Raw genomic sequence first — 54,495 nt, 5'->3', positions numbered from 1 at the left:
CGGTTCTTGATCGGCGCAAGCAGGCGCTGCATTGCCCTGTTGTCGCCATTGGCCAAGGCGTCAGCGGCTTCAAACAAATCGATTATCAACGCTTCATTAGTCATCGCGGGCTCTGGGTCGAAAAATTGCGGACAAGACCGGCCCCTGGCGATTGCCCTGGTGTGCAGAACACCCGCTGGCGCTGGCCTGATCATGCACTTTGCATGATGGGCATGTTCGCAACGTGCTGCAACCTATTGAATTTATAGCCATTGCCCTTTCAACCGGTTTGGCACAGGGCGTGCACCCGTTGTAGTGAACATTCGATGTTCCTCACGGGAGTTCTACAACAATGATTACAACATCAGAAACCCACTCCACCTCCATCGTCGAAGCGCAAAGCCGCTCCGGCGTGTCATGGGCGGCTATATTTGCCGGCGCGGCGGGCGCCGCGGCGTTGTCGTTGATACTGGTTTTGCTCGGTATCGGGCTGGGCTTCTCGGCAGTTTCGCCGTGGGTTGGCGACGGCATGAGCGCCAAGGGCCTGGGTATCTCGACGATTGTCTGGCTGGCGCTGACGCAGATTATCGCCTCCGGCCTGGGGGGTTACCTGGCGGGCCGTCTGCGGGTCAAATGGGCGAGCGTGCATGGCGATGAGGTGTACTTTCGCGATACCGCCCACGGCTTTCTGGCCTGGGCCGTTGCCACGCTGGTCACGGCAACGCTGGTGGTCGGTTCGGTCAGCAGTATCGTCGCTGGCGGCGTGCAGGCGGGGGCTCAGGTCGCCGCGGGTGCTGCAGGTGGCGTTACTGCGGCAGCGACGGCTGCCAGCGGTTCCCAGGGTAGCGACCCCTATGGTTATTTCGTCGATACCCTGTTCCGTGGCGATGGCACGGTGGCGGTCAACGAAGATGCTGCACAAGTAGCGGTGACCCGGATCATGGCGCGCGCGTTGAGCAACGGCGGGCAACTGAGCGGCGAAGACCGCCAGTACCTGGCGCAACTGGTCAGTCAGCGCACCAACCTTGCGCCGGCCCAGGCCGAGCAGCGTGTCGACCAGGTCTTCGCCCAGGCGCGCCAGGCAGTGGACGACGCCAAAAAGGCTGCCCGTGAAGCGGCTGATGCCGCCAGCAAGGCGGCTGCGCTGTCGGCATTGTGGATGTTCATTGCCTTGCTGTGCGGGGCGTTCTTCGCCAGCCTCGCCGCCACTTACGGCGGCCGTCGTCGCGATGCCGTGGTGCTGGTCGATGACTACGTCAGTGCCCAAGTCCGTTGAACCGAGGAGAACTACCATGCGTTCACTACTGTTGTTCATGCTGGGTGTACCGATTCCGGTGATCATCCTGATCGCCCTGTTCATGCATTGATTGCCTGGCGAAGTCGGCGGCCTTGCCGCCGACTCGTGCCATCCCTCAAAAAAACTGCACTCACCCCTCAGTTTTTTGAATTACCACTCGCCAGCCCAACCCCGGCAAAATCCCCGCCCACGCAACACCCAAAAATTCCATCTCCACGGACGGAGCCCATTGGTATTGCCCCCTCGCAATACTCAGCCCAGTCAATTTGGCCGGGCTTTTTTTACTGCCCAGGTGCCCGATCTACCCATGTCTCTGCGCGCTCTGAACAACGGGTTCAACCGGCTGCTGCCGGCCCCTCTGAACATCCCCCCAAAAGAATGGCTACGCGCAGGCGTTGGCGCACTGCTCGGTCTGTTTCTCGCAGGCCTGGCCTGCAGCCTGGCCTTTGGCCCGACAGTGGCGCTGCACCTGCTCGGGCCGCTGGCGGCCTCGGCGGTGCTACTGTTTGCCGTGCACTCCGGGGCGCTGGCGCAGCCCTGGCCGTTTATTGGCAGCTATGCCAGCGCCACCGCGGTGGGCCTGGTGCTGCATCACTGCTTTGGTTCGGCCTTGTGGGTCGCGGCGTTGGCCCTGGGCGTGGCGATTTTGCTCATGTGCCTGCTGCGCTGCCTGCACCCGCCGGGTGGCGGCGTGGCGGTGAGCGTGGTGCTGGCCGACTCGTCGCTGGAGGCGATGGGCGACCAGGTGTTCGAACCGATCATGCTCAATGCCCTGGTGCTGGTGGCCGTGGCGGTGATCTACAACCGCCTGACCGGCGTGCGCTACCCGAAGACCGCCGCAGCGCGCAAAGACCTGCACCACACTGCCGACGTGCTGCCAGGTGAACGGGTCGGCGTCAGTGGTGAAGACCTCGACCAGGCGCTGGAAGAGCTCGGCGAGTTCGTCGACGTCACCCGCGACGAACTCGAACGCATCATCATGGCCACCGAGCAACACGCGCTCAAACGCAGCCTGGGCGGCATTACCGCCGCCTCGGTGATGTCCCGGGACGTGCAACTGGCGACCCCGCAAACCACCTTGCAACAGGCCTGGCAGTTGCTGTCGAGCCACCATCTGCACACCTTGCCGGTACTCGATGACGCCCGGCGCCTGGTGGGGATAGTCAGCCTCACCGACCTGATCGGCCCGGCCATGGCCCAGGGGCGGTGCAGCTGGCGCGCATTGCTCGGGCGCCGGCCCAAGGTGCTGCTGGAGCAGATCATGAGCCGGCCGGTGATTACCGTGCGCAGCGACGAGCCGGCGGTGGCGCTGATTCCGTTGCTCAGCGAGCAGGGGCTGCATTGCTTGCCGGTAATGGACGGCGAAGCGCTGGTGGGGGTGATTACCCAGACCGATCTGATTGCCGGGCTCAAGCGGCAGTTGTTGAGTGAGGTGGCGGCCTCAGATCACCGGGTCCCAGCGCTGTGACCAGTCGCTCTCACCGGCGACCACTTCGCGCAGCACCCTGAACGCCTGCTGCAGCGCCTCGCTGTCGCGCTCGCGGGCATACACCAGGTAGGTGGGGTAGGTGAACTCCGGTGCTTGCGGCACGCGTTCGAATACGCCGCTGTCCAGGTAGGCCTGCACCACGCGGGTACGGAAGTAGCCGCTGCCGCCGTGTTCAAGGATGTATTGCAGCGCCAGCGGCCCGAGGTTGAAGCTCAGCGCCGGGCGCGCGCATTCGGGCAGGGCGGCGTCGTGACGGCGGCGAAAGGCCTGGCCCCAGTCGATGTACACGTAAGGCTCGGGTTTGTCCTTGCGGCGGATGCGGATGAGCTTTTCTTCCATCAGTTGCTCCACCTGCAAGCCCGGGCCGTAGGTGGGCTGGTAGACCAGCACGGCGTCGAGCACGCCCATTTCCACCTTGTGCAGCAACGACTCGCCATCGCTGACTTCGCTGCGAATGGCGTGGCCGGGCATTTCCCGGTGCAGGGCGCTGACCCAGCCAAGCACCATGGGGTTGCCGAGGCTGACTTCGCCGCCGATGTGCAGCACCTGGTGGCAGCCTTCGGGCAACGGCAGGTCGCGGCGCGCGGCCTCCCAGGTTTGCACCAGCTGGTTGGCATACACCACGAAGGCCTCGCCGTCGGCAGTGAGGCTGGCGCCGCTGCGACTGCGAATGAACAGCTGGCAGGCGAGTTGCTGTTCGAGCTTTTGTACCCGGGCGGTGATGGCCGTCTGGGTGACGTGCAGGCGCTCGGCGGCGGACACCAGGCTGCCGGTGCGGACGATTTCCAGAAAGGTGCGGGCGAGCTCGATATCCATGGGGCAGCCTGGTGTTTGCGGTGGCCTATTCTAGTGGCTTTGCACGGGTTTGGGGCGTGGCTGCACAGCCGCCAGAGAAATCAGTCGTACAGCACCGGCTGGCGATCCCGGTGCACATCGTTCAAGGCACTGATGCGCTTGTCCCGCGCCTCGCTCAGGTCGAGGCGGGCATGGATGATTTGCGTGCCGGCCGGCGCTTCATGCAGCGGCCCGGCCAGCGGGTAGCCGTTGGCATCGACAATCACCGAGCCACCGACCCAGTCCACTTCGCGCTCATGGCCGTTGCGGTCACAGGCGGCGATGTACAAGCGGTTGACCGAAGCATTGGCCTGCACCCGTACCACTTCCGCGGGCCGCTCGCCGAGCGGTCGCGGGCCGTCCGGCCAGTTCACCGGCGCGCACAGCAGTTCGGCCCCGGCCAGCGCCGGCAAGCGCACCCACTCGGGAAATTCCAGGTCGTAGCAGATCATCACCGCAATGCGTCCGAAGCGCGTATCGATCACCGGCGGCGGTTGCCCACCGGCGCTGAAGATGCGCTTTTCGTCGTTCCACAAATGCGCCTTGCGGTACACCGCGCGCACGCCGTCGGCATCGACCAGGGCGGCGCTGTTGTACAACTCGTCGCGCTCGGTGCGCTCGCAAAAGCCGCCGACGATGACGATGTCCAGCTCCGCCGCCAGCGCTGCCCACTGGCGCAGGGTTTCGCCGTTGGGGGTTTCGGCCAGGCTCAGTGCTTCGTTGCGGTCGGCGAACACATAGCCGCTTTGCACCAGCTCCGGTAGCACCACCACCTGGGCGCCTTGCCCGGCGGCGCTGCGGACAGCCTGTAGGGCGCGCTCGCGGTTTTATTTAAGTTCGCCGACCTGCGGCGCCAGTTGGCAGCAGGCGACCTGGATCAGGGTTGGACTCATGCGAGGGTTTCCTCAAGCTGGCGCTCGCTGGCTGCCGCCAGGCGTTGTTCGCCGGGCAGGTCGAGCGAGCGGCAGAGCAGGGCGTAGAGGCTGCCGGTGACCAGCAGACCAATGACAAAAGCAATGTCGGCACCACCCAGCGCAGCGGCTGCGGGGCCGGTGTAAAAGCTCAAGGCCATGAACGGCACCATCGCCAGCAAACCCAGGCCGTAGGCGATCAGCCCGGGCTTGCCCCAGGCACCGTAGATGCCGTCGGGGTTGAAGATTTCGCTGATCACGTAGTGGCCCTTGCGCACGCAGTAAAAGTCCACCAGGTTGACCGCGGTCCACGGCACCAGGAAGTACAGCATCAGCAGCACGAAGGTGTTGAAGCTGCCCAGGTAGCTCTCGGGGATGGCCAGGGCGACGATAAAGACGATGGTGGCAATCACGCTGATGCCGGCCACGCGGATCTTCAGCGACGGCGTGACCTGCTTGAAGCAGTCGATGGCGCTGATGCTGGTGAGCATGGCGCCGTAGCAGTTGACCGCCATGATGCCCACCAGCGCCGGTACCGAGATCAGCACAGTGAAGGTGCCCAGGCCCGGCAGGAACTGGTTGCCCACTTCGCGCACACTGGCGATGGCGTCAGGCGCTGGCAAGGCCGAGGCGAGAAAGGCACCGAGGGACATCAGCCAAAGGGCCGAGCCGGCCGCGCCCAGGTAGGTCCAGAACACCACTTTCGCCGTCGGCGTGTCGTGGGGCAGGTAGCGCGAGTAGTCGGAGACGTACACCGAATAGCTGATCTGGTAACCGGCGGCCGCCGACAGTTGCACCAGGAATGCGCCCCACGAGAACTGCGGATCCTGCAGGGCGGCGTCGGCCTGCAGGGTCAGCAGGGCGCTGACGGTGAGCACGCCGAACACCAGGATCATCACGTAGGTCAGCCAGCGCTGCACCGTGTGTAGCAAGTCGTGGCCGACCACCGCCAGCAGCACGGCGATGACGATCAGGCCCAGGTACCAGGGCGTGCGTTGGCCGGGCAGCACGGTGTTGATCGCATCGGTGGCGAGGATCACGTTGAAGACGTTGAAACCGATGTAGACGAAGACCACGGCGGCAAACGGCACGATGGCGCCCTTGAGGCCGAATTGGGCGCGCGACTGGATCATCTGCGGCAAGCCCATACGTGGGCCCTGGTTGGCGTGAAAGGCCATGAAGAAGGTGCCAAAGCACACCCCGAGCACGATCGCCAGGATCGAGTACAGCGCCCCCAGGCCCAGGGCCGGGCCGGTGAAACCGGTGACCATGGTGGTGAGCACGAAGTTGCCGGTGAACCAGAACGGCGCCTGGTGCCAGACCTTGCCGTGGCGCTCGCTGCGCGGCACATAGTCGATTGAGCGAACCTCGATGCGCGGGCGTGCAGCCCCCGCCTTGTTGGCGTTGTCCACGGCAGTACCTCGTGTTGTTTTTATGGGGTAACTGGCCGATGGTCCGACAGACGGTGGGTGAGGGGAATCGTTGGTATCAAAAAATTACTTCATGGAATTCAGAAGTAATGGGCTGCGGTACAGCCCATCGCGGGCAGTGTCAGTAGCGAATCATCACCGACTTCAGCTCGGTGTAATCCTCGATAAACGCCCCGCCAAATTCACGGCCTATGCCTGAAGCCTTTACCCCGCCAAACGGCACGGCCGGGTCGAGCAGGGTATGCATGTTCACCCACACCGTACCGGCCTGCACCTGCGGCACCAGGCGCAAGGCCTTGCTCAGGTCGTTGGTCCACAGGCTGGCACTGAGGCCATAGGGGCTGGCGTTCATCAGCGCGATCAGTTGCTCTTCATCGTCATACGGCAAGAAGGTCGCCACCGGCCCGAAGGTTTCCTCGTTGAGCAGGCTGTCGTCCACCGAATTGGCCAGGATCACCGTCGGCTCGACGTAGCAGCCGGGGCCTTCGAGCAAACGCCCGCCATGGATGATCTGGCTGCCTTCGCTGCGCGCCTTGGCAAACAGTGCACCGAGCCTGGCCTGGTGCTGCTTGTTGCAGACCGGGCCGAATTCGCTGGTTTCATCCAGCGGTGAGCCGATCTTCAGCTGGGCCAGGCGCTCGCTCAAGGCCCCGGTCACCGCCTCGATCTGCGAGCGATGCAGATAAAAGCGCTCGGCTGCCGCGCAGATCTGCCCGGCGTGCAAAAAGCCCGCTTCGATGATGCCGTCCACCGCCGTGTGCACTGGTACGTCGCGCAGGAATCCGGCCGCATTCTTGCCGCCCAGCTCCAGGGTGGCGCGGGTCAGGTTGGCGGCCATGGCGCTCTGGCCGACGGCCAGGCCTGTGGGCACGGAGCCGGTGAACGAGACCTTGTCGGTGCCCGGGTGCTCGATCAGCGCCTTGCCGGCCAGGCCGGCGCCGGTCACCACGTTCAGTGCCCCGGCGGGCAGGCCGGCGTCGATGGCAAGTTCGGCAATGCGCAGGATGGTCAGCGGGGTGAATTCGCTGGGCTTGATGATGATGCTGCAACCGGTCACCAGTGCCGAACCGAGCTTCCACAAGGCGATCATGGTCGAGAAATTCCACGGCACGATGCCCACCACCACGCCGACTGGCTCGCGCAGGGTAAAGGCGGTGTAGCGCTCGCCGTTGAACGAGGGCAGCGAGGGGGTGAGGGTCTGGCCGCTGAGCTTGGTCGCCCAGCCGGCGTAGTAGCGCAAGAAATGCGCGGCCTGATCGACCTCGAAATTGCGCGAAAGGGTGATCAGCTTGCCCGACTGGCAGGTCTCCAGCTGTGCCAGTTCTTCGCGGTGTTGCTCGATCAGGTCGGCAAGCTTGAGCAGCACGCTGGCACGCACGGCGGGGGCGGTTTGTGACCATTGCGCAAAGCCACGGCGCGAGGAGGCGACGGCATCGTCGATGGTCTGCGCGGTGGCTTCGGCCACGCGGCTGATGACCTGGTCACTGGCCGGGTCGATCACCTCCAGGTAGCGGGCATCGGCCTGTGGCTGCTGGCGACCGTCGATAAAGCTGCTGTGCTCGCGTTGCAAAAAAACGCGCACCTGGGGCAAAAGGCTGATGTTGCTCATGGGACGAACCTCAAGGGAAAGCAAAGCCCCGACCCTAGCGCAGCGCCCCGGCAGTGGCTTGACTGAGCCTGCCGCCGGCCATGCACCGGCCTGCCAGGCGCTTTGTAATCTGCAAGGTTTGGCCTTAGGCTGCGGCATCCGCCTGTGCAGGAGCGCCCCTTGAACCCGATTTTCGCCTCCCTGAGCATCGCCCACCTGCGCGCGTTGCAGAGCATGCTGCAGCTGAAGAACCTCAGCCATGCCGCCGAGCGCCTGGGCAGCAGCCAGTCGGTGCTCAGCCGCCAGCTGGCACATATGCGCGAAGCCTTTGACGACCCGCTGCTGGTGCGCCAGGGCCGCGGCTATGTCTTGAGTGAACGCGGCGAAAGCCTGCTGCTGCCGCTGGGCCAGGTGCTGGCCGAGCTCGAGGCCTTGCGTCAACCGCAGGCCTTCGAGCCCAAGCGCTGCGAGCGGCGTTTTTGCCTGGCGGCCTCGGACTACATCGCCGAACACATGCTGCCGCTGCTGGTCAGCACCCTTGAGCGCGAAGCGCCGGGGGTGTCGATCGAGTACCGCACCTGGCAACCGGGGCAGTATGAACTGCTCGCCAGCGGCGAAGTCGACCTGGCTACCACGCTGTTCGACGATGCTCCGGCCAACCTGCATGGGCGCATGCTCGGCGAAGACCGCGCGGTGTGCCTGATGCACCGCGAGCACCCGTTGGCGGCAAAAACCGAACTGAGCCAGGACGATTACCGGGCCTGGAACCATGTGCGCATTTCCGGCGGTGGCGACAAGGACAGCTTTATCGACCGCCACCTGCGTGAGCAGGGCCTGAGCCGGCGCATCAGCCTGCAGGTGCCGTTCTACTCGGCGGCGGTGCAGGTGGTCGGCAGCAGCCAGGCGCTGGTCACCGTGCCCGAGCACATTGCCCGCCAGCTCAGCCGCCTGCATCCACTGACCTGGCGGCCGTTGGCGTTTGTCGAGCACAGCCAGCGCTACTGGGTGGTCTGGCACCAGCGCCTGCACGGCTCGGCCGAGCACCGCTGGTTGCGCAACCTGGTGTTCGAGCAGTGGCAGCAGTCGCAGTTCGGCGTGCACGGCGGCCATGCGCATTCGCCATAGCAGCTATGCGCGGGGCGGCGTTTTTTGGCGGTCAGCCAGGGCCTAGACTCAGGCCCACTTACCGCCAATAACAGGAGCCGCTGCATGAGCCCGGAAGAATTTCGCAAACATGGCCACCAACTGATCGACCTGATCGCCGACTACCGCCAGGGTGTCGGCGAACTGCCGGTGATGGCCCAGGTCGAGCCCGGTTACCTCAAGGCGGCCTTGCCCGGCTCGGCGCCGGTTCAGGGCGAGCCGTTCGAGAATATTCTCAAGGACGTAGACCAGTTAGTGATGCCCGGCCTGTCGCACTGGCAGCACCCGGACTTTTTCGGCTACTTCCCCTCCAACGGCACCTTGTCGTCGGTGCTTGGCGATTTTCTCAGCACCGGCCTTGGCGTGCTCGGCCTGTCGTGGCAATCGAGCCCGGCCCTGAGCGAGCTGGAAGAAACCACCGTGGACTGGCTGCGGCAGATGGTCGGTTTGTCGGCGCAGTGGAGCGGGGTGATCCAGGACACCGCGTCCACCAGCACGCTGGTCGCCTTGATCAGCGCCCGCGAGCGCAGCAGCGACTACGCCCTGGCCAAGGGCGGCCTGCAGGGGCAGGGCAAGCCGCTGATGATCTACACCAGCGCCCAGGCCCACAGCTCGGTAGACAAGGCCGCGCTGCTGGCAGGCTTTGGCAAGGACAACATCCGCTACATCGACACCGACGACGACTTCGCCATGCGCCCGCAAGCGCTGGCCGCAGCCATCGAACAGGACCTGGCCGACGGCCTGCAACCCTGCGCGGTGGTGGCTACCACCGGCACCACGGCAACCACCGCCCTCGACCCGCTGCAACCGATCGGCCAGATCGCCCGCGAGCATGGCTTGTGGCTGCACGTGGACTCGGCCATGGCCGGCTCGGCGATGATCCTGCCGGAATGCCGCTGGATGTGGGACGGCATCGAGCAGGCCGACTCGATTGTGGTCAATGCGCACAAATGGCTCGGTGTGGCTTTCGATTGCTCGCTGTACTTCGTGCGTGATCCGCAGCACCTGATCCGGGTCATGAGCACCAACCCCAGCTACCTGCAGTCGGCGGTCGACAGCAAGGTCAAGAACCTGCGCGACTGGGGTATCCCGCTGGGGCGGCGGTTCCGTGCCCTGAAGCTGTGGTTCATGCTGCGCAGCGAGGGCATCGAGAACCTGCAACAGCGCTTGCGCCGCGACCTGGACAACGCCCAGTGGCTGGCCGAGCAGGTGCGCGGGGCCGAGGGCTGGGAGTTGCTGGCGCCGGTACAGCTGCAGACCTTGTGCATTCGCCATCGAGGTGAGGGCCTGCAGGGTGAGGCGCTGGATGCACATACCCGGCGCTGGGCGGATCAGCTCAATGCCTCGGGGGTAGCCTACGTCACTCCGGCGACCTTGCATGGCCGCTGGATGGTGCGGGTGTCGGTGGGGGCGTTGCCGACCGAGCGTGAGCATGTGGCTGAGCTTTGGCGCAATTTGCAGAACGTCGTGGCGGAGTGAATTTATCGCGGGTCAAGCCCGCTCCCACAGAATTGATGGTGTTCGCTGTGGGAGCGGGCTTGCCCCGCGATGCTTTTAACATCCTATGAAAAGTACAATCTTGCCTATGGAAGTTGCATTTTCCCCCTGAGCCAAGCCTCCCATACTGGCCCCTGCATCCGCCGCCACCTGCCACTTCGCAGGCCCTGGCGGACATCCAATAATAAGCAGGGCCCCTCATGAAAAAGCCAAACCCGCTGCTCGAAGACCTTCGTTCGATTTTGCCTGCCATCGCCGCCAACGCCGCCCGTGCCGAGCAGGACCGCAAAGTCCCGGCCGAAAACATCGCCCTGCTGAAAAGCATCGGCCTGCACCGTGCCTTTTTGCCCAAGCCCTACGGCGGCCTGGAAATCTCCCTGCCGCAATTTGCCGACTGCATCGCCTTGCTTGCCGGCGCTTGCGCCAGCACCGCCTGGGCCATGAGCCTGCTGTGCACCCACAGCCATCAGTTGGCGATGTTCCCGGCCAAGCTGCAGGAGGAGATCTGGGGCGACAACCCCGACGCCACCGCCAGCAGCAGTATCGCCCCGTTCGGCAAGGTCGAGGAGGTCGAGGGCGGCTTGCTGTTCAGCGGCGAGATGGGCTGGAGCAGCGGCAGCGACCATGCCGAGTGGGCGATTGTCGGCTGCCGTCGGGCCAATGCCGAAGGCACCCAGGACTACTGCTTTGCCGTGCTGCCGCGCAGCGACTACGAGATTCGCGACGACTGGTTCGCCGCCGGCATGAGGGGTAGCGGCACCAAGACCCTGGTGATCGACAAGGTGTTCGTCCCCGAGCACCGCATCCAGAAAGCCAAGGACATGATGGAAGGCAAGTCGGCAGGCTTTGGCCTGTATCCGGACAGCAAGGTGTTCTACTCGCCGTACCGGCCATATTTCGCCAGCGGCTTCTCGACCGTCAGCCTCGGTATTGCCGAGCGCATGCTCGAAGCCTTCCGCGAAAAGACCAAGAACCGTGTGCGTGCCTATACCGGGGTCAATGTCGGCGCCGCCACACCCGCGCTGATGCGCCTGGCCGAGTCCACCCATCAGGTTGCCGCCGCTCGCGCATTTCTGGAAAAAACCTGGCAGGAACACGCCGAGCACAGCGAACGTCACCAGTACCCGACGCGCGAGACCCTGGCGTTCTGGCGCACCAACCAGGGCTACGCGGTGAAAATGTGCATCCAGGCGGTCGATCGTCTATTCGAAGCCGCTGGCGGCACTGCCTGGTTCGACAGCAACGAAATGCAGCGGCTGTGGCGCGATGCGCACATGACCGGCGCCCATGCCTACACCGACTACGACGTTTGCGCGCAGATTCTCGGCCGCGAGCTGATGGGCCTGGAACCTGATCCAAGCATGGTCTGATAGGCCTCGCCAATAACAACAATGACGGCTGCCGCGCACGGCAGCCGGGGAGTCTTGCATGTCTACCGCAACCGCATCGGCCTTCGACAGCCGCGCCTTTCGCCGTGCCCTGGGCAACTTCGCCACCGGCGTCACCGTGGTCACCGCCGCCGATCCCCAGGGCAACCTGGTCGGCGTCACTGCCAACAGCTTCAACTCGGTATCCCTCGACCCGCCGCTGATTCTCTGGAGCCTGGACAAACGCTCGAGCAGCCTGGCGGTGTTCGAGGCGGCCAGCCATTTTTCCGTGAACATCCTCGCCGCCGACCAGATCGACCTGTCCAACAACTTCGCCAAGCCCAAGGATGACCGTTTTGCCGGTATCAGCTACCAGGCAGGCGAGGGTGGGGCGCCGATCCTCGCCGATTGTTCGGCGTGCTTTCAGTGCGAAACCCAGCAGCTACTCGACGGTGGCGATCACTGGATCATGCTCGGCAAGGTGGTGGACTTCGATGACTGCGGCCGCTCGCCGTTGCTGTATCACCAGGGCGCCTATTCCATGGTGCTGCCACACACGCGCATGACCCGCCGCGAAGAAGGTCAGCCGCCGAGCAGCCACTTCCAGGGGCGCCTGAGCCATAACCTGTACTACTTGATGACCCAGGCCCTGCGCGCCTACCAGGGCAGCTATCAGCCACGGCAATTGTCCAGCGGCCTGCGAACCAGCGAGGCACGGATGCTTATGGTGCTGGAGAACGACGCCGGGCTGAACCTTGCCGACCTGCAGCGCGAAGTGGCGATGCCGGCGCGGGAAATCGACGAGGCAGTGGCCAACCTCAAGCGCAAGGGCCTGGTGTGCGACAGCGAAGCGGCCGGGCATGTGCGCCTGACCATTGCCGGTATCGACCAGACCGAAGGCCTGTGGAGCATCGCCCGCGAGCAGCAGGACAAGGTGTTCGGGCAATTCAGCGAAGAGCAGATCGCGTCCTTCAAGACCGTGTTGCAGGCGGTGATTCGTAGCTGTTGAGGGGTGATCGCGGGGCAAGCCCGCTCCTACAGGGGCTTGCGCTGTGCTGCTTTTATCTTTCTTCTTAAATTGTTATGTTATTACATAATTTTAAGGAGCCCTCATGAACTACCCCGTAGGAAGGTTATCCCTCGGCCTGTCCGCCTCGCTGCTCGCTTTGCCAGCTGCCGCTGCCGATACCGTGTTGCTCGACGCCCTCAACGTCAACGAACGCCACTATGAAGAAAGCGCGAGCGGCCCGGTGCAGGGCTATCGTGCAACTCGTTCGGGCACCGCGACCAAGACCGACACTGACATCCGCGACACCCCGCAAAGTATCGCCGTGGTGCCCAGCCAGGTGCTCGAGGACCTCAACAGCACGCGCATCGACCGCGCCCTGGATTTTGCCGGCGGGGTCAGCCGGCAGAACAACTTCGGCGGCCTGACCTTCCTCAACTACAGCGTGCGTGGCTTCACCACCGGCGAGCTGTACAAGAACGGCTTTGCCGTCAACCGCGGCAGCTACAGCGCCCCCGACACCTCCAACATCGAGCGCATCGAAGTGCTCAAGGGCCCGGCCGCCAGTCTGTACGGGCGCGGCGATCCCGGCGGGTTGGTAAACATCGTCACCAAGCGTCCGCAAGCCGAAGCCTTCACTCGGTTCAAGGCCAGCGCCGGCAGTTGGGACCGTTACCGCAGCAGCCTGGACGTCAACACGCCGCTCAGCGAAGACGGCCGGGTGTTGTCGCGGGTCAATATGGCGGTGGAGGACAACGGCAGCTTTCGCGATTACGTTGGCAGTGAGCGGCGAATCGTCAGCCCGTCGCTGAGCTGGCAGTTGAACCCCGAGACCCTGCTGTCGATCGACACCGAGTTCTCGCGTACCGAGTCGGTGTTCGACCGCGGCATCCCGGCGGTCAACAACGAACTGGGCTCGGTCAGCCGTTCGACCTTTCTCGGCGAGCCCAACGACGGGCGCATCCGCAATGACAACCAGACCCTCGACCTGACCCTGGAGCACCACCTCAACGACAGTTGGAAGTTGCGCCTGGCCAACCACTACACCCAGGGCCGGCTCAAGGGCAACAGCTCGGAACCGTCGCGAGTGGTCGGCACCAGCATCAGCCGCTTCTACCGCGAGCGCGATTTCGAGTGGAACGACAACATCACCCAGGCCGAACTGCACGGCCAGTTCCAGTTCGCCGGCTGGGAGCACCAGAGCCTGCTGGGCCTTGAGTACGAGAACTACCGCAACAGCCAGAAGTACCCGCAAAGCGCCACTTCGCTCGGCTATGGCCTGGACATCTACAACCCGGTGTATGGCCAGGCGAAACCGGCGCTGATCAACCCTAATGATTTTTTCGAGCGCACCGAGAGCTACGCGCTCAACCTGCAGGACCAGATCGCCTTTACCGAGCGCTTGCGCGCTCTGGTGGGCGTGCGCCTGGAGCATATCGAACAAACCGCGCAGAACCGCTCCACGCGCGTCAGCAACACTCAGGAAAAGGACGTCGCCACCCCGCGCGTGGGTCTGCTGTATCAGCTCACACCTGAAGTCGGGGTATTCGCCAATGCCTCGACCTCGTTCAAGCCCAACAGCATCGGCACCCAGGGCCAGATCTACAAACCGGAAAAGGGCCTGGGCTATGAAACCGGGCTCAAGCTGGACCTGTTCGACAGCCGCCTGGGGGCGACTGTCGCGCTGTTCCAGATCGACAAGGAAAACGTCATCACCACCGATGCCTTCGGCGACAGCATCGCCGCCGGCAAGGCGCGCAGCCAGGGGCTCGACCTGCAGTTCAGCGGCCAGTTGAGCGAAGCGCTGCGGGTGATCGGCGCCTATGCCTATATCGATGCCGAAGTGACCAAGGGCGATGCCGCCTTGCCCAAGGGCAGCGACTTGCTGGGCATCCCGCAACATAGCGGCAGCCTGATGGCGGTGTATGAGTTTCAGAGCGGACCATTGCTTGGCTCGGACATTGGCGCTGCAGCCAACTACGTCGGCGAGCGTTCCGGCCAGGCCGGCAGCAGCTTTCGTTTACCCAGCTACAGCACGGTCGACCTGCTGGCCCATTACAAAATCAGCGAACAGGCCACGGTGGGCCTGAACCTGAACAACCTGTTCGATCGCAAGTACTACGAGCGCGGCTACAACGCGGCGTGGAACATGCCGGGGGAGCCGCGCAATTTGATGGTCAGCCTGAGCCTGGCGCTGTAACGCTTGCGATCAGATGCCAACCGGCGTGCACAGCTCCACCAGGGTGCCATCGGGGCAGCGCACATACGACAGGGTTTGCCCCCAGGGCTTGGCTTCGGGGGCCTTCAGCGCCACCGCGCCCGCCGCCACGGCGCGGGCATGGGCGCTGGCAACGTCGTCGGTAACCAGGGCAATCTCCATACCCAATGGCTTTGTCGATTCGCTGGCCGCCAGCACGCCGCCGGCAAAGTGACTATTGCCCAGGGCCAATGACGCAAAGGCGAGGGTGGTGGCGCCGGTGTCCAGTTCGCCATAGTCGCCGGACTCATGGAGAAAGCGCCGGCTCAAGCCGAAGGCCTGCTCGAAGAAAGCCAGCGAGGCGGCGACATCGGGGACGTAGACGATGGTGTATCCGAGTTTCATCAATGCATTCTTGATTGAGGAGGGTGTGGGCGGTTTATACAGCACTTGCCCAGGCCTTGGGTACGCCGCTAAGGTTGCGGCTGCAAAGGAGCGCCAAGATGACCGACCCGATCGAACTCAACCGTCGCAACTGGGATGAGCGTGCGCCGCTGCATGCCGCCTCCGGCGACTACGAAGTGGAAACATTCGTCGCCGACCCCGCGCACCTGTCCGAAGTGGTGCGTTTCGACCTGCCGCGCCTGGGCGATATTCGCGGCCAGCGCGCGGTGCACCTGCAATGCCATATCGGTACCGACACCTTGTCGTTGTCGCGCTTGGGCGCCGAGGTCAGCGGGCTGGACTTTTCTGTACAGTCCTTGGCCCAGGCGCGGGCCCTGGCGCAGCGTTGTGCAGCGCGGATCGACTATGTCGAGGCGGATGTCTATGCCGCCGACCAGGTGCTGCCAGCCGCGGCCTTCGACCTGGTATACACCGGTATCGGCGCGTTGATCTGGCTGCCGAGCATCGAGCGCTGGGCGCGTACCGTGGCGGCTTTGCTCAAGCCTGGTGGCCGACTGTTTCTGCGCGAGGGTCATCCGATGCTGCTGGCGGTGAACGAGGACCATCAGGACAAGCTGGTCATCGAGTACCCGTACTTCGAGCGCGAGGCGCCGACGGTGTGGGACAGTGGCGAGACCTATGTCGAGACCGACGGGGTGCTGGAGCAGACGGTAACCCACGAATGGAACCATGGCCTGGGCGAGATCATCAGCGCCTTGCTCAAGTATGGGCTGCAGATTACCGCACTGGAAGAACATGACAGCATTCCCTGGGAGGCGCTGCCAGGGCAGATGAGCAAGGACGAAGGCGGCGAGTGGTCGCTGGACAAGGATCGCTGGCGCTTGCCGTTGAGTTATACCTTGCAGGCGGTCAAGCAGGGGTAGGGGTGTTGACCGTGAGGGCCTCTTCGCCGGCAAGGCCAGCAATCTCACTGCGCTTTTGCCTTCGGCTTGCGCGTTCGCTTGCCTGCCGCAGCGCTGCTCTTGCGCTTTTTCTTCCACGGCGTGCCACCGCGCCCGGCCGGGGTCGCCGGGCCGCTGATGGTCAGGCGCAGGCCGGCACAACGCTCCACCTGCTTGCTCATCCATGCCGATTGCTTGGCGACGAACTCTTCAAGGCTCATTTCGCCGCTTTGCACCATGTCCAGCGCCTGCTCCCAGATCGCCGTGGTGCCTGGGTCGGCAATTGCCCGCGGCACCGCATCGATCAGGCTGAAGGCTGCCGGGGTAGCGCTCAGGGCCTTGCCGTTCTTGACCAGGTAACCGCGATCGAGCAGGCCCTGGATGATTCCGGCACGGGTGGCCTCGGTGCCGATGCCGGTGGTGTCCTTGAGCTTTTGCTTGAGGCGCGGGTCGTCCACCAGCTTGGCGACGTTCTTCATGGCCTTGATCAGGTCGCCCTCGGTGAACGGCTTGGGCGGCTGGGTCCAGAGGTCCTTGAGGGTGACCGCGGCCACCGTGCAGTCCTGGCCTTCGCGCAGTAGCGGCAGTACCTGGGCCACCGGCGCCTCACGGCCTTTGGCCGGGGTCAGGGCCTCGGGCAGGGCGCGGCGCCAGCCCGGCTCGACAATCTGCTTGCCCACCGCGCGCAACGCCTGGCCTGCGCAATCGAACTCGGCCTGGGTACGGTCGTATTCGTGGTTGGGCAAAAACTGCGCCAGGTAGCGGGCGCGGATCAGGGTATAGACCGCCTTGTGTTTGCCCGGCAGGCGCGACGGGTCGCTGGCGGCGGCGGTGGGGATGATGCCGTGGTGGGCACTGACCTTGGCATCGTTCCAGGCCCGTGAACGGCGCTGGGCCTGCAGGTGCGGCTGCAGCGGCGCAAGGCTCGCGTCGGCGCGCTGCAAGGCGGCGAGAATGGCCGGCGCCTCGCTGTGCTGGCTTAACGGCAGGTAGCCGCAGTCGCTGCGCGGGTAGGTGATCAGCTTGTGGGTCTCGTACAGGGCCTGGGCGATGTCGAGGGTTTCCTGGGCGCCGAGGCCGAACTTCTTCGAGCACAGCTCCTGCAAGGTACCCAGGTCGAAGGGCAGCGGTGCTGCTTCGCGCACGCGCTCGGTGGCCACTTTGACCACCCGCGCACTGCTGGCCGCGCCGATGGCGGCGGCGGCCTGCCGGGCCAGGACCTGGTTCAGGCAGCGGCCCTGGTCGTCACAGGCATCTTCGGCGGCGCGCCACTGCGCGGCGAATTGCTCGCCGGCGCTTTGCAGCTGCACGTCGATGGCCCAGTAGGCCACCGGCACGAAGTCGGCGATGCTGCGGTCGCGGTCGACCACCAGGCGCAAGGTCGGCGTTTGCACCCGACCCACAGGCAGTACGCCCTGATAGCCGGACTGGCGACCGAGCAGGGTGAACAGCCGGCTCATGTTCATGCCGATCAGCCAGTCGGCCCGCGAGCGGCCCAGGGCCGAATGGTAGAGGCTGAAGGTTTCGCTACCGGGCTTGAGCGCCGCCAGGGCCTTGCGGATGGAGGCGTCGTCCAGTGCCGACAGCCACAGGCGGTTGATCGGCCCGCGGTAGCGGCAATGCTCGACCAGCTCGCGGGCGATCATCTCGCCTTCGCGGTCGGCGTCGGTGGCGATCACCAGCTCGCGGGCCTCGCCGAGCAGGCGCTTGACCGCCTTGAACTGGCTGGCGGTCTTGGGCTTGACCAGCATCTTCCACTTTTCGGGCACGATCGGCAGGTCGGCCAGTACCCAGCGCTTGTAACGCGCGTCGTAGCTGTCGGGTGGAGCGGTCTCGAGCAAGTGGCCGATGCACCAGGTGACGGTAACCTCGGTGCCGACCCAGCAGCCGTCGCCACGGCGGTTGGCGCCGAGAACCTTGGCGATGTCTTTGGCCTGGGAAGGCTTTTCGCAGAGAAACAGGCGCATGCCGTTCGATCTATGGTGGGTGAAGGCCATAGGATGCGCAGGATTGAGGGGCGTGGCAAGTTTTATCTGTATGGATATACAGCTTGATGTTGCCGGTGCTGACGAAGAATCCCCCGCGCTTTTGGCCAGCTTGCCATCGATGTTGCCATGGACGGGCCAATTGCCCCTGTGGCAGCGTTTGGGTTTGCCCACGGGTGTGTCAACGGACGATGTCGCCAGGGTTACCTGCCACCTGCACAAGGATGTATAGCCATGCCTGTTTTCGATTACCGCCACCTCGACAGCGCCGCTTCCAAAGCCCTCTACAGCGACGCCATGGCGCTGACTCTGTATGCCTACCACGGCATCGACAACGGCTTTGCCGTTGGCTACCAGCAGCACGGTTTTGGCCTCGGTTTACCGGCCACCTTGATCAAGGCCCTGATCGGCGGCACCGACAGCCAGGGCGCGATCCCTGGCATCCCCTGGAACCCCGACGCCGAAGCCCAGGCCCTGGCTGCGGTCAAGGCCGCCGGCTGGACGCCGATCAGCGCCAGCCAGCTGGGTTACCAGGGCACTACGGATTTTCGTGGCACCTTCCATGGTGAAACCCGCGGCTACACCAGTGCCCAGGTCGAGATACTTGGCAAGTACGACGCCGCCGGCCAGTTAAGCGGCCTGGGCATCGCCTTTCGCGGCACCAGCGGGCCGCGGGAAAACCTGATCGGCGACACCATCAGCGATGCCATCCACGACCTGATGGCGGCCTTTGGCCCGGCTGACTTTGCCAAGAACTACGCCGCCAATGCCTTCGGCCGGCTGTTCGATGATGTCGCCCGGTTCGCCCAGGCCAACGGCCTGAGCGGCAGCGACATCACCGTCAGTGGCCACAGCCTCGGTGGCCTTGGTGTCAACAGCCTGGCCGAGCTTAGCAACGACACCTGGGGCGGCTTCTATCAGGACGCCCGCTACGTTGCCTTTGCCTCACCCACCCAGGCCAGCGACAGCAGCAAGGTGCTGAACATCGGCTACGAGAACGACCCGGTGTTCCGCGCGCTCAATGGCTCGAAAGCCGACTGGGCAACCTTCGGTGTGCATGATGCGGCCAAGCCTTCGAGCACCGACAACATCGTCAACTTCAACGACCACTATGCCTCCGATGCCTGGAACCTGCTGCCGTACTCGATCGGCAACATCGCCACCTGGCTCTCGCACTTGCCGAGCGCCTACGGCGACGGCCTGGGGCGGGTGCTGGACTCGGCATTCTATGAATGGACGGCCAAGGACTCGACCATTGTCGTCAGCAACCTGTCCGACGTTCGCCGTGGCTCGACCTGGGTCGAGGACCTGAACCGCAACGCCGAAGCGCACAAGGGCAGCACCTTTATCATCGGCTCCGACGCCGGCGACCTGATTCATGGCGGGCGCGGCAATGATTACCTGGAAGGGCGCGCCGGCAACGACACTTTCCGTGACGATGGCGGCTACAACCTGATCGACGGCGGCGCCGGCCACGACACCTTGAAGCTCGGCCAGGCGCTGGACAAATTTGATGTCGCCCGTGATGGCAACGGCACCCTGTACCTGCGTGACAGCAGCGGCGGCATCAGCCTGGTCAAACAGGTCGAAACCCTGGTCAGCAAGGAATCGAGCCTGCTGTTCTTCAGCAAGCAAGTCAGCCACCAGATCGACCCGGCGGGGCTGCTGAGCAGCGGCAAGGTTCACGCCTACGCCGCCAGCCAGAACGGTACGCCAGGCAATGACAGCCTCAAGGCGGGCGCGCAAGGCCAATGGCTGTTTGGCCTGGACGGCAACGACCATCTGCAAGGTGGCCGTGGCAACGACGTGTTGGTCGGTGGCGCCGGCAACGACGTGCTGGTATCGGGCGGTGGCAGCGACACCTTCCTGTTCAGCGGCCACTTCGGCCAGGATCAGGTACAGGGCTTCGACGCCGATGACCGACTGGTATTCATCGGCGTCGAGGGTGGCACGGCGCAACCGGACATTCGCCAGCACCTGAGCCAGGTGGGCAGTGATGCGGTGCTGAGCTTCGGTAGCGATAGCGTGACCCTGGTCGGGGTGTCGGCAAATAGCCTGAGTGCGGCGCAGGTGGTGATCGCTTGAGTCACCGCTGCGCCCGCTAGCCTCAAGCGATCCTGCGCAGTCAGGCCGCGCTGATGTGGTCGGACAGCATCAGCCGCGGCTGGCCTCCAGCGCCTGGCTCAGGTCGGCAATGATGTCATCGCTGTGTTCGATGCCGATCGACACGCGCACCATGTCCCGCGGCACGCCGGCGCGTTCGAGTTCTTCATCGTTGAGCTGGCGATGGGTGGTGGAGGCCGGGTGGCAGGCCAGGGATTTGGCATCGCCGATATTGACCAGGCGCACCACCAGCTGCAGCGCATCGATAAAGCGCGCACCGGCCTCCTGGCCGCCCTTGATCCCGAACGACAGGATCGAAGCCGGCTTGCCTTCGGTGTAGCGCCGGGCCAGTTCGTGCTCGGGGTGATCGGGCAGACCGGCGTACTTCACCCAGGCGACCTGCTCATGGCCTTGCAGATAGTGGGCGACCTTGAGCGCGTTCTCGGTGTGCCGCTCCATGCGCAGGGCCAGGGTTTCCAGGCCTTGCAGAATGAGGAAAGCGTTGAATGGCGACAGCGCCGCGCCGGTGTTGCGCAGCGGCACCACCCGGCAGCGGCCGATAAAGGCCGCAGGGCCAAAGGCTTCGGTGTAGGTCACGCCGTGGTAGGACGGGTCGGGGGTGTTGAGCAGGGCGAAGCGCTCTTTGTTGTCAGCCCAGGGGAACTTGCCCGAGTCGATGACGATGCCACCGATGCTGGTGCCGTGGCCGCCGATGTACTTGGTCAGCGAGTGGACGACGATATCGGCGCCGTGCTCGAACGGCCGGCAGAGGATCGGCGTGGCCACGGTGTTGTCGACGATCAGCGGTACGCCATGGCGGTGGGCGGCATCGGCCAGGGCCTGGAGGTCGACGATATTGCCGGCCGGGTTGCCGATCGACTCGCAGAACACTGCCTTGGTGCGGCTGTCGATCAGCGCTTCGAGGGCGGCGATGTCGTCGTGGGCGGCAAAACGGGTCTGGATGCCGAAGCGCGGCAGGGTATGGGCCAGCAGGTTGTAGGTGCCGCCGTAGAGCTTGGCCACCGAGACGATGTTGTCACCGGCTTCGGCCACGGTCTGGATCGCGTAGGTGATCGCGGCCATGCCCGAGGCCACGGCCAGCGCACCGACGCCGCCTTCCAGCGCCGCCATGCGCTGTTCAAGCACGTCGTTGGTGGGGTTCATGATCCGGCTATAGATGTTGCCGGCGACTTTCAGGTCAAACAGGTCGGCACCGTGCTGGGTGTCGTCGAAGGCAAAAGAGGTGGTCTGGTAGATCGGTACCGCCACGGCCTTGGTGCTCGGGTCGGGGCTGAAGCCCGCGTGGATGGCCAGGGTTTCCAGCTTCATGCAATCGTTCCTTGAAAGTCGGGGAAGGGGGCTAGAGCATGGAGCGGCCAGGGAGCGACGGTCAAGGCCTGCAGGCGCGGGCTTGCTACGCAATTTCGAGCTGCCTAGCCTGCCTTGCGCAAGGTCAGGTTGATCCGCCGGCTGCCCAGCACAGGGTGACTGCCCGGTTTGAGCGGCAGCACGCCATGAAAGCGCAGGCGGTCTGCGCCGCCCCAGACCATCACATCGCCATGGCGCAGGCCGATGCGCTGCGTGGCTTCGCTGCGGCTGTGGCCGCCGAACTGGAACACCGCCGGCAAACCCAGCGACACTGAGACAATCGGCTGGCTGTAATCGCGCTCATCGCGGTCCTGGTGCAGGCTCAGGCGGTTGCCCGGCTTGTAGCAGTTGACCAGGCAGGCATCGGGCTGAAAATCGGCAAAGCCTGCGGCTGCAGCGGCCAGCGCTGCCAGCTCGCTCAACGCCGCTGGCAGCGCTGGCCAGGGCTGCTGGCTGAGTGGGTCGACCGGGCTGTAGCGATAACCGCGGCGATCACTGACCCAGCCCAGCGCCCCGCAGTTGGTCAAACCTACCGCCATGTTCAGGCCACCGGGGGTGACCATGTGCCGAAACGGCGCGCAGGTGATGACCTTGCGCAACTCAGGCAGCAGCGCCTCGACCTAGGCCAGGGCAAAGCCGGGCAACACCACGGCCTGCTTGCCGATCCATTGCGGCTCGGCGGGGCTGGCGGGGTTGAACAGGTCCAGTTCGGTTTGCATCATAAGCAGCAATCTGGGCAGCGGATGGTGTGTAGAGCCTGTATAGTAACGCGCTTTGGCGCCTGTGCTGTCACCCTGTTACTTGCGCGCAAAGCCCGCACTGCAGGGCGCCCGAAGCCCCTCGAAGAAAAAAATAAAACTTTTTGAATTCAAGGGGTTGCCAGAGCAGGGGAATGAGTACATAATTGCGTCCATCGAAAACGAGGCACGAAAAAAGCCTAGCGTTTTCAAGGAGATAGCAGTTTTAGCAAGTTGTTTCCTTAAAGAGTTGTACATGTTTGAGATCGCAGTTTCAGGGTCTCGGGCATTTGAGGCCGAGTAGCAAAGTGGTTATGCTCCGGATTGCAAATCCGTCTACGCCGGTTCGATTCCGACCTCGGCCTCCATTATTGAAAGCCCCGCAGATTAACGTCTGCGGGGTTTTTCTTTGCGCCAGAAAAGGAGTCAGGATGAGAGGTCTAGAGAAATTCGTATCGCTTCAATTCTTGCTTACAGTGGCTTTCATCGCGCTGGGTGGCTACCTACATGGCGCCGGCAAGGTCGGGTTTTGGGGCATGTTCACAATCATGATGTTGCCGAACATCGCTTTTGCTGTGCACCGGCGTGTCCAGCGCCGCAAGAGCGCTTGACGGCCCCGGCCTCTGCCAGGAGTGTCATGGCACAAGCGAGCCGATAATGCCGTCTCGCTCCAGCTCTTCTAAAGAGCAATGCAGTGGCTTACGGTGCGTGCCCGAATTTACCCCGCAGTTCATCCTCGATCTTCTGGCAGGCAGCGCTGATTATGCTGCGCCCATTGGCAGGCCCCGTGTAGGACGCTTCGCGTTCGCGGCAGAGGTCAATTGCAGCTTGCGCTTCGGACTGTTCCTTGCTTTCAGGTGAGCTTGCGACAAATGCGCCGAACCCAAGCAAAACAATGCCAAGGACAACAACCGTAATGCCTGTCTTGGCAAAGACGCCTATGGTTTTCTTGCTCAGGTCGGCATGGCAATGCCTGCAGCGTCGCGCTTGCGCCTTGATGGTTTCAGCGCAGAAGGGGCATTGTTTTTCGGATGGCTGCAATCTTGATCTCCTTATCAGGGCGGCCATCCTACCCCCAGGCAGCCCCTGAATCAAAGCGCCGCATAGACCAGCGATGACAGCCGGCTAGGGCGCGGATCGATCATCGTATGACTGCCCGAGGTGGTGGTGACAAAACCAAAGCTCACTTGCCGTTCGGGATCGGCGAAACTTATCGGGCCGCCAAGCCCGATATGGCCAAAAGTCTGCGGGCCCATGGCGTGGGAGGCCGTCGGGTCGCGTTGCTGCTCAAGCATGCAGCCCAGTCCGTAACGCATTGGCCGCATCCAGACCCGATCCATGCCATGACTGTGTTCTCGCCTGAACTCATTGAGCAGTTCGCGCCCGATGAAATTGCCTGCCAATAGTGCGCTGTAGAAACCGGCCAGGCCGTGCGCGGTGCCATGCCCGCACACACCCGGTTGCCGATAGGCCCACCAGCGCGGGTCGCTGGTGCGTTTAGGCACCATGCCGGGGTTGGTGAAGGCGAAGGTCGCGATGTGCGTTGGCTGGTTTTTCAGCACGGCGCGCAAGCCTTGCGAGTAAGGGTCACCGACCCGCCCCCTGGCGCTGTCGAAACGGGCGATACGGTGAAAGTGTTTTTCGTCGACGCCAAGGTGAACGTCCAGGCCATGGGGCTGCAGAATCTCTGCGTGGATAAAGTCGCAGGGGTCTCGTCCGTCCACCCGCCGAATCAACTCGCCGAGAATCCAGCCAAAGGTGGTGGTGCCGTAGCCCAGGTCGGTTCCCGCTTCCCACCAAAGCGGCTCGGCGGCCAGAACCCGGACCATATGCTCCCAGTCATACATCATGGCGTTATGGTCGGGGGCGCGTAGCGCCGGCAGGCCTGCGGTGTGGCTCATCACCTGGCGCAAGGTGACCTTTGCCTTGCCATTCTGGGCGAACTCAGGCCAGTAACGGGCAACCGGCGCATCGAGCTCCAGCTTGCCCTGTTCAACCAGCATCAGTACCGCCACCGCGACATAGGGTTTCACCACGCAGAAGGTGTTGGCCAGCGTGTCGCGGGTCCAGGGCCTGGTGCCTTCCTGGTCCGCCACGCCGGCCCACAGGTCGACAACCATCTCTCCGTCAATCTGCACGCAGAGCCCGGCCCCGCGCTCCTGCGGATCATCAAACATGTCCTCGAAGGCCTGCCGGACCGCGTCGAACTGACTCGCACACATCCCTTGCGCTTTCATATTTCACACTCCTTGTAGCTGAACACCATTACCGAGGGCCAAAACATTGATGGCGCAACGTCGGCCGCCGCCCATCAACCCCGCGAGCGGGTTTGAACGTGGTTCATGGAAAAACGGTTCGCTCGTTTGTAAGTGCCGAAGTCATTGAAGCGCACACCGGCCTCGGCCATGACTTTATGCGCATACGGCGCGGTCATCTGGCGAAGATAAAATGGGTCTCTTACCACGAAATGGTGAATGCTGTGGGTGCTGCCGAAGTTGAAGCAGAACAACTGAAATGGCCACAGCCACCACGGGTTCATTACCTGGGTTTGTTGCAGCGCATTGCGCGGAGCGACATCGCCATAATAGTGCATGTTTGAACTTATAAAGAACAGGCAAAACTGCCGTATCAGGTTCGGCGCGATAAGGATAACCACGACGCTATTAACGACATCCATCAGTGCCAGGGTTGCCGCAGAGCGGTGAACTTCGGCGCCGATGATTGACCCCAGCCACCCATACAGGTGATAGCCGAGAAATACGTACCAGCAGCCCCAGTACAAAAGCCCGAACGGTGTATTGAGGCGAATGATTTTGCCTAACAACCTTACCTTTTGCCGCCATCCCGGCGCGAAGATCGCATTTAAAAATCCAAATATAAATCCATCCATCAGTTTCAACAGCCGCAATACGCCCCACGGGTTGCCACTGGTGGTGATCCATGCTTCGACATCCGAATCCGTGCCGGACTCCTTGTGATGATGAAAATGCAGGCTGCGCCTTAGCCACGGGCTGGGCATTCCTGGCCGGGCCAGCCAGCACATGAACATCATGGCGTTATGGGCCAGCGGCTGCTTTCTGAAATAAAGGCGATGAATCAGATCATGTTCAATTTCGTGTATGAACGACGTCAACAGCGCGTTGATTAAAATACACGTCCATGCCGGGATAAAACCCTTCAGGTAGAGCCCGCCGGTAACCACCATTCCCACCAGGGAAAATACCATGACACCCGCGCCCAAGGCACTTTGATACTGCAAGATCGGATAACGCTTGCGCAGGTAATTACCATGCTCGGTAATGCGCCGGGTTACATTTTCAATTTTTTCCTGGTCGGTAATTGACTGGTCAGTTTCGACGGTGTTTTCCAAGGCATTCATCCCTGTATCCTCTGTTTACGTCGGGGAATTGCGTGTGCACGGTAAAACAGGCGCATTCGCACTCGCCGCGTGAATGTACGCGGCTCATTCAAGAGCTGCGAAATCGACGGTGTGGCAAAAACTTGTTAGGATCATTTCAACTTTCAAAATGATAAGGTAAGTTTAAGTCTTTGCAACTGTGTATTTTGGGTGGGCTAAGTGTGACAGGCGTTTGTGTAAGGATTTGATGATTTAGTTACAGTTTGTATAAGTTTTGAGTACGGCGTACAGCTAATGCCAAGGAGGCACCATGAGATTGCACCGCATCAAATATCTCCGGCTCTCTCTACAAGAAGCCGAGGGCCGCGTAGAGAAAAGAACCAGCCATGATGTATTTGACGCCGTGTTTTGCGATGAACCTACAGACAATGCCGCCAATCGTGCAGGCCTTGAAAAGCTGTTTCGCTACATACAGGGCGGGGATACTGTGGTAGTGGACAGCATGGCATCGCTCAGCTCCAGTACCGAGCAGCTGTGCACGCTGATTCGACAGTTGGTTGAAAAGCAGGTAACGCTGGAGTTTTTGAGCGAGAGCCTGGTGTTCCGGCATGACAATCTGGAGGTTGTACGGCCTATTATTTCGGTAATGGAGGCACTTGCAGAGTTTGAACGCGTTGTGGCCAGGGAAAAACAGGCAGCCGGTATTGCCGCTGCCAAAAATCGTGGATCTTACAGTGGGCGCAAGAAGAAACTGTCTGACAATCAGGTTGTAAGTTTAATTGACCGCGCCGGTGCAGGAGAAAGTAAATCCAAATTGGCGCGTGATTTTGATATCAGCCGTCAGACACTTTATCGGTACTTGAAATCGACATAGCGACTGTCCAGCGCATGGCGGCCTGCGCTGGCGTGCAGCGTTGTTCGCCGCTATATCTGCCGCAGCCAGTGCTCGACATCCACCTTGTCGATCTGCTCGGGCTGCAAGAACCGCTCGGCATACTGGCGATAGACCCCGCTGCTGAGGAACAGCCGCAACAGGTCTCCATCGATGTGCTTGTCGCGGGCCATGAACACCAGGATCTTCACCGACTCGGACAGGGTCTTGGGCGTCTTGTACGGCCGGTCTGCGGCGGTGAGCGCTTCGAAGATGTCGGCGATCGCCATCACCCGCTCGGCAATGCCCAACTGATCCTTGCCCAGCCGACGCGGATAACCACTGCCGTCCATTTTCTCGTGGTGGTTGCCGGCGATGACCGGCACGCGCTTGAGGTGGCGCGGGAACGGCAGGGCGTTGAGCATGACGATGGTCTGCACGATGTGCTCGTTGATCTTGAAGCGCTCCTCTTCGTTCAGCGTGCCACGCCGGATCGACAGGTTGTACAGCTCGCCCAGGTTGCTGGCGTTGGCCGGCAGGCGCATGTCGAAGCCCCAGTGGTTGCGCGGGTCGTCCTTGAGCACCGGCGGCTTGCGCGCGCCCCAGGGCACCCGGTGCTCGGGACGGTCGGCCAGTAGCGGCTCGTCCACCGGCAGTTGCGCCGGCGGCACATCCTTGAAGCGTTCATCTTCCTCCCGGGAAATGCCCAGGCGGTTGTCGAAATGCCGACGCCAGCGGCGCTGGCCAATTTGTTGCAGTCGCTGGATGTCGGCTTCTTCCATGAACTCGCCACCGGCATTGGCCCTGGCGACGAAGGCGAAGTCTTCCTGTAATTGCGCCTGGCAGTGCGCCAGGGTTGCTTGCAGCCGCTGCTGCGGCTCGCCGTTGGCCAGCCCTTGCCAGTAGGCAAGCTCGGCATCGCGCCAGAGCACCTCGAAGCGCATGCGTACCTCGTGGATTCGGTTGTACAGGGCCTCCAGCTTGGTCGCCTTGTCGACCACATGCTCGGGGCTGGTGATCTTGCCGCAGTCATGAAGCCAGGCGGCGACGCGAAACTCATAGCGCTCGGCCTCGGTCATGCTGAACTCGGCGTAGGGGCCGCTGTCAGCCAGCGCAACCTGGTCGAGCAGCATTTGCGCCAGTTGCGGTACCCGTTCGCAATGACCACCGGTGTAAGGGCTCTTGGCGTCGATGGCATCGGCCAGCAGCTTGATCATGGCATCCAGCAACTGTTGCTGGGCCTCGACCAACTGGCGGGTTTCGATGGCCACGGCGGCCGCGCCGGACAATTCTTCGACAAAACGCCGGAACGGTTGGCCGACCTCATTGCCTGCCTGCTCATCTTGCAGTTGCAACAGCAAAATGCCGAGTAGCGCCTGGCTACGGTCCCTGAGCACCACCGCATGGCTGCGTCGGCCCAGCTTGAGGGCGCGTGTCACGGTGTTTGGCAGATCCTCATGCTGGTTTTCGTCGACCGCAAGTTGCGCAGGGTAGCCGCTGCCTCGGCAAGCGGCAGCCAGGCGCAGCAAGCCACGCTCGGCGTCGAACAGGTACACTGCGCCAGCGCTTGCTCTGGCGGCGTCCACCAGATGGCTGAGCACGCCGTCGAGCATGCGCTCCAGCTGGGTTTCGCGGCTGAGGGTGAGGGTGATGGCCTGGAAGTTGAGGATGGTTGCGGACATCTGGCTCAGCACCTGACTCAATTCCCGCACCTCGGACACCCGCGATTGCACCCCCACCTCGCGGCTGAAATCAAAACCGGCCAGGCCCCGTACTTGCTCGGCCAGCAGCCGCAGCGAGTGGCCAATGCGCTGGCCAAGCACGCCCCCCAGGAACAGCAGCACGACCATCAGCACCGCCGTCCACAGCACCTGTTCCCAGAGCACCTTGCGCGCGTCGGCAAGCAGTTCGTTGCCAGGTACCGCGATCAGCACCTGCAGGTCTTGCCCGGCCAGGGTCGTCAGCGGTATGCGCATGCCGTACCAGGTCTTGCCTTGTACCTGGAACGGTTGCGGCGCAGGGCCCAGGCTCGGGCTGGCATAAAGGTGCTCGAGGCTGGGCACCCCCAGCTCGGCTACGTGTGACAGGCGCACCGCGTCACCTTCTTGCACAATCACCCGCTGCAGGTCCGGGTACGCCACCACGTTGCCCTGCTGGTCGATAACCACCGTCTCGGTGCCGGCGGTCATGCGCAGGTCGCGGCTCTCGCTGGCCAGGTCATCGACCGAGACATCCATGCCGATCACTGCGGCGCCATCGACGCTGCGCTGGGCCAGGGTGATGCCGACCTCGCGGGTGGTGAAGAACACGTAGGGGCGGGTCAGCACGGTGCTGGATTGCCTGAAGGCCTCGACGAACCAGGGGCGCGGGCGGGGGTCGTAGTGATAGTCCGGCTGGGCTTGTGTTTGCAGCAGGGTCAGTTGCCGGTCGTAGAAGCGCCATTCGCCTTGCAGCGCGCCGTCGTCGCCCTTGCTGATGCTCTGCACCAGGAAGCGGCTGCCGGCCGGTGCGCCGAAGTGCTGCATGAGCTGCGGGTCGCGTAGCCGGCGAACGAGGAGAAATTCGCCGCTGGAATAGCCGATGTAGGCGGCGCTGAGCATTTTGTTGGCGTTCAGGCTCTCGATCAGTTGCGGGACCTGCTCCAGGCGCTCGGCCAGAGTGCCTGCGCCAGGGTTGAACGCCAGCAGCCGGATGCTGCTTTGCGCCGGATCGAGCAGGCGCCGCGCCCGTTCGTCGATGGTCTTGCCAAGCTGCAGGGCGGAATCGCCTGCGGCTGCCACCAGCGCCTTTTGAATTGCCCGATTACCCTGCCAGGCGAGCCCCGTGCCCAGCAGCAGCAGGCCCAGCATGATGGCCAGCGCCACCATCCATTGCAGGGAGAAGCTGTGCCTCTGTTCATTCATGGCGGGTGACCTTGCGCTCTTGGCACTTAACGACGGGTAGTCAGGAACTCGAAGCTCAATCGCGAAAAGCTTAGCTGCTAATCCGCACAGGCTGGGATGGGCGCCTGACAATCCCCGTCAGCGGCCTGTTAGCTTACTTATAGAACAGGTCGACGATCACAGAGGCTTCGAACACCCCGGGTTTAGCAGGCTCGCGCCAGATCAGGTCTGCTTTGAAGTCATTTTTGCTCAGCTCACGACCGGTCAGGTCTGCCAATTTGAACCAGGTGTCGAACGGGATTTTCTCGTTGTTATCAACGCGAGCGAGGGAGATACCTACGGAGCTGTTGTTCGCCGGCACCAACAGATTGTTGATGACGGACCCTCCGCCTGGAGTGGAAGCGAATCGGGCGTTTACTGTGTAGGGTGTGTCGCAGGCGCGTGATAGTCCCAGGCTGAAGTTAGCGCTACTAGCGACGTTTCCGACAGTTGCGGTGCCAGAGAGCGCTCTGCGGAAATTGACGGTGCTTGGCGTTATTGTCAGCTCCGGTGAGCAGGGAATAAAGCGAATGTTGTTGATGCCGGTGACGACATAATTGAGGTTGCTGTTGGGTTTGATGTTTTGGCCGCCGGTGCCATCCAGTTGAAACACTCTATAGTCCGGCCGTGAACCCGCTTGCCCGGAAGAGGGGGTGGCGCCGTATTTTTCAATAAAAATGCTGAAGGTAAGGGTGAACTTGGCATTGTCCCATCCTGTGCAATTGACCCAATTGCAGCCCGTATGAGAAGAGAAGCCTGTGCTGACCTTTCCGCTGCTTGAGGTTATGGCAGTTTTATTGTATCTGATGCCGGCCCGTATACCGTCGCCGATACTGACGCTGGCGGGATTCATATGAAAGTAGATAGTCTCTGCACCGTAATTGTAGTCATCTGCACATTTAACGTTTATTGAGTATAACGACGATTCCCAAATTATCGTGCCGTCCGGAGCGTCTGCGGGAACAGCCAGTGCAGTGCCCAGCGACTCGCTGATGACAGCAGAGTGTGTACCCTCTTCTACACAGGTGAGGGCAAAACTGGTAGCCGGGCTGGCGGATGCGGCCAGCAGCATTATCAAAGCAAACGTTTTCAAGGGCATCATTTTGAGGGTTCGCAAGTAACTGAAGGACGTACTCATTGGATGTTTGCCTCATGCACGTGGCGCAGCCCAATATCATTGATTTCAGTGAAAATTATTTTTGCATCGGCAGGGATGGCGGCGACAGTGCTGCGCAGGAGATGTGTTTCGCCTGGCTTTAATAAGGTGTATTCGTCGAGCGCGGTGCTGCGGTCGCTGCTTTCTATCCGCAAATCCACCAGCGACAGGTGAAAGGCGCAGGTGTTGGTGACTTCGATAGAGTCAACATTCTTTACTTTCCAGCTCAATCCGGCGATACATGAGGAGGATGTGCCTTGCAACCCTGGCGGTCGAAAAAACAGCTTCAACTGTTGGCGGACTGCCATTTGAACGCTGTTTTGCCTGTCGGGCTTAAGGGGGATTTCCATGACGTTTAGCCAGAACAGTGATTCTCTATCTTCCGGTAAGCCTTCGCCCCTGTAGAGTATTCGCAGTACGTCTACTTGCTGCGGATTCAGTTTAATTAGAGGCTGGGCCAAGGCAAAGGGGACATCGCTGCTGTTTTCTTCGGATGAACTGACCCAGGCTTGAAGTGCGACGGTTTGCGACGATACGTTAGTGACGCGGAGGGTGGCTTCGCGGTGTTGGCCTGTATAAATAAGTCGTGTGCCATCGATTTTTATTATGGCCTCAGCGCTGCTACCGACGGCGAGCCACAGCAGGATGACTTTAATGAAAGATAAGGGTGTCGAGGAAGTGAAGGCCATTACTGATCTGGCCTCTCGATGAACGCCCAATGGTAATTGGGGTTTTCGGACTTTAGTGTGGTGAGGTATTGAGCAACTAGCGAGTAGTCGCTAGTTGCAGGTTGCGAAGTAAGCGCGCACCCAGAAAGAACGGATATAATACTTGCAAAGCAGGCGGCACCTAACTTATAATTGCTTGCTTGCTTGCTTGCTTGCTTGCTTGCTTGCTTGCTTGCTTGCTTGCTTGCTTGCTTGCTTGCTTGCTTGCTTGCTTGCTTGCTTGCTTGCTTGCTTGCTTGCTTGCTTGCTTGCTTGCTTGCTTGCTTGCTTGCTTGCTTGCTTGCTTGCTTGCTTGCTTGCTTGCTTGCTTGCTTGCTTGCTTGCTTGCTTGCTTGCTTGCTTGCTTGCTTGCTTGCTTGCTTGCTTGCTTGCTTGCTTGCTTGCTTGCTTGCTTGCTTGCTTGCTTGCTTGCTTCGCGTTAATTCCGAATTATGTAAGTTCATTGCTAATTCGTACTGACCAGAATGGAAAGTTCAAATTACCTACGCCACCTGCGAATCGAAATCAGACGATTCTCATTTTGGCCCTATTGGCCAGCGCCATCAGCATTCGCATAAACTACGGGGTCTTTCTTGTCTGCCGGAACCTCTGATGAATCAGCGACGCCTACGCACAGCGCCCCCTAGCAAAGCGGTCAATGAGCCGAGAACCAAGCCGGCCGAGGTACGTCTGGAGGAATTGATGGCGGCGGCGCAACGTTTGTTTCTGGCCAAAGGCGTGGAAGCTACGACCATCAGTGACATCGTCGAGCAGGCACAGGTGGCCAAGGGCACCTTCTATCATTATTTCCCATCCAAGCAGGACATGCTGGTAGCCCTCGGCGAGCGTTACACCCAGGCCTTTCTCGAGCAACTCGAACAGGCGGTGGAGCAGTGCGCCGCTGATGACTGGACCGGCCGCCTGCGCGCCTGGGTGCATGCCAATATCGCCACTTACCTGAAAACCTTCGCGATACACGACATCGTCTACACCAACCATCACCACCATGACCGCAGTAACAAGGCCAGGAACGACATTCTCGACCAGTTGCAGGGCATTCTCGAAGGCGGGCGCGCCGCCGGTGCCTGGGCCTTGCCGCAGCCGCGCATCAGCGCCTTGATGATCTACGCCGCGGTGCATGGGGTCAGCGACGACGCCATCGTCGAGCGTCTCGACGACTGCACGGCGTTCGCCAAATCGGTTGCCGATGCCTGCCTGGCCATGCTCGGCGCTGCCGGCAACGCCTAACCCTGTGCACTTTCGTTGGTCGCCGACGCGCTGGGCACCGGCAATTGCCGCTGCAGCAACACGGCGCATCCCAGGCTGCACAGTCCGGCAGCCAGCATTGCCAGGTTGAAGCCTGCGGCCATCGCCGTGGCGTAGGCCTGGGCGAACAACGGCGTGGCGCTGCTCAATGGGTGCTCGGCAACCGCTTGTTGCGCCAGGGTCGCCGCATCGTCGACGCCTGCAACCGTCAGCAAACGCGTCAGTTCGGCACTGGCGCGCAAGCTCATCAGGCTGCCAAGCAGGGCGATGCCCAGGCTCATGCCCGTCTGGCGCAGGGCGTTCATGGTTGCCGAAGCAATACCGGCGCGGCTGGCGGGAACCGCGTTCATCACTACCAGGCCGGTGGCGGGTACGGCCAGGCCCATGCCCAGGCCGAGGGTCACAAAGCACAGTAACAATGGCCAATAGGGCGTGTTGGCGCTGAGTAGCGCCATGGCGGTCATCGCCATGCCGATCAGCCCGTAACCCCAGGCCAGCAAGTGTTCCAGGGCGAAATGCCGTTGCAACCGACCGAACATCAACGATAACGCACCGCTGGCGATGAACGTCGGCATCATCCGCAAACCGCTTTCGGTGGCGCTCAGGGCTTGCGCCTGTTGCAGGAACAGTGAAAAGAAAAACAGGCTGCTGTAGCTGGAAAAGCCCAGCACCCATGACGCCAGGTTGCTGACGGCAAAGCGTCGGTCACGAAACAGGTCCAGGGGAACCAACGGCCGCGCTACGCGCTTTTCCACGGCGATCAAGGCCAGCAGCGCGATCAGCGCCAGGCCTATGGCAAGGCTGGGTGCCGGTGCGGCAAAACCCGATTCGCCGGCGCGGATCAGGCCGTAGCTCAACGCGCCCAGGCAGCACACGCTGAGCAACTGGCCCCAGGGGTCGAGTGCGGCCTGTTGCGGGTGGGCTCGCTCGCTGATGCCCCAGGCGCCGAGTAACAGGGCCAGGACACCCAGCGGCAGGTTGATCAGGAAGATGCTTTGCCAGCCGAAGTGCTGCAGCAGTACACCGCCAAGCAAAGGGCCGAGCACCAGGGCCAGGGCACTGAAGGCTGACCAGCCACCGATGGCGTGGGCGCGGGCCCTGGGCTCGGGGAAGGCCTGGGTGATCAGCGGCATGGCTCCGGGAATCAGCAAGGCGCCAGCGATACCTTGGACCGCCCGCCCGAACAGCAACATCGGCAGCGCCTCGGCCAGGGCACACAGCGCGGAGCCTGCAGTAAACAGTGCAACACCTGTCAGCCAGGCGCGTTTGTGGCCGTAACGGTCTGCCACTGGGCCTGCCGACAGCATGAACGCAGAGAGCGCGACGGCGTAGATGCTGACCACCCATTGCAAGCCGCCAAGATCGGTGGCCAGGGCGTTTTGCAGCGAGGGCAGGGCGAGGTTGACGATGCTGATGTCCAGCGACGCAAGAAAAGTGCCCAGGTAAGCGGCGGCGAGCACGGCGGGGCGCTTGTAGCGATGCATGCTTGAGGTCTCCAGAACCGTCGGGAAATAAACGGGGAAAGCAGACCATAGTTAATCGACTGACCGTCGGTCAATGGGCTGTTGGAAATATTCCGCCAGCGTAGAGGCGCCAGCCAGGCGTAACGCGAGTGTCATTTTCTCCCTGGGACAACAGTGAGAACCGCGTAAGCGTGCCCAGGCTCGGCACGTGTGATGAAAAATTTTCTTGTCAATAACGCTGTATGGATATACAGTATTTTCACGCGGCCGAACGTGCCCCGGGTGGGGCGAACCACGGCCGATGCGTATTCATTTTCCATGTCAGCTAACAAGGAATGTCAGATGACAATTATCTACACCGCTGCAAATTCTCTTCCTTTTGCCGCGTTGCCCACCACCAACGGTGTGGTCCAGTATTTTCGCGCCAGCATGACCAACCCTGCCGATGCCACCTATGCCCCTGACGGGCTGGCGGCAGCACCGATCTACGGCCTGGGCGGGCACCTGTTGCAGGGTGACGAGATCGTTGCTGGCGGCAACGTCACGCTGGTTTCGCACATTGGTCCTTTGCTCAACGGCGGCGCGTTGTGCTGGGTATTGCTCAGCTGTGACGGCGGCGCGCAACAGGTCGCCAACGCAACCCGTAGCCATCACGCGGTAACCCTGGGGCAGATCTCCATCGCTTCGGGGGCTGCGCCGGGTGATGTGAAATATTCTGCGGCCAATGCCGTTCCTGCCGGTTGGCTCAAGGCCGATGGCGCAGCGGTATCGCGTTGCACCTATGCGGCGCTCTTTGCCGCAATCGGCACGACCTACGGGGAGGGCGATGGCACCTCTACCTTCACGCTGCCTGACCTGCGCGGCGAGTTCATCCGCGGCTTTGACGGCGGCAGGGGGGTGGACACCGGTCGCGTGTTCGGCTCGCGCCAGAAGGGCACCCTGCAGACCTACGACACCACCGAGTACAACAAGGCCAATGGCGTCTGGAGTGCCTGCACTTCACTGAAAACCGGTGCGGCTTCGCAAGTGGCAATGGGTGTCGACCCCTACGAGGTCAACGACTACGCAACCGTCACCATCGGCGGCGCCGATGCGATCAACAACTTCCCGTTGCCTGGGGTGGGGCTGGACCGAGGCTATTCGGGTGTGACGCGCCCACGCAACATCGCAATGCTCGCACTTATCAAATACTGAATAGATTGCTCGGGTTGAGGCCTTGGCGCTGTTTCACGACGACGTAAAGGTACGCGCAAATGTTTGCAGCTCAACCCGCTAGCGCATATTTCCATGGAGAAACATCATGAAGGGAAGTTTTACTCGTTTTGCACTGTTGTTCGGCCTTGCCACAGGCTCTGTTGGCGCGGCACACGCGGATAGCTCGCCTGCTGGCCTCTGGCGAGTGTCGACGTTCACCAGTCCAGGTGGGGCTGCTGCGACGGTCCAGACGGTCTGTCTCAAATCTGATCACACCTGGTACTCCACCAGTCAGCCGAACTGGAATGGCGGCTGGTTCCAGAATGAAAAACAGGTGCGCTGGTACGGCGGTATTCCGATCTCTCACATTGGCAATGTCGCGAGCATGGCAATGGGTAACCTGGACAGTGCTACCACCATGACGGGCAACTACGCCGAATGGACAGCGCCGGGTACCGCCCCTTTTACGTTCGACAGGCATTTCACATATTCGATGGTTTTTCTGCAAGCGGACTGTCCGCCAGCGAAGCAATAATCAGCAGCTATTGACCCTATGGCAGTGGCCCAGCCCGAGGAATGGCGGGGCCCAACTGTAGGCGTCGCGTATGCCATTTTGACGACAAACGGTATTACGAAGCATTCTCAAGCCTACTGTTCTCCTGTAATCTCGCCGCCGCTCAGGTGGCGACCCGGTCGCACACCTGTTTACAGTGCACTTGGGGGCGGGGATGGAGACGAACAAAGGGATGGCGGCGATTGTGGAATGGCGAGCCCGCTTCCTGGGGGAAGGCAGGTTGCAGGAAGCTGAATACGACCGGGCGTTGATGGCCGCGCAACAGCTCGAACAGTCCGGCCGGGTCAGCCCGGGGGAGTGGGTGGCGATGGTGCGCCAGGCCAACGCGGCATTGCTGGGCCCACGCTGAGCAGCGCAAACATCAGGCAGGAGGCCCCATGGACACAATGCAGGATACGCCGCTGATTCGCCCGGCTACGTTTGAAGATGTGTGCACAATGCTCGCGTTCGATGCCTACGCCAGCAGCCACCCTGAGCGTCAGTGCTTCCTTGAAGAGTCCGTCGGCAAGCAGCAGTGTTGGGTGGCGTTGCGCGCGGGCGCGGTGATCGGCTACGTCGTACTTACCTATCACTTCTTCGACCACGGCTTTGTCAGCCTGGTGGTCGTGGCGCCAGGTCATCAACGCCAGGGTGTCGCCTCCCGACTCCTGGCCGCCGCCGAAGCCGCCTGTACTACGGCAAAGCTGTTTGTCTCGACCAATCAATCCAACCTGGCTTCGCGCCGGCTCATTCTCAAGGCCGGCTTCGTGCCCAGCGGTGTCATCGAGAACCTCGACGAGCACGATCCGGAACTGGTGTATTTCAAGCGTATTCGCGCTTGAATTGCGGTCAGGGAACTCGCGCTCGCCTGATCGGTCTGAGCTGACTTTCAAGGCGCTCTTTTATGGACAACAGTGCAGCACGCAGCGTGCTTGACGCACTCCCCACCCTTATCCTCGGGCTCGCCCTGGTGCTGGTCGGCTGGCTGGTGTTTCGCGTCGTTGTAGTCGAGCTCGCCGATACCCTCAACGACGATTCCAGTGCCTATACCAGCGACCTTCAGGAGTGCTCGTCAGAGCCGCTGCAGATCCTCTTTGGTCAGGAAGTGGGCAAGGAGGTACTGCTGGTCGCCAAGGTGCTTTCGGGGGTGAGTTCGGTGCGCGTGTTGTCGACGCCTGGGCGCGACCTGAGCTACGTTCCCGACCGCCTGAACCTTGAGGTCAACGAGCAGCAGCGGATCTACGGGGCATTCTGCGGCTAGTGCCGCAGTGCCGGGTCACCACGGTCATGCAAGCGGCCGATTTCCTCGAATGTTCATTCGCTTTTTTGCACAGCGGCGCTAGGTGCGCGGGCCTGGGTGGTCTATGTTAAACGGCAAGCATTAACAGTCGGTCTGGAGGTGGTTTATCACTGGGGTGGGAGTTTCATGGAACAGGGACCTGTATGCACCCATCCGATGACCTGAACGGGCAAGAAGCCGCCGAGTCGTTCTCGCCACGTGAAGGGCGTTCAGCGCCGCTGTTCCGTTTGATCCTGAGCTTCATGCTGGTGGTCGTGCTGCTGTTCGTCGCCATCGAGGGCTGGCGGATCTGGCGCGACTACCGGCACGCTTTCGCCAGCGCCCATGATTCGGTCACCAACCTTGCCAGCGCCACCGCCCAGCATGCCGAAGACGCGATCCGCCAGGTCGATGTGGTTACCGCGATGCTCGGTGAGCGGCTTGAAGGTGACGGTTTTACCCGAATGAACATCCCGCGGCTGCACCGGCTGCTCAAGCAGCAAGCCTTGTTGATGCCACAGTTGCACGGGTTGTTCGTGTATGGCGCGGACGGGCGCTGGATCGTCACCGACAAGAGCGATACACCGACCAATGCCAATAACGCCGATCGCGATTATTTCGACTATCACCGCACCCATACCGACCGCGGCGTCTACATCGGCGCGGTGGTCAAAAGCCGCTCGACCGGTGATCTGATCATTCCTATTTCCAGACGCCTGAACAACCCCGACGGCTCGTTCTTCGGCGTGCTGCTGGGGACTGTCAGGGTTGATTATTTCGTCGAGTTCTATGGCGCGTTCAAGATCGATGACCGTGGCGCCTTGGTACTGGCCAAGCGCGACGGCACCATCCTGGTTCGCCGGCCGTTTGTCGAGCGGGTAATCGGCGGCAGCCTGGCCGATAGCGAGATCTTCCAGGACTACCTGCCGCAGGCCCCCGAAGGCGTCGTCGAAACCACGGCCGTAGTCGATGGCACTCAACGCCTGTATGCCTACAAGGCCCTGGACGCCTATCCGCTGGTGGTGGAGGCCGGGCTGTCGAGGGCATCGATCATTGACCCTTGGCGAGAGGACCTGATCAAGACCGCCGTCGTGCTGCTGTTGCTGCTGGTCGGGTTGGGCGGCTTTGGCGCGTTGGTGCTGCGCCAATTGCGCGAGCGCATGGTGATGGAGGCCGCGCTGCGCCGTGCGCATCAAACAGTCCGCGACCTGGCCTTGAGCGACAGCCTCACGGGGCTGGGTAATCGACGCCGCCTTGATACGGCCCTGGCAGAAGAAATTCGCCGCGCCAAGCGCCAACGCTACCCGTTGGCGTTGGTAATGATGGACCTGGATTACTTCAAGCGCTTCAACGACAACTATGGCCATCCTGCCGGTGACGATTGCCTGCGTGCGGTGGGCGCGGCAATACAAAGCAGCCTCAAGCGACCGGGTGATCTGGCCGTGCGCTACGGCGGCGAGGAGTTCACCCTGCTGCTGCCCAACACCGATGCTGCCGGGGCCAGCAGGATTGTCGAAGACATTCTCGAGGCCATCCGCTCGCTGGCGATCGAGCATGTGCAAAGCCCGGCGGGGCGGGTCACGGCAAGTGCCGGGATTGCCCTGGGTTACCCGGTCAAGGAACCGGTAGCTGCCGACACCCTGATGGGCGCCGCCGACTCGGCGCTATACCAGGCCAAGGATAAAGGCCGCAATGGCTGGTGCCTGATCGATGGTTTGAGTGAGCGGCCAGCACCGTTAGCCCACGACTGATCACTGCAGCCTGGTGACTAACCCACCAACATAAACCTCACGCCGCCTGCTTGGCCATGTCCTTGCGGTATTGGGCTTTCATCATTTCCATCTGCTCGCCCATGGCCTCGAGCACGTCCTTGCCAAGCAGCTTCTTGGCTTGCGGGAACATCTCGGTTTCTTCTTCCTCGATGTGGTGCTCGAGCAACTCTTTGAGCACTTTCACCCGCCCGGAAAACTCGGGTGTACCCGGGTCGGTGACTTTCAGGTCGGGCAGCACCAACGAGTCGACGGTGCGGTGTTCTTCCTTGGCCTCGTGGTACATGATCACCTGTTCCTTGGCCCCGGCTTTCTTGTAGACAGGGTAGAGGATCTCCTCTTCAAGCCGGGTATGCACGGCCACTTCCATCTCCAGTTTGGCCAGCAGTTCCGAACGTTTTTTAATCCCGCGTTCTGTTGACTCGCTCAGTTGCGTTAAAAGGGCCTTGACGGTCTTGTGGTCAGCTTTAAGCAGGTCGATGGCATTCATGGTGGATCCTCGGCAAAGCGGATGGTTGAAAAGGGGCCTTGCGTTAGTAGTGACTCGGCCTGACGCCAGGGATTCAACCGGATTGCCCAACTGCTCATTAACCGCTGTTTCGCCAACGGGTATGATGCTCGGCTTATCTCAACCACGGACTGATCATGGACGACCCTTTCTTGCCACAGCGCTTTTTTGCCGGGGCGGCGATTGTTGTCGCGCTAATTGGCGGCGCTATTTTCGTGTTCTTGCTGGCCAACCCCGGCGGCCAGTTCCCCGGCCTTAGTAGTGCGCTGGCAGTGTTTACCCTGGGCGTCACCAACGGCCTGTGCCTGGCGCTGGTCGGCACTTACTGGTATCTCGCCGGCAAGCCTGCAGGGGCCGGTACGCTGTTGATTTTGCAGGCGGTAGGGCTGCTTGCTTTTGGCGCCTGGTATGTCTCGCTGACGTGAAGCGTGCGCCGGATGCTTTATAGCCACTGGCGCTATTGCACCCTGTTTAACAGCCAATTGAGTTCTTCTGTTTCATACTTTTTTTATATATCTTTCGTGTGCTGCCGACTCACCAAGGAAAATAATAATGAGGTACAGAGGCGCGCACTACTGGGCTTGGGCAGACTGCCAACTGCACAGCCAGGAGCATGAAGAATCGCTGGAGTCCGGAATTACCCTTGATGTCAAGGCGCGGCTTTCACGCAGTGGTTGTACGCAGTTGTTTCTCGGGGTTTATACCAGTGCCGGCTTACCGGTCGTCGAGGAGTATCACGACCGTCTCGATGAAGTTACGCTGACCCGGGCCATGGTCTGGGGGGTAAAACGCTGTCGGGCGATTGCCGCCGAAGTCATCGAGCTTCACGAACTGCCTTCCATGAATGCTTACGCCGGGTTGCGATCGATCAACTCGGCGCCCTGATTGCGCACATTGCCGACCGCCGCGCTGACTGGGTACCACTCGAACCGCGCCGCCGGCTCGCCCAGGTTCAAGGCCATCTGCTCGGCGTGCTCGCCTGCGGTGGCCGGGTCCAGCCATTGCCGGGCGACAGCCGGCGCCAGCACGATCGGCCGGCGGTCATGCACGTCGAGCAGGCCACCTTCACTGTCTGCGGTGAGGATCACGAACCCCGCATGCTCGCCACTGAACTGGCCGATGACCGCGCACAGGGCAGGGCGGCCATCGCTGCGGCGAATCAAGTAAGGCTGTTTTTTCGCTGCGCCTTGGTCAACCCATTCGAACCAGTTGTCGATCGGCACGATGGCCCGCTGTGGCCAGATGGCGCGAAAGAACGCGCCGTGGGCGACTTTCTCCACGCGCGCATTGATCGGCGCTGCGCGGTCCCTGGCCCAGTGCGGGCGCCAGCCCCAGGGCAACAAGTCGGCCTGGAGGGTACCGGCCTGCAGGTGCAACAGCGCCACGCGGGTGCTCGGCGCCACATTGTAGTGACCCAGTGCCTGATCGCCGACGTTGTTGACCAGGGCGCCTGGCATGCTCAGGGCGTCGACGAAGTCGTGAATGCCACGGTATTGAGAAAGCCTGCCGCACATGGCGCGTTGCTCCGTGAGGGGCCTATCGCTGGAGGATAGACGCAATCGCCGGGCACGCTTGCGGCGCCGACGCTCAGCTCAACCACCAGGCCGCCAGCGACAGCAGCAGGGCCAGCAAGGTGCCCAGCCAGGCACTGGCCTCAAATTTCGAACGTTGCACGCTGGCGCGCACCTCGCGCAGGTACTGCGCCTTGGTAGGGGCCCGTTCGCGGTAGCGCAGGTTCTCGGCCAGGTCATGCAGCCGGGCCTCGATGACCGAGCCGACCACGAAGAATGTTGCGCCATAGCTGGCGATGACTATCAGCAGGTACTTCACTGTCGCTCCTTGGCAATACGCTTCCCTTTTCAGCACGGGTTGTCAGCACGGGCTGATATTGACGCCGTGGCGAGCTCGGCTTATACAGGCGCCCCCACGTTCCCGATGCTACAGGACCCCGAGATGAACGACGACGATCTGGACATTCACGAGCCCGAACATGATCACCTGCTTGACCATGAGTTTGCCGAGGACGAGTACGAGCCGCAGGACGAGGTCAATCCGCTGTTCGATCCGCAGGATGACGATGACGAGGATGCCCGCGATTGTGCAGGCGATGACGAAGGATTCTGGGACGAGGGCGTCGACACCCTTGACGACCTCTAGGCACCAGCGCAGCCGCCGGCACCTGGAAGCAGGGCGTGTTTAGCGGCCGTCCAGCGAGAAGCGTCCGGCGCCGGTGACCGATAGCAACAGCAAGCCACCGACAATGCTCATGTTCTTGAAGAACTGCACGGTGTTGGCTGCTTTGGCCGGCTCGACCATGGTCCAGAACGGATGGCCGATCAGTGCCGTGCCGATCACGAACAGGGCAAACAGGAAGGCCAGCGGGCGGGTGTAGAAACCGAGGATGAGGATGATGGCGACGAAGAACTCCATGATCACCGCCACCGCGGCTGCCACTGTAGGCGCTGGCGCGCCGAGCGATGCCAGGTAGCCGACCGTGCCCTCGAAGCCGGTGAGCTTGCTCCAGCCGGACATGACGAAGAGGATCATCAGCAGAATCCGCGCCAGCAGGATGATAACGTCGCGCTGGTTGTCGAAGAGGGTGTAGCGCATGGTGGCCTTCCTTTGTTGTTGGGCAATTTTACCTTAGCAGTTGCCGGAAGGTTTTGCGGCCCGGCTTGCACAAAAAAGGCATAAGGGCAGCCCTGGGTAAATCTCAGGCAGCAAAAAGGCGCCCTAAGGCGCCTTTTCAGAAGATGGTGCGAGTGGCGGGACTCGAACCCGCAAGGCTCACGCCGGCAGATTTTAAGTCTGCTGTGTATACCAATTCCACCACACTCGCACTGGCTCGAGGGAAATGCATTTGATCCCTCAATCAAGCGAGCTTTATAACCCATCGTTATATTCGAGTCAACCGCGTGCAAGGCTCTGGACGGCGCCCCAGGCTAACTCCAGAGCATGCTCAGCAGCACCAGGGCGAGTAGCCCGAGATAGACCTGCGCATGCTTGCGATCATCGATTCTGCCGATCCAGCGCGCCGCCAGCCGGGTGCCGAGCCAGGCGCCGAAGGCCAGCAGGGCAAACGCCGACAGATCGACATAACCGACAAACCGCGCTCCGAAATCGCTACTGGCGGTGATCAGGTAAGTCGCCGTCGCCGCCAGCGCTACCGGCAAGGTCAGCGGGCTGGCCATGGCGGTGGCCTGGGTCATGCCCAGCCCGCGGCGGCGCAGCAACGGCACGCTCATGACGCTGCCGCCCACCCCCAGCACGCTGGCAATGCCGCCGATCAGCACACCGCAAGTGGCGGTTCTCACGGGCCCGAGCGAGCGCGCTGAAGCCTGGCCGTGGACAAAGCCCTCGCGCAGCAGGCAGTCGAGCAGGGTAAATGCCAGGTAGAGGATGAACGCCCAGCGCAGCCATTCACTGGCCAGGGCGCCCACCAGGGCGGCGCCGAACACCGCGCCGAGGGCGATGTACGCTGCCAATGGCCACAGGAATTCACGGTTGAGGTTGCCAGCACGCCAATGCTTGAGGGTGGCCAGTGCGGCGCTGACAATCATCACGCAGGTGGAGGTAGCCACGGCAATCTGCATGGCCGAGCCGGTGGTGGCCGGGTTCATGCGCAGCAGGTGATACAACAGCGGCACGACGACGAAGCCGCCGCCAAAGCCGAACAGCACCGTGGTGATGCCGCTCAGGCAACCGAACAGGGCCAGGAGTACAAGAAGCATGGAAGGTCGTCCTTTTGCGGGTCAGGAGCGACAGGTTAACCAGCAGTGATTTGGCCGGCTTGAGCAAAGCGGTCAATAATGATCGCCAATCGGCCACGGACTTGCCCCATGTACAATGTCTCGATCAATCTGCTCGATGCTACGCCCCGCGCCGTGGTTGCCATTGGCACTGATTATCCCGACGGCTTCCTGCTGGCGCGCCATCGCCATCGTCGCGCGCAACTGCTCTATGGTGCCACCGGAGTGATGCAGGTACGCACGTCGGCCGGCGACTGGGTCGTGCCGCCGCAACGGGCGGTGTGGATTGCCCCGGGGGTGGAGCATGAGGTGCTGATGCTCGGCGTCAGTACCCGCAGCCTGTACATCGAAGCCGATGCGCTGATGTTGACGGGCGAGTGCCAGGTGCTGGAGGTTTCAGCGCTGATGCGCCAGTTGTTGCTGGCGGCGGTGGAGATGGACCTGGAGTACGACCAGCAGGGCAGGGACGGGGCGCTGGTCAACCTGCTGCTGCATGAGCTGAGGGCCGCGGCCAGCTTGCCGTTCCACATACCGCTGCCGCGTGACCCGGCGCTGCTCATGCGTTGCCAGGCTTTTTTGCGCACGCCTGATGTGCACCAGTCACCCGCGCATTGGGCGGGTGAACTGCATGTCAGCCTGCGCACTTTCGGGCGCTGGTTTCGCGCCGAAACCGGGATGAGCTTCAGCCAGTGGCGCCAGCGTGCCTGTGTGCTGCTGGCCCTGGCGCGGCTGGCCCAGGGCGAAGCGATCACGCGAATTGCCCTGGACCTTGGCTACGACAGCCCGGCGGCGTTTTCCAGCATGTTCCGCCGCACCCTCGGGCAGACGCCGCGCAGCCTGCGCGATCAGTAGTGGATGCTATCGGCGACGCCGCGCAAGTCATCCACCGAAGTCTTCAGGCCGGCAATCCTGCCCAGCACTTCAACGGCATCGGCCTGGTGGACGGAGTGCTGCAGGTACAACACATGCCCGCGCAGGTCGCGTGAGACCCGCTCAAGATCGGCGGCGGTCGCTTGCAAATCGTCGTGTATGGCTTTCATTCGTAAGTCTGCGGCCACGCGTCGTTCCCTCGAGGTAGGTGGCAGGTCTTAAGTGCGGGGCGACTATAGAGCAATTGACTCCTTGCTGTCATTGCGCCACTGTGGGTTTCATGTTGGATCCAATAGAGGCAAGGGAACGTGGCCAAGCACGCCGCAGCTGAAACCGTCACCGGCAAACCGCGCGTCAAATGGTACTGGCGCGTGCTGTTCGCCAAGGTCTGGCTGGCTGCCGCGTTTTTGTTCCTGAGCCTGCTGGGGGCGGGGGTATTGCTGCTGATGACCAGCGCCGACAGCAGCCTTGATGCCAGCCAGCGCTGGCTGGCGCTGACTGCCGGTATCGGTGTACTGGCGACCTGTACCTACCTGGGCCAGCTGGCGTTGCCGCGTCGGCGGTTGGCAGTGGCGCAAGATTCCGACTAAGTTTTAGACCAGCGCAGGGAATCGCTTGCAGCGTATGCTGTCATATCCAGACAAGCCATTTACGGCTTCGTGGGGCAGCCATGGTCTCATCCGACTCCGATCTTCATGTGATGCACGCCAGTCGCTTCGAGCAACTGGTGCAAACCGTGGTTGACTACGCCATCTACATGCTCGACCTCGAAGGCCATGTGGTGTCCTGGAACGCAGGCGCCCAGCGGATCAAGGGCTACCGCGCCGAAGAAGTCATCGGCAGGCATTTCTCGATGTTCTTCACCCCCGAAGATTGTGCCGACGGCAAGCCGGCCCGGCTGCTTGAACGGGCTTTGAGCACCGGTGGCGCCCAGGATGAAGGCTGGCGCCAGCGCAAGGATGGCACGCTGTTCTGGGCGCTGGTGGCGCTGGATGTGATCAAGTCGCCGGACGGCGAGGTGGTCGGGCTGGCGAAGATCACCCGCGACATCACCGACCGCCGTGACGCGGCGCTGCAACTCGATGAGGTCCGTGCCCAGCTGTTCCAGTCGCAAAAGCTCGAAGCCCTCGGCCAGTTGACCGGGGGCATGGCCCACGACTTCAACAACCTTTTGACCATCATCATCGGCTCGGCGCGCCTGGCCCTCAACAGCCGCGACCCGCAGCGCACCCGGCGCTTGCTCGAGCACATCCTCGACGCTGGCGAGCGTGGCAGCCAGATGACCCAGCAGCTGCTCAGTTTCGCCCGCCACAAGGCGCTGAAGTTCGGCCGCATCAAGGTACCGGATCTGGTCGAATCGACACGCCTGCTGCTTGGCCAGACCTTGCCTGTCTCGGTGGAGTTGCAGGTGCTGCTGGCCGACGAACTGTGGGATGTCGAAGTCGACGCCGGGCAGTTGCAGATGGTCTTGCTCAACCTGATCTTCAATGCCCGCGATGCCATCGACGGCGAGGGGACGATCACCATGCAGGCGCGCAACTGCGAGCTGCAGGGGCGCCCCGACGGCTTGCTCGGGCGCTTTGTCTGCATCAGTGTCAGCGACACCGGGCGGGGTATCGACAGCAATATACTGCCGCGCATCTTCGAGCCTTTTTTCACCACCAAGAGTTTTGGCAAGGGCACCGGCCTGGGCCTGAGCCAGGTCTATGGTTTTGCCAAGCAGAGCAACGGCACGGTCAGCGTCAGCAGTGAAGCGGGCAAGGGCACCTGCATGAGTGTCTACCTGCCGGTCTACGCCGCCAACCCCGACCCTGAACGCGGAGGTGCATAGCATCGTGGAACAACTCAAACGCCTGGCCACCGGTATTCCTGGTCTCGACGATCTGCTCAAGGGTGGGCTGGTGGTCGGTGCTTCCTACATCGTCCAGGGCCGGCCTGGCTCGGGCAAGACCATCCTCGCCAACCAGCTGGCCTTCAATCACGTCAGCCAGGGTGGGCGCGTGCTGGTGGCGACGCTACTGAGCGAATCCCACGAGCGTTTGTTCCAGTACCTGTCGACCTTGAGCTTTTTCGACCCCGGCAAAATCGGCGCGCAGCTGCAGTTCGTCAGCGCCTTCGACACCCTCGAGCAAGAGGGCCTGGATGAAGTGGTAAAACTGCTGCGCGGCGAGATCAGCCGCCACCAGGCCAGCCTGCTGATCGTCGACGGCCTGCTCAATGCCCGCTCGCGCGCGGAAACGCCGCTGGACACCAAGAAATTCATCGCCGAGCTGCATGGTCATGCCGCCTTCGCCGGTTGCACCGTGCTGTTCTTGACCAGCTCGCGGCTGGAGGACGGCAGCCCCGAACACACCATGGTCGATGGCGTCATCGAGCTGGGTGACGAGCTGCTGGGCAGCCGCTCGGTGCGCCGGATCCAGCTGCGAAAGACCCGCGGCAGTGGCGCATTGTCGGGTATTCACGAATGCGAAATCACCGAACACGGCCTGCAGGTTTACCCGCGCCTGGAATCACTGTACAGCCACCCCAGCGGGCACGGCATGGGCGAACTGATGCGCATTCCCAGCGGCGTGCCGGTGTTCGACCGCCTGCTCGGCGGCGGCCTGCCGGCCGCCTCGGTGACCCTGGTGATGGGCCCCTCGGGCATCGGCAAGACTTCACTGGGCGTGAGCTTTCTCGGTGCGGCAACAGCGGCAGAACCCGGCCTGCATTTCGGCTTTTATGAAACCCCGCAGCGCCTGCGTCTCAAGGCCGGCGCCCTGGGCTACGACTTCGCCGCCATGGAGCGCGCCGGGGCCTTGCACATTGCCTGGCAACCGACCACCGAAGGTGTGCTTGATGATGTCGGCATGCGTTTGTTGCGCCTGGTCGAGCAGCACAGCATCAAGCGCGTGCTGATCGACAGCCTCGGCGCGTTCACCCGCCTGGCCAGCAACCCGACGCGCCTGAATGAGTTCTTCCGCGCCCTGACCGGCGAGCTGCGGGCCCGTGACGTCAGCGTCCTGGCCACTTGGGAGATGCGCGATATCTTCGGCTCGGAAATCAACGCGCCAGCACCGGACCTTTCGAGCATTGTCGACAACCTGCTGTTGATGCGCTTTGTCGAGATGGACTCGGAGCTCAAGCGCTTGCTGTCGATCCTCAAGGTGCGCGACAGCTATTACGACCCGGCCCTGCTGGAGCTGATCATCAGCGACCATGGCATCGACCTGCAAAAAGCCTTTACCCAGGCCACGGGGGTGATGTCCGGCACGCCTTCGCAGGTGCCTGGATCATGAGGCCGGGGGTGGCAACGGCATGAGCACCATTCTGGTCGTCGACGACGAGTACCTGATCGCCCATATCCTCGGCTGGGCCCTGGAAGACGAAGGTTTCGACGTGGAACTGGCCGGTAATGGGAAGAAGGCCCTGGAGTTGCTGAAAGAGAAGCGGGTGGAGCTGGTGATCACTGATTACATGATGCCGGAGATGAACGGAGAGGAGCTGGCCACCGGTATCCGCGCGCTATCGCAGTTACAGGAGCTGCCGATCATTTTGATGAGCGGGGCGCAGGCTCACAAGGGGCGGGACAATCCCGGGCTGTTCGCCGCCGTGTTCGACAAACCCTTCGACATCGAGCAACTGATTGCCAAAGTGAAGGAACTGGTCGATACGCCCGAGGCGCCTTGAGGCCTGTGACTGCAACCGGGCGGGTTGCCAGTGTCAGGATCAAGCGCATCCGTGCGGCTTGAGTCGGTTGGGGGCTGCTTAGTGCTGGTCGTCTCCTTTTTCCGGTGCCGGGCTACCGGCCTGAATGCGTTTGAAAATCTCTTCGCGGTGCACCTGAACATCTTTCGGTGCATCGATGCCGATCCTCACTTGCATCCCTTTGACGCCCAGAATGGTGACTTTGATGTCATCGTTGATGACGATGCTTTCGCCAACCTTGCGGGTGAGTATCAGCATGTATATCTCCTTGGTAACGTAAGTTGCCTTGCGGGCGCGGCCCGCAGAAGCCGGGATCACACAGGGGTGCATCCCTCTTTCCCTTCATTAAAGACGCTTTCGGCGGATATTAATTCCCCCGAACACAGATTCTGTAGTGAGTCTTTAGTCGCAGGTGCCGATTGGCTGGATGAGCACTCCGAAGCAGCGAGTGCTGCCCGTACCCGCAAGCATAGGGGGGTTGAAGGAATATGGGAAATTTCTCTGCATGATACCCAAGGTGGGTTTCGCTGAATGGCTTTTCAAGGGGCCGCCAGGTTTTGCAGAAACAGCGCCAGGGCCACTTCCTCGGCCTCCAGCCCCTTGCGCGTGCGCGCCCGTGGCAGCTTGGCCAGCTCGCCGAGGGTGAAATGCTCGAACAGCGCCGGGTGGATGTAGCAGCGCCGGCACACCGCCGGGGTGTTGCCCAGGCGGCTGGCGACCTGCCTGACGGTCTCGACGATCTGACGTTTGGCCTCCTGCTCCGGTTGCCATTCAAGCTGGCGCAACAGGCTCAGGGCCAGCGCGCTGCCGGCCCAGGTGCGGTAGTCCTTGGCGGTGAAGTCGCTGCCGGTCAGCTCCTGCAGGTAGGCGTTGACGTCGGCTGAACCGACGCTGTGGCGCTGGCCCTGGTCATCCTGGTACTGGAACAGGTCCTGGCCGGGCAGGTCCATGCAGCGTTTGATCAGGTTGGCCAGGCGCCGGTTCTTCACCGTCACCTGATGCTCGATACCGCTCTTGCCGCGAAACTGAAAGCGGATGGCGCTGCCGTCGACCTTGACGTGACGGGTGCGCAGGGTGGTCAGCCCGTAAGACTTGTTGTCGCGGGCGTACTGGCGGTTGCCGATGCGGATCAAGGTGCTGTCGAGCAGGCTCACCACCAGGGCCATGACCTTTTGCCGATCAAGCCCCGGCCGCGCCAGGTGGCTGTCCAGTTGCCGGCGCAGCTTGGGCAGCAGGCTGGCAAAGTCCAGCATGCGCGCGTACTTGTGGCTGTCGCGGTAACTGCGCCAGTCGGCATGGTAGCGGTACTGCTTGCGCCCGCGGGCATCACGGCCGGTAGCCTGCAGGTGGCCTTGCGGGTCGGCGCAGATCCACACATCGGTGTAGGCCGGGGGGATCACCAGGGCCTTGATCCGCGCGAGGGTGGCCGGATCTTTGACCCGCCCGCCTTGCCCATCGAAGTAGGCGAACTTGCCGCGCAGGCTTTTGCGCCGCAGGCCTGGCTGGCTGTCATCGACATAATGCAAGGCGGCGGGCAGGGCGGTGTCGGGCATGGCGCAGGTCCGGTTGCGGGGTTTGTACTATGGACCGCAAGCTCAACCCAACAGTGCCACCGACTTTATCTGTGCCCACAGCGACTGGCCGGCGTGCAGCTGCAGCTGGTCGGCGGAGTAGCGGGTGATGCGCGCCAGCAAGGTGGTGCCGGCGGCGTCCAGGCTGACCAGCACGTGGGCACTGTTGTCGGCCGGGCGATGGCCGCTGACGGTCACCGGCAGGCGATTGAGGATGCTCGATTGCTGGTCGGCGCCAAGGCTCAGGCTGACGTCCCGCGCCTGCACCTTCAAGCGCAGCGGCATGCCCACGGCCAGCGGTTCGTGGGCCACGCGCAATTGCAGGTGGCTGTGCGGCAGTTGCAGGCTGAGCAACTGATAGTCGCTGCTGTAGGCGCTGACCTGGCCTTCGATGATCACCCCGGCGTCGTCGCCCTGGGCCAGCGGCAGGTCGAGGCGCGCGAGGGTGGCGGCAATCGGCCCGCTGGCCTGGACCTTGCCCTGCTCAAGCAGCACCAGGTGATCGGCCAGCCGTGCCACTTCATCCTGGGCGTGGCTGACGTAGACCAGCGGAATCTCCAGCTCGCTGTGCAGGCGCTCGAGGTAGGGCAGGATCTCGCGCTTGCGCGGGCCGTCGAGGGCTGCCAGCGGCTCGTCCATCAACAGCAGTTGCGGGCTGCTCAGCAGCGCCCGGGCAATGCCCACACGCTGGGCTTCGCCGCCGGACAGGGTGGCTGGCTTGCGCTGCAGCAGGTGCTCGATGCCGAGCAGTTCGCAGGCCTGCTCGAGGCTGACCTTGCGCTGCTGGGCGGGGATGCGCTTGTAGCCGAAGGTCAGGTTGGCGCGCACCGACAGGTGCGCGAACAGGCTGGCCTCCTGGAACACGTAACCGATCGGGCGCTGGTGCGGGGCAATGAAATATTCGCGGCGCGAGTCCTGCCAGATCTCGCCATTGACCTCGATGTAGGCTTCGGGGGCCCGTTCCAGCCCGGCCAGGCAGCGCAGGCAGGTGGTCTTGCCGGAGCCTGAATGGCCGAACAGCGCACTGATGCCGCGCCCGGGCAGTTGCAGGTCGACATCCAGGCTGAAGTCGCCGCGGTCCAGTTTCAATCGGGCGTGAATCATCGCCGCCATGCTCAGCTCCAGGCCGATTTGCCCCGGCGGCTGGAGTACAGCGCCAGCAGCACGAGGAAAGAGAATACCAGCATGGCCCCGGCCAGCCAGTGGGCCTGCAGGTACTCCATGGCTTCGACGTGGTCGAAGATCTGCACCGAGACCACCCGGGTCTTGTCGGGAATATTGCCGCCGATCATCAGCACCACGCCGAACTCACCGACGGTATGGGCAAAGCCGAGGATGCTGGCAGTGATAAAGCCTGGCCGGGCCAGGGGCAATACCACATGGACGAAGGTGTCCCAGGGGCTGGCACGCAGGGTCGCGGCCACTTCCAGCGGGCGTTCACCGATGGCGCTGAAGGCGTTTTGCAGCGGCTGTACGACGAAGGGCATCGAATACACCACCGAACCGATCACCAGGCCGCTGAAGCTGAACACCACGGTGCCCAGCCCCAGCGCCTGGGTGGTCTGGCCGATCCAGCCGTTGGGCCCCAAAGCCAGCAACAGGTAAAAGCCGATCACCGTCGGTGGCAGCACCAGCGGCAGGGCCACCACCGCGCCCACCGGCCCGCGCAGCCATGAGCGCGTGCGCGCCAGCCACCAGGCGATGGGGGTACCAATCAGCAACAGAATCAGCGTGGTCAGGCTGGCCAGTTTGAAGGTCAGCCAGATGGCGCCGAGGTCGCTGGCATCCAGTGGCATCAGATTTCGTAACCGTAGGATTTGATCACGGCTGCGGCTTTCGGGCCCTTGAGGTATTCAACCAGGGCTTTGGCCGCGGCGTTGTCCTTGCCTTTGTTGAGAATCACCGCGTCCTGCTTGATCGGCTCGTGCAGGTTGGACGGCACGATCCAGGCCGAGCCGCTGCTGACCTTGCCGTCCTTGTAGATCTGCGACAGGGCGACAAAGCCCAGTTCGGCATTGCCGGTGGAGACGAACTGGTACGCCTGGGTAATGTTCTGGCCTTCGACGATCTTGCCCTTGGTGGCCTCGGTCAGCTGCAGCTTGCTCAGTACCTGGGTAGCGGCCAGGCCGTAGGGCGCAGCTTTCGGGTTGGCAATCGACAGGTGCTTGAACTCATTCTTTTTCAGTACATCACCCTTGCCATCGACATAGCCGTCCTTGGCCGACCACAGTGCCAGGGTGCCAATGGCGTAGGTGAAGCGTGAGCCCTTGACGGTGTCGCCTTCGTTCTCGAGCTTTTCCGGGGTGCTGTCGTCGGCGGCAAGGAACACTTCGAACGGTGCGCCGTTCTTGATCTGCGCGTAGAACTGGCCGGTGGCGCCGTAGGCGGCCACCAGCTTGTGGCCGGTGTCCTTCTCGAAATCCTTGGCAATCGCCTGGATCGGCGCGGTGAAGTTGGCGGCGACGGCTACCTGTACCTCATCGGCCCAGGCGCTGTTGAAGGTCATGAAGGTGGCCAGGGCGGCCAGGGCAAAACGAGGTGCGCACTTACTCATGAAAAACAGCTCCACAGGCTGAGGGGGTAGTCGTTATATAGGTGAATATATAGCGAATGCCCGACCAACGGGAAGTACTGCTTCAGCGTTTGAGCTGGGCGAGGGCGTTTTGTGCCAGTGTGCGGGTCAGTTCACCGGCCGCCAGGGCCTGGCCCAGACGCAGCGCCTGGCCTGCCCAGAGGTTGCTGAAATCGCTGTTGCCCTTTGGCTCGCTGATGGCCCGCAGCGGCATCAGCGCACCGCCGGCCAGGGGAAAGCGCGGTGCCAGCTCGCTCATCGGCCCCAGCTCGCGCATGATGCGCGTGTTGATACCACGCGCCGGGCGCCCGGTGAACAGGTTGGTCAGCGCCGTGTCGCTTTCCTTGGCGCTGTGCAGCGCCTGGCGATGAGCCGCCGAGACCTTGGCCTCGGGGCAGAACAGGTAAGCGGTGCCCAGTTGCACCGCCGAAGCGCCCAGCGCCAGGGCGGCGACGATGCCGCGGTGGTCGCCAATGCCGCCCGCGGCAATCACCGGCACCTTCACAGCATCGACAATCTGCGGCACCAGCGCCAGGGTGCCGACCTGGGTAGTGAGGTTGCTGCTGAGGAACATCCCGCGGTGGCCGCCGGCTTCATAGCCCATGGCGATGATTGCGTCGCAGCCGTGATCTTCCAGCCACAGCGCTTCATCCACGGTGGTGGCGCTGGACAGCACCTTGGCGCCCGTGGCCTTGACCCGCTTGAGCAGGCTGGCTTCGGGCAGGCCGAAGTGGAAGCTGACCACGGCCGGCTTGTAGTGCTCGACCAGCTGGCAGCTGGCGTCGTCGAAGGGCGCGCGGTTGGACACCGGTGTGGGCGCATCGAAGTCGGCGCCCAGCTCCAGGTAATACGGCTTGAGCGCCTGCTTCCAGGCCGCATCGCGCTCAGGGTCCGGCTGCGGCGGCTGGTGGCAGAAGAAGTTGAGGTTGAGCGGGCCGTTGCTGGCCTCGTTGAAGGCCTGCAACTCGGCGCGGATCTGATCCAGGCTCAAGGTGGCACACGGCAGCGAACCCAGGCCGCCGGCGTTGCTTACGGCAATGGCCATGGCTGAACCGGTGGAGCCGGCCATTGGCGCCTGAAGGATCGGCAGCTCGATGCCGAGCAGATCGAGGAGACGGGTGTCCGGCCATTGGCGCATGCCTGGGGTTCCTTGTGCTGAGGAGGGTGTTACAGCGCTTTGCTCACCTTGATATCAGTGATTTTCTTGGCGTCTTCGCCGTGCAATTGTTGCAGCGCTGCCTGCACGTGCTCAGGCGCATCGCTGATCATCTGGGCGAAGTCGAATCGTTGCTCGCCATCGATCTTGTACTTGATCACGAACTTGGTGGTCTGGCTCATGGGCTTATCTCAGCTTCGACGACGAACGGCGAATGAACTTGATGGTATGGGTGAAGGTTGGCTTGGTCACTGCCGACAGGGCGCGCGGGCCGACGGTGTCGATGGTGATGTTCCAGAAACCGGTGCTGGGCACGGTGATCTTCGCCGGGAAGTCGACAAAGGCGCCGCCGTGGTAGGTGTGACGGCCGCCGTTCTTGAAGCTGCGGAAGTTGGCATCGTTCATCAGGCGGATATTGCAGCGCTGGGAGCAATGAATGACCACGATGTCATCCTCGTTGAGGTGCTCGCGCTGGTGTACGAATTTCATGTTGCACTCCGCATTGGATCTGTCAGCAAATCAAAACGATACCATGATGTCGGTTACACTGTCGGCCTTCGTGCCAGGCCCAGGATAAAACTGCCAATCAAGGGAGCAAAATGGTCTGCGCGCGGTCTTATTCTTTTTCCGTGGTGGAGGTGTGCTTGATGAAGTGGGTCGTAGCAGCGTTGGCAGTAACGCTGGGTGGCTGTGTGAGTGTGTCGGAGCTGGAGCACAGCCCGGAAACCCTCAATGTGATTTCTGGCAAAAAACCCCAGGAATACGCGGACTGCGTGCAGCAGCAATTGACCGAGTCGCGCGGGCAACTGACCGTGGAAGAACGCCACGACGGTCTGCGCCTGGTGGTGCCGCAAAAGGTCGGCGGCGGCCCGGCGGCGCTGGTGGATATCGACAAGCGCGGTAGCGGTAGCAGCATCAAGCTGTATGAGCGCCTGAACAACTTCCCGCTGCGCCTGGGTGATGTGAAGACGGCAGCGACGCGCTGCATCTCGGGCTAAATCCTTTTTCGGCTAATCGATTCAGCTGGCATCTAGCCATCTTTCTGCGTTGTAGCTTGCGGCGTATAGGCCTACTATTCATAGGCTTATACTTATTAGGCCTAAGCTTATAACAAGAAAATGGAGTCCGTGATGATCCCACTGGATCGCATCCTGATCAGCAGCCTGCTGCTGTTTTCATTGCCTGCCGCACATGCCGTCGATGGCCAGAAAATCTTCACCCAGGGTGGCCAGAACCCGGCCGCCATGGCCTGCCTGGGTTGCCATGGCGCCGACGCCAAGGGCATTGCGCCTGCCGGCTTTCCGCGCCTGGCCGGCCTGCCTGCGGCGTACCTGAGCAAGCAACTGCAAGACTTTCAGAACGGCAGCCGCAAGCACCCGATCATGGAGCCGCTGGCCAAGGCCCTCAGCGCCGAGGAAATCCAGGCGGTGACCACGACCCTGGCGGCCATGCCCAGCGAGCCTGCCAGCGATATCCACCGCCAGCAGATGGCTGCCGACCCGGTGCAGAAGCTGGCGCTGTACGGCGACTGGAACCGCAAGATCCCCGGCTGTGTGCAGTGCCACGGC

General features: G+C 62.3%; 55 protein-coding genes, 2 tRNA genes and 3 pseudogenes (2 of these 60 cut by a window edge). 28 read left to right on the top strand and 32 right to left on the bottom strand.

Annotation, left to right across the window (positions count from 1 at the left end; all coding sequences use genetic code 11):
• Positions 1-104: the beginning of an ankyrin repeat domain-containing protein gene (locus tag JYG36_RS16415; protein ID WP_093384143.1), read on the bottom strand. The gene continues 517 nt to the left of window position 1, outside the view; 104 of the gene's 621 nt are visible here — the first part of the coding sequence; it begins with the start codon at positions 102-104; its stop codon lies beyond the left edge, outside the window.
• Between the two features lie 227 nt (positions 105-331).
• Here JYG36_RS16415 and JYG36_RS16410 point away from each other — a divergent pair, with 227 nt between their 5' ends.
• Both JYG36_RS16410 and JYG36_RS16405 read left to right on the top strand, forming a co-directional pair.
• Entirely contained in the window at positions 332-1,255 is a 924-nt protein-coding gene (locus JYG36_RS16410) for a hypothetical protein (protein ID WP_045201328.1), read from the top strand.
• 285 nt (positions 1,256-1,540) lie between these two features.
• Positions 1,541-2,744, top strand: a pseudogene (locus tag JYG36_RS16405) (HPP family protein).
• Here JYG36_RS16405 and JYG36_RS16400 read toward each other — a convergent pair.
• The 4 genes and pseudogenes from JYG36_RS16400 to JYG36_RS16385 all read right to left on the bottom strand — a co-directional run bounded on the left by JYG36_RS16400 (position 2,718) and on the right by JYG36_RS16385 (position 7,549).
• Positions 2,718-3,581, bottom strand: a complete 864-nt coding sequence (locus tag JYG36_RS16400; protein ID WP_045196624.1) for a LysR family transcriptional regulator — start codon at positions 3,579-3,581, stop codon at positions 2,718-2,720. The pseudogene JYG36_RS16405 and the gene JYG36_RS16400 sit on opposite strands and share 27 nt — an antisense overlap.
• Before the next feature lie 80 nt (positions 3,582-3,661).
• Positions 3,662-4,492: pseudogene (locus JYG36_RS16395) on the bottom strand (nitrilase family protein).
• Positions 4,489-5,922: a purine-cytosine permease family protein gene (locus JYG36_RS16390; RefSeq protein WP_213601628.1), complete on the bottom strand. Its 1,434-nt coding sequence runs from the start codon at positions 5,920-5,922 to the stop codon at positions 4,489-4,491. The pseudogene JYG36_RS16395 and the gene JYG36_RS16390 overlap by 4 nt, the downstream one beginning before the upstream one ends.
• Positions 5,923-6,061: 139 nt before the next feature.
• Positions 6,062-7,549, bottom strand: a complete 1,488-nt coding sequence (locus JYG36_RS16385; protein ID WP_213601626.1) for an aldehyde dehydrogenase family protein — start codon at positions 7,547-7,549, stop codon at positions 6,062-6,064.
• A 159-nt stretch (positions 7,550-7,708) separates the two neighbouring features.
• On the opposite strand from JYG36_RS16385, the gene JYG36_RS16380 reads away from it, so the two are divergent.
• The 5 genes from JYG36_RS16380 (at position 7,709) to JYG36_RS16360 (ending at position 14,741) form a co-directional block, all read left to right on the top strand.
• Complete coding sequence (locus JYG36_RS16380; RefSeq protein ID WP_045196636.1) at positions 7,709-8,653, top strand: LysR family transcriptional regulator; 945 nt, start codon at positions 7,709-7,711, stop codon at positions 8,651-8,653.
• Between the two features lie 84 nt (positions 8,654-8,737).
• Positions 8,738-10,150, top strand: a complete 1,413-nt coding sequence (locus tag JYG36_RS16375) for a DOPA decarboxylase (RefSeq protein ID WP_093384096.1) — start codon at positions 8,738-8,740, stop codon at positions 10,148-10,150.
• Between the two features lie 218 nt (positions 10,151-10,368).
• Positions 10,369-11,538: a p-hydroxyphenylacetate 3-hydroxylase oxygenase component gene (locus JYG36_RS16370; RefSeq protein ID WP_093384089.1), complete on the top strand. Its 1,170-nt coding sequence runs from the start codon at positions 10,369-10,371 to the stop codon at positions 11,536-11,538.
• A 58-nt stretch (positions 11,539-11,596) separates the two neighbouring features.
• Positions 11,597-12,544, top strand: a complete 948-nt coding sequence (locus JYG36_RS16365) for a p-hydroxyphenylacetate 3-hydroxylase reductase component (protein ID WP_213601624.1) — start codon at positions 11,597-11,599, stop codon at positions 12,542-12,544.
• Between the two features lie 103 nt (positions 12,545-12,647).
• Positions 12,648-14,741, top strand: coding sequence for a TonB-dependent siderophore receptor (locus JYG36_RS16360; protein WP_213601622.1), 2,094 nt, complete (start codon positions 12,648-12,650; stop codon positions 14,739-14,741).
• Positions 14,742-14,750: 9 nt separating this feature from the next.
• Here JYG36_RS16360 and JYG36_RS16355 read toward each other — a convergent pair whose 3' ends face one another.
• A complete protein-coding gene (locus JYG36_RS16355; protein ID WP_045196649.1) occupies positions 14,751-15,143 on the bottom strand; it encodes a VOC family protein in 393 nt (130 codons plus the stop codon).
• 98 nt (positions 15,144-15,241) lie between these two features.
• On the opposite strand from JYG36_RS16355, the gene JYG36_RS16350 reads away from it, so the two are divergent.
• A complete protein-coding gene (locus tag JYG36_RS16350; protein ID WP_213601620.1) occupies positions 15,242-16,066 on the top strand; it encodes a class I SAM-dependent methyltransferase in 825 nt (274 codons plus the stop codon).
• A gap of 44 nt (positions 16,067-16,110) precedes the next feature.
• Here JYG36_RS16350 and JYG36_RS16345 read toward each other — a convergent pair whose 3' ends face one another.
• Positions 16,111-18,051, bottom strand: a complete 1,941-nt coding sequence (locus JYG36_RS16345; protein WP_213601619.1) for a DNA topoisomerase III — start codon at positions 18,049-18,051, stop codon at positions 16,111-16,113.
• Between the two features lie 252 nt (positions 18,052-18,303).
• Between JYG36_RS16345 and JYG36_RS16340 the strand changes: the two genes are divergently transcribed.
• Positions 18,304-20,154, top strand: coding sequence for a polyurethane esterase (locus JYG36_RS16340; protein ID WP_213601618.1), 1,851 nt, complete (start codon positions 18,304-18,306; stop codon positions 20,152-20,154).
• A gap of 69 nt (positions 20,155-20,223) precedes the next feature.
• On the opposite strand, the gene JYG36_RS16335 is transcribed toward JYG36_RS16340, so the two are convergent.
• Together JYG36_RS16335 and alkB are read right to left on the bottom strand one after the other, a co-directional pair.
• Positions 20,224-21,501: a bifunctional O-acetylhomoserine aminocarboxypropyltransferase/cysteine synthase gene (locus tag JYG36_RS16335; RefSeq protein ID WP_213601617.1), complete on the bottom strand. Its 1,278-nt coding sequence runs from the start codon at positions 21,499-21,501 to the stop codon at positions 20,224-20,226.
• 104 nt (positions 21,502-21,605) lie between these two features.
• Positions 21,606-22,262, bottom strand: a pseudogene (alkB, locus tag JYG36_RS16330) (DNA oxidative demethylase AlkB).
• Between the two features lie 309 nt (positions 22,263-22,571).
• Between alkB and JYG36_RS16325 the strand changes: the two are divergent.
• Positions 22,572-22,645 (top strand) — tRNA-Cys (locus tag JYG36_RS16325).
• 331 nt (positions 22,646-22,976) lie between these two features.
• Here JYG36_RS16325 and JYG36_RS16320 read toward each other — a convergent pair.
• The 3 genes from JYG36_RS16320 to JYG36_RS16310 form a co-directional block, all read right to left on the bottom strand.
• Positions 22,977-23,318, bottom strand: coding sequence for a hypothetical protein (locus JYG36_RS16320; RefSeq protein WP_213601616.1), 342 nt, complete (start codon positions 23,316-23,318; stop codon positions 22,977-22,979).
• Between the two features lie 50 nt (positions 23,319-23,368).
• Positions 23,369-24,514, bottom strand: coding sequence for a serine hydrolase domain-containing protein (locus JYG36_RS16315; RefSeq protein WP_213601615.1), 1,146 nt, complete (start codon positions 24,512-24,514; stop codon positions 23,369-23,371).
• Positions 24,515-24,588: 74 nt separating this feature from the next.
• Positions 24,589-25,656 (bottom strand): fatty acid desaturase, encoded by a 1,068-nt coding sequence (locus JYG36_RS16310; protein WP_213601613.1) that lies wholly within the window; start codon positions 25,654-25,656, stop codon positions 24,589-24,591.
• A gap of 289 nt (positions 25,657-25,945) precedes the next feature.
• Between JYG36_RS16310 and JYG36_RS16305 the strand changes: the two genes are divergently transcribed.
• Positions 25,946-26,509 carry a recombinase family protein gene (locus JYG36_RS16305; protein WP_213601611.1) on the top strand — a complete coding sequence of 188 codons (564 nt, stop codon included), beginning with the start codon at positions 25,946-25,948 and terminating at the stop codon, positions 26,507-26,509.
• 50 nt (positions 26,510-26,559) lie between these two features.
• On the opposite strand, the gene JYG36_RS16300 is transcribed toward JYG36_RS16305, so the two are convergent.
• The 4 genes from JYG36_RS16300 to JYG36_RS16285 form a co-directional block, all read right to left on the bottom strand.
• Complete coding sequence (locus JYG36_RS16300) at positions 26,560-29,409, bottom strand: HD domain-containing phosphohydrolase (RefSeq protein WP_213601609.1); 2,850 nt, start codon at positions 29,407-29,409, stop codon at positions 26,560-26,562.
• Positions 29,410-29,542: 133 nt separating this feature from the next.
• Entirely contained in the window at positions 29,543-30,565 is a 1,023-nt protein-coding gene (locus JYG36_RS16295) for a fimbrial protein (RefSeq protein WP_249744359.1), read from the bottom strand.
• Positions 30,562-31,272, bottom strand: a complete 711-nt coding sequence (locus JYG36_RS16290; RefSeq protein ID WP_093384017.1) for a fimbrial biogenesis chaperone — start codon at positions 31,270-31,272, stop codon at positions 30,562-30,564. The genes JYG36_RS16295 and JYG36_RS16290 overlap by 4 nt, the downstream gene beginning before the upstream one ends.
• A complete protein-coding gene (locus tag JYG36_RS16285) occupies positions 31,272-31,754 on the bottom strand; it encodes a hypothetical protein (protein ID WP_213601607.1) in 483 nt (160 codons plus the stop codon). The genes JYG36_RS16290 and JYG36_RS16285 overlap by 1 nt, the downstream gene beginning before the upstream one ends.
• A 148-nt stretch (positions 31,755-31,902) precedes the next feature.
• Between JYG36_RS16285 and JYG36_RS16280 the strand changes: the two genes are divergently transcribed.
• A complete protein-coding gene (locus tag JYG36_RS16280) occupies positions 31,903-32,538 on the top strand; it encodes a TetR/AcrR family transcriptional regulator (RefSeq protein ID WP_213601605.1) in 636 nt (211 codons plus the stop codon).
• Here the strand turns inward: JYG36_RS16280 and JYG36_RS16275 are convergent.
• Positions 32,535-34,040 (bottom strand): MFS transporter, encoded by a 1,506-nt coding sequence (locus tag JYG36_RS16275; RefSeq protein ID WP_213601603.1) that lies wholly within the window; start codon positions 34,038-34,040, stop codon positions 32,535-32,537. The genes JYG36_RS16280 and JYG36_RS16275 overlap by 4 nt on opposite strands.
• A gap of 321 nt (positions 34,041-34,361) precedes the next feature.
• Here JYG36_RS16275 and JYG36_RS16270 point away from each other — a divergent pair, with 321 nt between their 5' ends.
• The 6 genes from JYG36_RS16270 to JYG36_RS16245 all read left to right on the top strand — a co-directional run bounded on the left by JYG36_RS16270 (position 34,362) and on the right by JYG36_RS16245 (position 38,796).
• Complete coding sequence (locus tag JYG36_RS16270; RefSeq protein ID WP_249744358.1) at positions 34,362-35,213, top strand: phage tail protein; 852 nt, start codon at positions 34,362-34,364, stop codon at positions 35,211-35,213.
• A gap of 106 nt (positions 35,214-35,319) precedes the next feature.
• Positions 35,320-35,748, top strand: a complete 429-nt coding sequence (locus tag JYG36_RS16265) for a hypothetical protein (RefSeq protein ID WP_045196679.1) — start codon at positions 35,320-35,322, stop codon at positions 35,746-35,748.
• Between the two features lie 193 nt (positions 35,749-35,941).
• Positions 35,942-36,136: a hypothetical protein gene (locus JYG36_RS16260; protein ID WP_093387579.1), complete on the top strand. Its 195-nt coding sequence runs from the start codon at positions 35,942-35,944 to the stop codon at positions 36,134-36,136.
• Between the two features lie 28 nt (positions 36,137-36,164).
• Positions 36,165-36,608: a GNAT family N-acetyltransferase gene (locus JYG36_RS16255; protein ID WP_213601599.1), complete on the top strand. Its 444-nt coding sequence runs from the start codon at positions 36,165-36,167 to the stop codon at positions 36,606-36,608.
• Positions 36,609-36,670: 62 nt separating this feature from the next.
• Positions 36,671-37,027, top strand: a complete 357-nt coding sequence (locus tag JYG36_RS16250) for an I78 family peptidase inhibitor (protein WP_093383999.1) — start codon at positions 36,671-36,673, stop codon at positions 37,025-37,027.
• Positions 37,028-37,209: 182 nt separating this feature from the next.
• A complete protein-coding gene (locus JYG36_RS16245) occupies positions 37,210-38,796 on the top strand; it encodes a sensor domain-containing diguanylate cyclase (RefSeq protein WP_213601597.1) in 1,587 nt (528 codons plus the stop codon).
• 37 nt (positions 38,797-38,833) lie between these two features.
• Here the strand turns inward: JYG36_RS16245 and JYG36_RS16240 are convergent, their stop codons facing one another.
• A complete protein-coding gene (locus JYG36_RS16240) occupies positions 38,834-39,304 on the bottom strand; it encodes a PA2171 family ribosome-binding persister protein (RefSeq protein ID WP_213601595.1) in 471 nt (156 codons plus the stop codon).
• 155 nt (positions 39,305-39,459) lie between these two features.
• On the opposite strand from JYG36_RS16240, the gene JYG36_RS16235 reads away from it, so the two are divergent.
• Both JYG36_RS16235 and JYG36_RS16230 read left to right on the top strand, forming a co-directional pair.
• Entirely contained in the window at positions 39,460-39,747 is a 288-nt protein-coding gene (locus JYG36_RS16235; RefSeq protein WP_093383989.1) for a hypothetical protein, read from the top strand.
• A gap of 127 nt (positions 39,748-39,874) precedes the next feature.
• Positions 39,875-40,207 carry a hypothetical protein gene (locus JYG36_RS16230; RefSeq protein ID WP_045196693.1) on the top strand — a complete coding sequence of 111 codons (333 nt, stop codon included), beginning with the start codon at positions 39,875-39,877 and terminating at the stop codon, positions 40,205-40,207.
• On the opposite strand, the gene JYG36_RS16225 is transcribed toward JYG36_RS16230, so the two are convergent.
• A complete protein-coding gene (locus tag JYG36_RS16225; protein WP_213601593.1) occupies positions 40,171-40,836 on the bottom strand; it encodes an SOS response-associated peptidase family protein in 666 nt (221 codons plus the stop codon). The two genes, JYG36_RS16230 and JYG36_RS16225, sit on opposite strands and share 37 nt — an antisense overlap.
• Positions 40,837-40,909: 73 nt before the next feature.
• Positions 40,910-41,152, bottom strand: a complete 243-nt coding sequence (locus JYG36_RS16220; protein WP_093383979.1) for a hypothetical protein — start codon at positions 41,150-41,152, stop codon at positions 40,910-40,912.
• Between the two features lie 123 nt (positions 41,153-41,275).
• On the opposite strand from JYG36_RS16220, the gene JYG36_RS16215 reads away from it, so the two are divergent.
• Positions 41,276-41,479, top strand: a complete 204-nt coding sequence (locus JYG36_RS16215; protein ID WP_093383976.1) for a hypothetical protein — start codon at positions 41,276-41,278, stop codon at positions 41,477-41,479.
• A gap of 39 nt (positions 41,480-41,518) precedes the next feature.
• Here JYG36_RS16215 and JYG36_RS16210 read toward each other — a convergent pair whose 3' ends face one another.
• The 3 genes from JYG36_RS16210 to JYG36_RS16200 all read right to left on the bottom strand — a co-directional run bounded on the left by JYG36_RS16210 (position 41,519) and on the right by JYG36_RS16200 (position 43,053).
• A complete protein-coding gene (locus JYG36_RS16210; protein WP_045196701.1) occupies positions 41,519-41,932 on the bottom strand; it encodes a DoxX family protein in 414 nt (137 codons plus the stop codon).
• Positions 41,933-42,076: 144 nt separating this feature from the next.
• Positions 42,077-42,161: transfer RNA gene (locus JYG36_RS16205), tRNA-Leu, on the bottom strand.
• A gap of 103 nt (positions 42,162-42,264) precedes the next feature.
• On the bottom strand, positions 42,265-43,053 hold the full coding sequence (locus JYG36_RS16200; protein ID WP_213601591.1) for a sulfite exporter TauE/SafE family protein: 789 nt from the start codon (positions 43,051-43,053) through the stop codon (positions 42,265-42,267).
• Between the two features lie 108 nt (positions 43,054-43,161).
• Here JYG36_RS16200 and JYG36_RS16195 point away from each other — a divergent pair, with 108 nt between their 5' ends.
• On the top strand, positions 43,162-43,923 hold the full coding sequence (locus tag JYG36_RS16195) for an AraC family transcriptional regulator (RefSeq protein ID WP_093383966.1): 762 nt from the start codon (positions 43,162-43,164) through the stop codon (positions 43,921-43,923).
• Here JYG36_RS16195 and JYG36_RS16190 read toward each other — a convergent pair.
• On the bottom strand, positions 43,917-44,111 hold the full coding sequence (locus JYG36_RS16190; protein WP_045196707.1) for a hypothetical protein: 195 nt from the start codon (positions 44,109-44,111) through the stop codon (positions 43,917-43,919). The two genes, JYG36_RS16195 and JYG36_RS16190, sit on opposite strands and share 7 nt — an antisense overlap.
• A gap of 138 nt (positions 44,112-44,249) precedes the next feature.
• Between JYG36_RS16190 and JYG36_RS16185 the strand changes: the two genes are divergently transcribed.
• From JYG36_RS16185 to JYG36_RS16170, 4 genes are all read left to right on the top strand, one after another.
• On the top strand, positions 44,250-44,531 hold the full coding sequence (locus JYG36_RS16185; RefSeq protein WP_213601589.1) for a hypothetical protein: 282 nt from the start codon (positions 44,250-44,252) through the stop codon (positions 44,529-44,531).
• Positions 44,532-44,611: 80 nt separating this feature from the next.
• Positions 44,612-45,772, top strand: coding sequence for a two-component system sensor histidine kinase NtrB (locus JYG36_RS16180; RefSeq protein WP_213601587.1), 1,161 nt, complete (start codon positions 44,612-44,614; stop codon positions 45,770-45,772).
• Between the two features lies 1 nt (position 45,773).
• Positions 45,774-47,219, top strand: a complete 1,446-nt coding sequence (locus tag JYG36_RS16175) for an ATPase domain-containing protein (RefSeq protein ID WP_213604439.1) — start codon at positions 45,774-45,776, stop codon at positions 47,217-47,219.
• Positions 47,220-47,238: 19 nt separating this feature from the next.
• Positions 47,239-47,610 carry a response regulator gene (locus JYG36_RS16170; RefSeq protein WP_213601585.1) on the top strand — a complete coding sequence of 124 codons (372 nt, stop codon included), beginning with the start codon at positions 47,239-47,241 and terminating at the stop codon, positions 47,608-47,610.
• Between the two features lie 78 nt (positions 47,611-47,688).
• Here the strand turns inward: JYG36_RS16170 and csrA are convergent, their stop codons facing one another.
• From csrA to JYG36_RS16130, 8 genes are all read right to left on the bottom strand, one after another.
• Positions 47,689-47,886 carry a carbon storage regulator CsrA gene (csrA, locus tag JYG36_RS16165; protein ID WP_213601583.1) on the bottom strand — a complete coding sequence of 66 codons (198 nt, stop codon included), beginning with the start codon at positions 47,884-47,886 and terminating at the stop codon, positions 47,689-47,691.
• Between the two features lie 281 nt (positions 47,887-48,167).
• Positions 48,168-49,181, bottom strand: coding sequence for a DNA topoisomerase IB (locus JYG36_RS16160; RefSeq protein WP_195883789.1), 1,014 nt, complete (start codon positions 49,179-49,181; stop codon positions 48,168-48,170).
• Between the two features lie 42 nt (positions 49,182-49,223).
• Positions 49,224-50,312 carry a molybdenum ABC transporter ATP-binding protein gene (gene modC, locus JYG36_RS16155; RefSeq protein ID WP_093383953.1) on the bottom strand — a complete coding sequence of 363 codons (1,089 nt, stop codon included), beginning with the start codon at positions 50,310-50,312 and terminating at the stop codon, positions 49,224-49,226.
• A gap of 2 nt (positions 50,313-50,314) precedes the next feature.
• Entirely contained in the window at positions 50,315-50,995 is a 681-nt protein-coding gene (gene modB, locus JYG36_RS16150) for a molybdate ABC transporter permease subunit (protein ID WP_045196720.1), read from the bottom strand.
• A complete protein-coding gene (modA, locus tag JYG36_RS16145) occupies positions 50,995-51,753 on the bottom strand; it encodes a molybdate ABC transporter substrate-binding protein (protein WP_195883791.1) in 759 nt (252 codons plus the stop codon). The genes modB and modA overlap by 1 nt, the downstream gene beginning before the upstream one ends.
• Before the next feature lie 82 nt (positions 51,754-51,835).
• Positions 51,836-52,909: an NAD(P)H-dependent flavin oxidoreductase gene (locus JYG36_RS16140; protein WP_093383947.1), complete on the bottom strand. Its 1,074-nt coding sequence runs from the start codon at positions 52,907-52,909 to the stop codon at positions 51,836-51,838.
• Positions 52,910-52,938: 29 nt separating this feature from the next.
• Positions 52,939-53,109 carry a hypothetical protein gene (locus JYG36_RS16135; RefSeq protein WP_093383944.1) on the bottom strand — a complete coding sequence of 57 codons (171 nt, stop codon included), beginning with the start codon at positions 53,107-53,109 and terminating at the stop codon, positions 52,939-52,941.
• 4 nt (positions 53,110-53,113) lie between these two features.
• Entirely contained in the window at positions 53,114-53,416 is a 303-nt protein-coding gene (locus JYG36_RS16130) for a DUF1883 domain-containing protein (RefSeq protein ID WP_038995738.1), read from the bottom strand.
• A 158-nt stretch (positions 53,417-53,574) separates the two neighbouring features.
• Between JYG36_RS16130 and JYG36_RS16125 the strand changes: the two genes are divergently transcribed.
• Together JYG36_RS16125 and JYG36_RS16120 are read left to right on the top strand one after the other, a co-directional pair.
• A complete protein-coding gene (locus tag JYG36_RS16125) occupies positions 53,575-53,925 on the top strand; it encodes a hypothetical protein (RefSeq protein WP_093383941.1) in 351 nt (116 codons plus the stop codon).
• 132 nt (positions 53,926-54,057) lie between these two features.
• Positions 54,058-54,495, top strand: the 5' portion of a protein-coding gene (locus JYG36_RS16120) for a c-type cytochrome (RefSeq protein WP_213601582.1). It continues 213 nt past the right edge of the window; only the first 438 of its 651 coding nucleotides appear in the window; the start codon lies at positions 54,058-54,060; its stop codon lies beyond the right edge, outside the window.

Origin of the sequence: Pseudomonas sp. SORT22, assembly GCF_018417635.1 — a bacterium.
GTDB lineage: Bacteria > Pseudomonadota > Gammaproteobacteria > Pseudomonadales > Pseudomonadaceae > Aquipseudomonas.
This window is presented reverse-complemented; position numbering and strand designations above follow the sequence as displayed.

What these genes read in the sequence shown, in the direction of transcription:
- JYG36_RS16410 (WP_045201328.1), top strand. Translation starts at nt 332, where the DNA reads ATGATTACAACATCAGAAACCCACTCCACCTCCATCGTCGAAGCGCAA.
- JYG36_RS16400 (WP_045196624.1), bottom strand. Translation starts at nt 3,581, where the DNA reads ATGGATATCGAGCTCGCCCGCACCTTTCTGGAAATCGTCCGCACCGGC.
- JYG36_RS16385 (WP_213601626.1), bottom strand. Translation starts at nt 7,549, where the DNA reads ATGAGCAACATCAGCCTTTTGCCCCAGGTGCGCGTTTTTTTGCAACGC.
- JYG36_RS16375 (WP_093384096.1), top strand. Translation starts at nt 8,738, where the DNA reads ATGAGCCCGGAAGAATTTCGCAAACATGGCCACCAACTGATCGACCTG.
- JYG36_RS16370 (WP_093384089.1), top strand. Translation starts at nt 10,369, where the DNA reads ATGAAAAAGCCAAACCCGCTGCTCGAAGACCTTCGTTCGATTTTGCCT.
- JYG36_RS16365 (WP_213601624.1), top strand. Translation starts at nt 11,597, where the DNA reads ATGTCTACCGCAACCGCATCGGCCTTCGACAGCCGCGCCTTTCGCCGT.
- JYG36_RS16360 (WP_213601622.1), top strand. Translation starts at nt 12,648, where the DNA reads ATGAACTACCCCGTAGGAAGGTTATCCCTCGGCCTGTCCGCCTCGCTG.
- JYG36_RS16355 (WP_045196649.1), bottom strand. Translation starts at nt 15,143, where the DNA reads ATGAAACTCGGATACACCATCGTCTACGTCCCCGATGTCGCCGCCTCG.
- JYG36_RS16350 (WP_213601620.1), top strand. Translation starts at nt 15,242, where the DNA reads ATGACCGACCCGATCGAACTCAACCGTCGCAACTGGGATGAGCGTGCG.
- JYG36_RS16345 (WP_213601619.1), bottom strand. Translation starts at nt 18,051, where the DNA reads ATGCGCCTGTTTCTCTGCGAAAAGCCTTCCCAGGCCAAAGACATCGCC.
- JYG36_RS16340 (WP_213601618.1), top strand. Translation starts at nt 18,304, where the DNA reads ATGCCTGTTTTCGATTACCGCCACCTCGACAGCGCCGCTTCCAAAGCC.
- JYG36_RS16335 (WP_213601617.1), bottom strand. Translation starts at nt 21,501, where the DNA reads ATGAAGCTGGAAACCCTGGCCATCCACGCGGGCTTCAGCCCCGACCCG.
- JYG36_RS16315 (WP_213601615.1), bottom strand. Translation starts at nt 24,514, where the DNA reads ATGAAAGCGCAAGGGATGTGTGCGAGTCAGTTCGACGCGGTCCGGCAG.
- JYG36_RS16310 (WP_213601613.1), bottom strand. Translation starts at nt 25,656, where the DNA reads ATGAATGCCTTGGAAAACACCGTCGAAACTGACCAGTCAATTACCGAC.
- JYG36_RS16305 (WP_213601611.1), top strand. Translation starts at nt 25,946, where the DNA reads ATGAGATTGCACCGCATCAAATATCTCCGGCTCTCTCTACAAGAAGCC.
- JYG36_RS16300 (WP_213601609.1), bottom strand. Translation starts at nt 29,409, where the DNA reads ATGAATGAACAGAGGCACAGCTTCTCCCTGCAATGGATGGTGGCGCTG.
- JYG36_RS16295 (WP_249744359.1), bottom strand. Translation starts at nt 30,565, where the DNA reads ATGAGTACGTCCTTCAGTTACTTGCGAACCCTCAAAATGATGCCCTTG.
- JYG36_RS16290 (WP_093384017.1), bottom strand. Translation starts at nt 31,272, where the DNA reads ATGGCCTTCACTTCCTCGACACCCTTATCTTTCATTAAAGTCATCCTG.
- JYG36_RS16285 (WP_213601607.1), bottom strand. Translation starts at nt 31,754, where the DNA reads ATGAACTTACATAATTCGGAATTAACGCGAAGCAAGCAAGCAAGCAAG.
- JYG36_RS16280 (WP_213601605.1), top strand. Translation starts at nt 31,903, where the DNA reads ATGAATCAGCGACGCCTACGCACAGCGCCCCCTAGCAAAGCGGTCAAT.
- JYG36_RS16275 (WP_213601603.1), bottom strand. Translation starts at nt 34,040, where the DNA reads ATGCATCGCTACAAGCGCCCCGCCGTGCTCGCCGCCGCTTACCTGGGC.
- JYG36_RS16270 (WP_249744358.1), top strand. Translation starts at nt 34,362, where the DNA reads ATGACAATTATCTACACCGCTGCAAATTCTCTTCCTTTTGCCGCGTTG.
- JYG36_RS16265 (WP_045196679.1), top strand. Translation starts at nt 35,320, where the DNA reads ATGAAGGGAAGTTTTACTCGTTTTGCACTGTTGTTCGGCCTTGCCACA.
- JYG36_RS16260 (WP_093387579.1), top strand. Translation starts at nt 35,942, where the DNA reads ATGGAGACGAACAAAGGGATGGCGGCGATTGTGGAATGGCGAGCCCGC.
- JYG36_RS16255 (WP_213601599.1), top strand. Translation starts at nt 36,165, where the DNA reads ATGGACACAATGCAGGATACGCCGCTGATTCGCCCGGCTACGTTTGAA.
- JYG36_RS16250 (WP_093383999.1), top strand. Translation starts at nt 36,671, where the DNA reads ATGGACAACAGTGCAGCACGCAGCGTGCTTGACGCACTCCCCACCCTT.
- JYG36_RS16245 (WP_213601597.1), top strand. Translation starts at nt 37,210, where the DNA reads ATGCACCCATCCGATGACCTGAACGGGCAAGAAGCCGCCGAGTCGTTC.
- JYG36_RS16240 (WP_213601595.1), bottom strand. Translation starts at nt 39,304, where the DNA reads ATGAATGCCATCGACCTGCTTAAAGCTGACCACAAGACCGTCAAGGCC.
- JYG36_RS16235 (WP_093383989.1), top strand. Translation starts at nt 39,460, where the DNA reads ATGGACGACCCTTTCTTGCCACAGCGCTTTTTTGCCGGGGCGGCGATT.
- JYG36_RS16230 (WP_045196693.1), top strand. Translation starts at nt 39,875, where the DNA reads ATGAGGTACAGAGGCGCGCACTACTGGGCTTGGGCAGACTGCCAACTG.
- JYG36_RS16225 (WP_213601593.1), bottom strand. Translation starts at nt 40,836, where the DNA reads ATGTGCGGCAGGCTTTCTCAATACCGTGGCATTCACGACTTCGTCGAC.
- JYG36_RS16215 (WP_093383976.1), top strand. Translation starts at nt 41,276, where the DNA reads ATGAACGACGACGATCTGGACATTCACGAGCCCGAACATGATCACCTG.
- JYG36_RS16210 (WP_045196701.1), bottom strand. Translation starts at nt 41,932, where the DNA reads ATGCGCTACACCCTCTTCGACAACCAGCGCGACGTTATCATCCTGCTG.
- JYG36_RS16200 (WP_213601591.1), bottom strand. Translation starts at nt 43,053, where the DNA reads ATGCTTCTTGTACTCCTGGCCCTGTTCGGTTGCCTGAGCGGCATCACC.
- JYG36_RS16195 (WP_093383966.1), top strand. Translation starts at nt 43,162, where the DNA reads ATGTACAATGTCTCGATCAATCTGCTCGATGCTACGCCCCGCGCCGTG.
- JYG36_RS16190 (WP_045196707.1), bottom strand. Translation starts at nt 44,111, where the DNA reads ATGAAAGCCATACACGACGATTTGCAAGCGACCGCCGCCGATCTTGAG.
- JYG36_RS16180 (WP_213601587.1), top strand. Translation starts at nt 44,612, where the DNA reads ATGGTCTCATCCGACTCCGATCTTCATGTGATGCACGCCAGTCGCTTC.
- JYG36_RS16170 (WP_213601585.1), top strand. Translation starts at nt 47,239, where the DNA reads ATGAGCACCATTCTGGTCGTCGACGACGAGTACCTGATCGCCCATATC.
- csrA (WP_213601583.1), bottom strand. Translation starts at nt 47,886, where the DNA reads ATGCTGATACTCACCCGCAAGGTTGGCGAAAGCATCGTCATCAACGAT.
- JYG36_RS16160 (WP_195883789.1), bottom strand. Translation starts at nt 49,181, where the DNA reads ATGCCCGACACCGCCCTGCCCGCCGCCTTGCATTATGTCGATGACAGC.
- modC (WP_093383953.1), bottom strand. Translation starts at nt 50,312, where the DNA reads ATGGCGGCGATGATTCACGCCCGATTGAAACTGGACCGCGGCGACTTC.
- modB (WP_045196720.1), bottom strand. Translation starts at nt 50,995, where the DNA reads ATGCCACTGGATGCCAGCGACCTCGGCGCCATCTGGCTGACCTTCAAA.
- modA (WP_195883791.1), bottom strand. Translation starts at nt 51,753, where the DNA reads ATGAGTAAGTGCGCACCTCGTTTTGCCCTGGCCGCCCTGGCCACCTTC.
- JYG36_RS16140 (WP_093383947.1), bottom strand. Translation starts at nt 52,909, where the DNA reads ATGCGCCAATGGCCGGACACCCGTCTCCTCGATCTGCTCGGCATCGAG.
- JYG36_RS16135 (WP_093383944.1), bottom strand. Translation starts at nt 53,109, where the DNA reads ATGAGCCAGACCACCAAGTTCGTGATCAAGTACAAGATCGATGGCGAG.
- JYG36_RS16130 (WP_038995738.1), bottom strand. Translation starts at nt 53,416, where the DNA reads ATGAAATTCGTACACCAGCGCGAGCACCTCAACGAGGATGACATCGTG.
- JYG36_RS16125 (WP_093383941.1), top strand. Translation starts at nt 53,575, where the DNA reads ATGAAGTGGGTCGTAGCAGCGTTGGCAGTAACGCTGGGTGGCTGTGTG.